The 57,671-nt window shown below is 44.0% G+C and carries 56 protein-coding genes (1 of these 56 running past the window's edge); 25 read left to right on the top strand and 31 right to left on the bottom strand.

The genetic code is table 11. The features are described from left to right. Positions 1-1,771, bottom strand: partial view of a DNA helicase Rep gene (gene rep / locus A3738_RS19110; protein WP_369819822.1) — the 5' portion only. 254 nt of this gene lie to the left of the window's left edge; 1,771 of the gene's 2,025 nt are visible here — the first part of the coding sequence; it begins with the start codon at positions 1,769-1,771; its stop codon lies beyond the left edge, outside the window. 154 nt (positions 1,772-1,925) lie between these two features. Here rep and A3738_RS19105 point away from each other — a divergent pair, with 154 nt between their 5' ends. From A3738_RS19105 to rmf, 3 genes are all read left to right on the top strand, one after another. Further along, a complete protein-coding gene (locus A3738_RS19105) occupies positions 1,926-4,214 on the top strand; it encodes a Tex family protein (RefSeq protein WP_068763783.1) in 2,289 nt (762 codons plus the stop codon). A gap of 77 nt (positions 4,215-4,291) precedes the next feature. Beyond that, positions 4,292-5,866, top strand: a complete 1,575-nt coding sequence (gene gshA, locus A3738_RS19100; RefSeq protein ID WP_082878374.1) for a glutamate--cysteine ligase — start codon at positions 4,292-4,294, stop codon at positions 5,864-5,866. 432 nt (positions 5,867-6,298) lie between these two features. Further along, positions 6,299-6,505, top strand: a complete 207-nt coding sequence (rmf, locus tag A3738_RS19095) for a ribosome modulation factor (protein ID WP_068480389.1) — start codon at positions 6,299-6,301, stop codon at positions 6,503-6,505. Here rmf and A3738_RS19090 read toward each other — a convergent pair. Further along, positions 6,502-6,906, bottom strand: a complete 405-nt coding sequence (locus tag A3738_RS19090) for a flagellar basal body-associated FliL family protein (RefSeq protein WP_068480305.1) — start codon at positions 6,904-6,906, stop codon at positions 6,502-6,504. The genes rmf and A3738_RS19090 overlap by 4 nt on opposite strands. Positions 6,907-7,084: 178 nt before the next feature. Between A3738_RS19090 and A3738_RS19085 the strand changes: the two genes are divergently transcribed. The 6 genes from A3738_RS19085 (at position 7,085) to A3738_RS19065 (ending at position 12,580) form a co-directional block, all read left to right on the top strand. Beyond that, entirely contained in the window at positions 7,085-7,573 is a 489-nt protein-coding gene (locus A3738_RS19085) for a disulfide bond formation protein B (protein ID WP_068501362.1), read from the top strand. A gap of 171 nt (positions 7,574-7,744) precedes the next feature. Next, positions 7,745-8,215, top strand: coding sequence for an Rsd/AlgQ family anti-sigma factor (locus A3738_RS19080; RefSeq protein WP_068480302.1), 471 nt, complete (start codon positions 7,745-7,747; stop codon positions 8,213-8,215). Positions 8,216-8,292: 77 nt separating this feature from the next. After that, complete coding sequence (locus A3738_RS19075; protein ID WP_068501364.1) at positions 8,293-9,234, top strand: WD40 repeat domain-containing protein; 942 nt, start codon at positions 8,293-8,295, stop codon at positions 9,232-9,234. A 511-nt stretch (positions 9,235-9,745) separates the two neighbouring features. Further along, on the top strand, positions 9,746-9,916 hold the full coding sequence (locus A3738_RS30045) for a hypothetical protein (RefSeq protein WP_156502545.1): 171 nt from the start codon (positions 9,746-9,748) through the stop codon (positions 9,914-9,916). A gap of 9 nt (positions 9,917-9,925) precedes the next feature. Continuing rightward, positions 9,926-11,386 carry a CocE/NonD family hydrolase gene (locus tag A3738_RS19070; RefSeq protein WP_156502546.1) on the top strand — a complete coding sequence of 487 codons (1,461 nt, stop codon included), beginning with the start codon at positions 9,926-9,928 and terminating at the stop codon, positions 11,384-11,386. A gap of 144 nt (positions 11,387-11,530) precedes the next feature. Further along, the gene (locus tag A3738_RS19065) at positions 11,531-12,580 is read left to right on the top strand and encodes an AraC family transcriptional regulator (protein ID WP_082869200.1); all 1,050 of its coding nucleotides are present in this window, start codon (positions 11,531-11,533) and stop codon (positions 12,578-12,580) included. A 9-nt stretch (positions 12,581-12,589) separates the two neighbouring features. On the opposite strand, the gene A3738_RS19060 is transcribed toward A3738_RS19065, so the two are convergent. Together A3738_RS19060 and A3738_RS19055 are read right to left on the bottom strand one after the other, a co-directional pair. After that, positions 12,590-12,913: a phage integrase N-terminal SAM-like domain-containing protein gene (locus A3738_RS19060; protein WP_068474017.1), complete on the bottom strand. Its 324-nt coding sequence runs from the start codon at positions 12,911-12,913 to the stop codon at positions 12,590-12,592. A gap of 80 nt (positions 12,914-12,993) precedes the next feature. After that, positions 12,994-13,257, bottom strand: coding sequence for an acyl-CoA-binding protein (locus A3738_RS19055; protein WP_068474019.1), 264 nt, complete (start codon positions 13,255-13,257; stop codon positions 12,994-12,996). A 163-nt stretch (positions 13,258-13,420) separates the two neighbouring features. On the opposite strand from A3738_RS19055, the gene A3738_RS19050 reads away from it, so the two are divergent. Both A3738_RS19050 and A3738_RS19045 read left to right on the top strand, forming a co-directional pair. After that, the gene (locus tag A3738_RS19050; RefSeq protein WP_231876704.1) at positions 13,421-13,912 is read left to right on the top strand and encodes a DUF4442 domain-containing protein; all 492 of its coding nucleotides are present in this window, start codon (positions 13,421-13,423) and stop codon (positions 13,910-13,912) included. 56 nt (positions 13,913-13,968) lie between these two features. Next, a complete protein-coding gene (locus A3738_RS19045; protein ID WP_068501367.1) occupies positions 13,969-15,033 on the top strand; it encodes an SMP-30/gluconolactonase/LRE family protein in 1,065 nt (354 codons plus the stop codon). Between the two features lie 10 nt (positions 15,034-15,043). Here the strand turns inward: A3738_RS19045 and A3738_RS19040 are convergent, their stop codons facing one another. From A3738_RS19040 to rpe, 9 genes are all read right to left on the bottom strand, one after another. Continuing rightward, entirely contained in the window at positions 15,044-16,327 is a 1,284-nt protein-coding gene (locus A3738_RS19040) for a TRAP transporter large permease subunit (RefSeq protein ID WP_068480289.1), read from the bottom strand. After that, the gene (locus tag A3738_RS19035) at positions 16,324-16,881 is read right to left on the bottom strand and encodes a TRAP transporter small permease subunit (RefSeq protein WP_231876645.1); all 558 of its coding nucleotides are present in this window, start codon (positions 16,879-16,881) and stop codon (positions 16,324-16,326) included. Before A3738_RS19035 ends, A3738_RS19040 begins: the two co-directional genes overlap by 4 nt. Before the next feature lie 29 nt (positions 16,882-16,910). Continuing rightward, a complete protein-coding gene (locus A3738_RS19030; RefSeq protein ID WP_068480283.1) occupies positions 16,911-18,014 on the bottom strand; it encodes a TRAP transporter substrate-binding protein in 1,104 nt (367 codons plus the stop codon). Positions 18,015-18,118: 104 nt separating this feature from the next. Beyond that, positions 18,119-18,931, bottom strand: a complete 813-nt coding sequence (gene trpC / locus A3738_RS19025) for an indole-3-glycerol phosphate synthase TrpC (RefSeq protein WP_068501373.1) — start codon at positions 18,929-18,931, stop codon at positions 18,119-18,121. 20 nt (positions 18,932-18,951) lie between these two features. Next, positions 18,952-19,989 carry an anthranilate phosphoribosyltransferase gene (trpD, locus tag A3738_RS19020; protein WP_068501376.1) on the bottom strand — a complete coding sequence of 346 codons (1,038 nt, stop codon included), beginning with the start codon at positions 19,987-19,989 and terminating at the stop codon, positions 18,952-18,954. A 29-nt stretch (positions 19,990-20,018) separates the two neighbouring features. Then, positions 20,019-20,603, bottom strand: coding sequence for an aminodeoxychorismate/anthranilate synthase component II (locus A3738_RS19015; protein WP_068480277.1), 585 nt, complete (start codon positions 20,601-20,603; stop codon positions 20,019-20,021). Next, positions 20,603-22,114: an anthranilate synthase component I gene (gene trpE, locus A3738_RS19010; protein WP_068501379.1), complete on the bottom strand. Its 1,512-nt coding sequence runs from the start codon at positions 22,112-22,114 to the stop codon at positions 20,603-20,605. Before trpE ends, A3738_RS19015 begins: the two co-directional genes overlap by 1 nt. Before the next feature lie 206 nt (positions 22,115-22,320). Then, positions 22,321-22,974 carry a phosphoglycolate phosphatase gene (gph, locus tag A3738_RS19005; protein ID WP_068501381.1) on the bottom strand — a complete coding sequence of 218 codons (654 nt, stop codon included), beginning with the start codon at positions 22,972-22,974 and terminating at the stop codon, positions 22,321-22,323. A gap of 26 nt (positions 22,975-23,000) precedes the next feature. Beyond that, a complete protein-coding gene (gene rpe, locus A3738_RS19000) occupies positions 23,001-23,678 on the bottom strand; it encodes a ribulose-phosphate 3-epimerase (protein ID WP_068475688.1) in 678 nt (225 codons plus the stop codon). Between the two features lie 39 nt (positions 23,679-23,717). On the opposite strand from rpe, the gene A3738_RS18995 reads away from it, so the two are divergent. After that, positions 23,718-24,866 carry a DUF3530 family protein gene (locus tag A3738_RS18995; protein WP_068501383.1) on the top strand — a complete coding sequence of 383 codons (1,149 nt, stop codon included), beginning with the start codon at positions 23,718-23,720 and terminating at the stop codon, positions 24,864-24,866. On the opposite strand, the gene A3738_RS18990 is transcribed toward A3738_RS18995, so the two are convergent. Continuing rightward, complete coding sequence (locus A3738_RS18990) at positions 24,853-25,494, bottom strand: hypothetical protein (RefSeq protein ID WP_068501384.1); 642 nt, start codon at positions 25,492-25,494, stop codon at positions 24,853-24,855. The two genes, A3738_RS18995 and A3738_RS18990, sit on opposite strands and share 14 nt — an antisense overlap. A gap of 93 nt (positions 25,495-25,587) precedes the next feature. Next, positions 25,588-26,247: an orotate phosphoribosyltransferase gene (gene pyrE / locus A3738_RS18985; RefSeq protein ID WP_068480264.1), complete on the bottom strand. Its 660-nt coding sequence runs from the start codon at positions 26,245-26,247 to the stop codon at positions 25,588-25,590. A gap of 91 nt (positions 26,248-26,338) precedes the next feature. Between pyrE and A3738_RS18980 the strand changes: the two genes are divergently transcribed. Then, positions 26,339-27,112 (top strand): exodeoxyribonuclease III, encoded by a 774-nt coding sequence (locus A3738_RS18980; RefSeq protein WP_068501387.1) that lies wholly within the window; start codon positions 26,339-26,341, stop codon positions 27,110-27,112. A gap of 169 nt (positions 27,113-27,281) precedes the next feature. Here the strand turns inward: A3738_RS18980 and rph are convergent, their stop codons facing one another. After that, a complete protein-coding gene (gene rph / locus A3738_RS18975) occupies positions 27,282-28,004 on the bottom strand; it encodes a ribonuclease PH (RefSeq protein WP_068501389.1) in 723 nt (240 codons plus the stop codon). A 139-nt stretch (positions 28,005-28,143) separates the two neighbouring features. Between rph and A3738_RS18970 the strand changes: the two genes are divergently transcribed. From A3738_RS18970 to A3738_RS18950, 5 genes are all read left to right on the top strand, one after another. Next, complete coding sequence (locus A3738_RS18970) at positions 28,144-28,998, top strand: YicC/YloC family endoribonuclease (protein ID WP_231876703.1); 855 nt, start codon at positions 28,144-28,146, stop codon at positions 28,996-28,998. A gap of 134 nt (positions 28,999-29,132) precedes the next feature. Next, complete coding sequence (gene gmk / locus A3738_RS18965) at positions 29,133-29,759, top strand: guanylate kinase (protein WP_068480252.1); 627 nt, start codon at positions 29,133-29,135, stop codon at positions 29,757-29,759. A 79-nt stretch (positions 29,760-29,838) separates the two neighbouring features. Continuing rightward, on the top strand, positions 29,839-30,051 hold the full coding sequence (gene rpoZ / locus A3738_RS18960; RefSeq protein ID WP_068480249.1) for a DNA-directed RNA polymerase subunit omega: 213 nt from the start codon (positions 29,839-29,841) through the stop codon (positions 30,049-30,051). 131 nt (positions 30,052-30,182) lie between these two features. Continuing rightward, positions 30,183-32,306 carry a bifunctional (p)ppGpp synthetase/guanosine-3',5'-bis(diphosphate) 3'-pyrophosphohydrolase gene (locus tag A3738_RS18955; RefSeq protein WP_068501392.1) on the top strand — a complete coding sequence of 708 codons (2,124 nt, stop codon included), beginning with the start codon at positions 30,183-30,185 and terminating at the stop codon, positions 32,304-32,306. Between the two features lie 44 nt (positions 32,307-32,350). Beyond that, a complete protein-coding gene (locus A3738_RS18950; protein ID WP_068501394.1) occupies positions 32,351-32,737 on the top strand; it encodes a RidA family protein in 387 nt (128 codons plus the stop codon). Between the two features lie 35 nt (positions 32,738-32,772). Here the strand turns inward: A3738_RS18950 and A3738_RS18945 are convergent, their stop codons facing one another. Next, positions 32,773-33,639, bottom strand: coding sequence for a hypothetical protein (locus tag A3738_RS18945; protein WP_068501397.1), 867 nt, complete (start codon positions 33,637-33,639; stop codon positions 32,773-32,775). A gap of 101 nt (positions 33,640-33,740) precedes the next feature. On the opposite strand from A3738_RS18945, the gene recG reads away from it, so the two are divergent. Then, positions 33,741-35,822: an ATP-dependent DNA helicase RecG gene (recG, locus tag A3738_RS18940; protein ID WP_068501399.1), complete on the top strand. Its 2,082-nt coding sequence runs from the start codon at positions 33,741-33,743 to the stop codon at positions 35,820-35,822. 56 nt (positions 35,823-35,878) lie between these two features. Here the strand turns inward: recG and A3738_RS18935 are convergent, their stop codons facing one another. Beyond that, the gene (locus tag A3738_RS18935; RefSeq protein WP_068501401.1) at positions 35,879-36,493 is read right to left on the bottom strand and encodes a hypothetical protein; all 615 of its coding nucleotides are present in this window, start codon (positions 36,491-36,493) and stop codon (positions 35,879-35,881) included. A 35-nt stretch (positions 36,494-36,528) separates the two neighbouring features. After that, the gene (locus A3738_RS18930; RefSeq protein ID WP_068501459.1) at positions 36,529-37,569 is read right to left on the bottom strand and encodes an AraC family transcriptional regulator; all 1,041 of its coding nucleotides are present in this window, start codon (positions 37,567-37,569) and stop codon (positions 36,529-36,531) included. Positions 37,570-37,934: 365 nt separating this feature from the next. Between A3738_RS18930 and A3738_RS18925 the strand changes: the two genes are divergently transcribed. Next, entirely contained in the window at positions 37,935-39,323 is a 1,389-nt protein-coding gene (locus tag A3738_RS18925; protein ID WP_068501404.1) for an HDOD domain-containing protein, read from the top strand. Here the strand turns inward: A3738_RS18925 and rsmA are convergent. From rsmA to A3738_RS18905, 4 genes are read right to left on the bottom strand one after another with little or no spacing between them, the layout of a single operon-like run. Further along, a complete protein-coding gene (gene rsmA, locus A3738_RS18920) occupies positions 39,320-40,120 on the bottom strand; it encodes a 16S rRNA (adenine(1518)-N(6)/adenine(1519)-N(6))-dimethyltransferase RsmA (RefSeq protein WP_068501407.1) in 801 nt (266 codons plus the stop codon). The two genes, A3738_RS18925 and rsmA, sit on opposite strands and share 4 nt — an antisense overlap. Positions 40,121-40,131: 11 nt before the next feature. Beyond that, on the bottom strand, positions 40,132-41,136 hold the full coding sequence (gene pdxA / locus A3738_RS18915) for a 4-hydroxythreonine-4-phosphate dehydrogenase PdxA (protein ID WP_068501410.1): 1,005 nt from the start codon (positions 41,134-41,136) through the stop codon (positions 40,132-40,134). Further along, a complete protein-coding gene (locus tag A3738_RS18910; protein WP_197472284.1) occupies positions 41,137-42,471 on the bottom strand; it encodes a peptidylprolyl isomerase in 1,335 nt (444 codons plus the stop codon). A 9-nt stretch (positions 42,472-42,480) separates the two neighbouring features. Beyond that, positions 42,481-44,784 (bottom strand): LPS-assembly protein LptD, encoded by a 2,304-nt coding sequence (locus tag A3738_RS18905; protein WP_068763782.1) that lies wholly within the window; start codon positions 44,782-44,784, stop codon positions 42,481-42,483. A 180-nt stretch (positions 44,785-44,964) separates the two neighbouring features. On the opposite strand from A3738_RS18905, the gene A3738_RS18900 reads away from it, so the two are divergent. The 4 genes from A3738_RS18900 (at position 44,965) to A3738_RS18885 (ending at position 48,099) form a co-directional block, all read left to right on the top strand. Next, on the top strand, positions 44,965-45,999 hold the full coding sequence (locus A3738_RS18900; protein WP_068501415.1) for an aminoglycoside phosphotransferase family protein: 1,035 nt from the start codon (positions 44,965-44,967) through the stop codon (positions 45,997-45,999). After that, on the top strand, positions 45,996-46,685 hold the full coding sequence (locus A3738_RS18895) for a nucleotidyltransferase family protein (protein ID WP_068501418.1): 690 nt from the start codon (positions 45,996-45,998) through the stop codon (positions 46,683-46,685). Before A3738_RS18900 ends, A3738_RS18895 begins: the two co-directional genes overlap by 4 nt. Positions 46,686-46,762: 77 nt before the next feature. Beyond that, positions 46,763-47,503: a hypothetical protein gene (locus A3738_RS18890; protein WP_068501421.1), complete on the top strand. Its 741-nt coding sequence runs from the start codon at positions 46,763-46,765 to the stop codon at positions 47,501-47,503. Between the two features lie 8 nt (positions 47,504-47,511). Next, positions 47,512-48,099 (top strand): hypothetical protein, encoded by a 588-nt coding sequence (locus A3738_RS18885; protein ID WP_068501424.1) that lies wholly within the window; start codon positions 47,512-47,514, stop codon positions 48,097-48,099. 79 nt (positions 48,100-48,178) lie between these two features. Here the strand turns inward: A3738_RS18885 and A3738_RS31265 are convergent, their stop codons facing one another. Together A3738_RS31265 and A3738_RS18875 are read right to left on the bottom strand one after the other, a co-directional pair. Further along, on the bottom strand, positions 48,179-48,535 hold the full coding sequence (locus A3738_RS31265) for a hypothetical protein (RefSeq protein WP_068480220.1): 357 nt from the start codon (positions 48,533-48,535) through the stop codon (positions 48,179-48,181). Positions 48,536-48,671: 136 nt separating this feature from the next. After that, positions 48,672-48,962, bottom strand: coding sequence for a DUF2782 domain-containing protein (locus A3738_RS18875; protein ID WP_068501427.1), 291 nt, complete (start codon positions 48,960-48,962; stop codon positions 48,672-48,674). A 113-nt stretch (positions 48,963-49,075) separates the two neighbouring features. Here A3738_RS18875 and polA point away from each other — a divergent pair, with 113 nt between their 5' ends. Then, positions 49,076-51,793 carry a DNA polymerase I gene (polA, locus tag A3738_RS18870; protein WP_068501429.1) on the top strand — a complete coding sequence of 906 codons (2,718 nt, stop codon included), beginning with the start codon at positions 49,076-49,078 and terminating at the stop codon, positions 51,791-51,793. A 67-nt stretch (positions 51,794-51,860) separates the two neighbouring features. On the opposite strand, the gene A3738_RS18865 is transcribed toward polA, so the two are convergent. The 6 genes from A3738_RS18865 to trmY form a co-directional block, all read right to left on the bottom strand. Beyond that, entirely contained in the window at positions 51,861-52,607 is a 747-nt protein-coding gene (locus A3738_RS18865) for a hypothetical protein (RefSeq protein WP_068501432.1), read from the bottom strand. A 48-nt stretch (positions 52,608-52,655) separates the two neighbouring features. Continuing rightward, positions 52,656-52,919, bottom strand: coding sequence for a PilZ domain-containing protein (locus A3738_RS18860; RefSeq protein WP_068501434.1), 264 nt, complete (start codon positions 52,917-52,919; stop codon positions 52,656-52,658). Positions 52,920-53,381: 462 nt separating this feature from the next. After that, positions 53,382-55,094 (bottom strand): bifunctional diguanylate cyclase/phosphodiesterase, encoded by a 1,713-nt coding sequence (locus A3738_RS18855; RefSeq protein ID WP_068501437.1) that lies wholly within the window; start codon positions 55,092-55,094, stop codon positions 53,382-53,384. Then, the gene (locus A3738_RS18850) at positions 55,084-56,112 is read right to left on the bottom strand and encodes an ATP-binding protein (RefSeq protein WP_068501440.1); all 1,029 of its coding nucleotides are present in this window, start codon (positions 56,110-56,112) and stop codon (positions 55,084-55,086) included. Before A3738_RS18850 ends, A3738_RS18855 begins: the two co-directional genes overlap by 11 nt. 2 nt (positions 56,113-56,114) lie before the next feature. Beyond that, the gene (locus A3738_RS18845; RefSeq protein WP_068480205.1) at positions 56,115-56,540 is read right to left on the bottom strand and encodes an STAS domain-containing protein; all 426 of its coding nucleotides are present in this window, start codon (positions 56,538-56,540) and stop codon (positions 56,115-56,117) included. A gap of 369 nt (positions 56,541-56,909) precedes the next feature. Further along, positions 56,910-57,503 (bottom strand): tRNA (pseudouridine(54)-N(1))-methyltransferase TrmY, encoded by a 594-nt coding sequence (trmY, locus tag A3738_RS18840; protein ID WP_068501444.1) that lies wholly within the window; start codon positions 57,501-57,503, stop codon positions 56,910-56,912. Positions 57,504-57,671: the final 168 nt, after the last annotated feature.

The raw sequence follows: 57,671 nt of genomic DNA, 5'->3' as shown, positions 1-57,671 counted from the left end.
CTTCTTCGATACTGTTTCGATGCGGTAGTATTTCTTCTTCTAATCCCATAATGAAAACATGGGGAAACTCCAACCCTTTCGAGGCATGAAGTGTCAGCAAATGAACTTTGTCGCTGTCATCCTCTTCTTCTTGCTGCTCTAGCATGTCACGCAAAACAAGTTTCGATATTGCTTCATCGATGCCAATTTCGTCTGCTGTACCTTTGTCTGCCTCGAGCATCGTTTGCATCGAATCAATCAAATACCAGACATTATCCATTCGTCGTTCAGCAGCCTTGGGCGAACTTGCGTTTTGATGAAGCCACTGATCATATTCGATATCTATAAAGAGTTGCTTGAGTACAGGAATAGGGTCCTCTTCATAACAACGACGTGTTGTGCGCTCAAGCCATGAGGCAAAACGACGCACTTTCTCTAAGGCGCGCTCATTCAAGACTTGAGACAAGCCCATCTCACCACATGCTTGATAGAGGCTGATGTTTCGCTCCGTTGAATAGTTCCCTAGTTTTTCAAGTGTACTAGGACCAATTTCTCGGCGCGGTACATTTACAACACGCAAAAAGGCCGCATCATCATCCGGATTTACCAACAACCTTAAATACGACATCGCATCTTTAATTTCATTTTTAGCAAAGAAAGATGTACCGCCTGACAAGCGATATGGCACCTGAAACGCTTGTAGCTTGATTTCTAATAAACGACTTTGATGATTACCGCGATACAACACTGCGAAATCTTTGAACGAAACACCGCGCTTTAACTTCTGATCGAGAATCTCAGCCGCAACTTGTTCGGCCTCTGCATCTTCATTACGGCAGCGGATAATACGAATAGGCTCGCCACCTTTCATATCACTCCATAAGGCTTTCTCAAATGCATGCGGGTTATTCGCGATCACGACGTTTGCTGCATTCAATATCAAACTTGTGGAACGATAATTTTGCTCGAGCTTAACGAGTTTCAATGATGAAAAATCTTGCTCTAGTTTGGCTAGATTTTCAGGTCTCGCACCTCGCCATGCATATATTGATTGATCGTCGTCCCCGACGACTGTTAGCGCCTCTCGCTCCTGCACCAACATACGAACAAGATCATACTGAGCGAGATTGGTATCTTGATACTCATCAACCAACAAGTATCGAATTTTCTGCCGCCATTTTTGTAATACATCAGCCTCATTTTTAAATAACAAAACGGGCAATAAAATTAAGTCATCAAAATCTAAAGCGTTATAGGCTTTCAAATAGCGCTCATATAGAACATAGGCTTGGGCAGCTTGCAGATCTTCTGGTGTTTTTGCTTTGCTCACCGCAACTTGAGGTGTCCACATTACATTTTTCCAGTTAGAAATTTGCATCTGGACAAGATTGAGAACATCGCTGTTTTCCTCACCTTCTTTCATGAGGATGTCTCGCAACAAGGTTTTTGCATCTTCGCTATCGAAAATAGAAAACCCTGGTTTATAGCCTAAGCGCTCGTGCTCAGTTCGAATGATATTGAGACCGAGGTTGTGAAAAGTGGAAATATTTAAGCCACGCGCATCTGGGCCCGAAATCAGCTGACTAACCCGCTCTTTCATTTCCCTCGCGGCTTTATTGGTAAAGGTAACCGCTGCGATATTCCTGCCTTTAATACCGCACTCGTTAACGAGATAAGCAATCTTGCGCGTAATTACACTCGTTTTACCACTCCCTGCACCAGCTAATACGAGCAAAGGCCCGCCAACATATTTAACGGCTTCACTCTGTTTTGGATTCAGGGTACTCCCCACAACTGACCTCAATAAACACATTAACGATAGAGCCGCGTAGTTTAACCGAGTTGCAAGCCGAGTAAAAAAGCTATCTTTATTTCATTTACAAGGGTTTAAATTCAGGGCTTCGCTCCCATCTAAACGCTCGTAAAATAAAATACGGACAACGCGAATGTTATCTATCACGCAAACCATTGCGAACGAACTCTCTGTTCGCACAGAACAAGTTGACGCGACGATTCGCCTCATTAAAGACGGCGCAACGATTCCTTTCATTGCCCGTTATCGCAAAGAACAAACTGGCGCGTTAGATGATACGCAACTTCGTAAGCTCGATGAACGACTAACTTATTTAACTGAGTTAAATGAACGAAGAGAAGTCATCCTTAATAGCATTTCGGAACAAGACAAACTCACGCCTGAGCTCGAAAAGAAAATCCAGTCCGCTCAAAGTAAGCAGACCCTAGAGGATTTGTATTTACCCTACAAACCCAAGCGACGAACCAAGGGCCAAATAGCCATTGAAGCGGGCCTAGAACCCTTAGCAGATAGGCTGTTCTCTACTCCAGAAACATCTCCAGAGCATGAAGCCGAAAAATACATCAACGAAACGTTGGGATTTACTGATGTAAAAGCTGTATTGGATGGCGCTAAATATATTTTGATCGAGCGTTTTTGCGAGGACGCAGATTTACTAAATAAGCTGCGTAATGAAATGTGGCAATACGGGCAATTAGAAAGCTCTGTTGCTGATGAAAAGCATCAAGATGCACAGAAGTTTCGCGATTATTTTGAATACAATGAATCCATCAAAAAGATCCCATCACATAGAGCGCTTGCTTTATTTAGAGGTCGAAAAGACGGCATCCTATCTTTGAAACTTGAGCATCAAGATGCGGACAAGACGAGTCGAATTTCAGTTTCACCTTGTGAAATCATGATCGCCGAGCATTTTGCTATCAAAGACCAAGGCCGCGCATCGGACGCTTGGTTGAGAGAAGTCGTTCGCTGGGCTTGGCGAGTTAAGCTCAGCATGAGCATCGAGACAGAGCTACTCTCTCAACTACGTGAAACAGCTGAAAGCGGCGCGATTAAAGTATTTGCTGATAATCTAAAAGATTTATTGTTGGCCGCGCCCGCAGGGCCAAAAGTTACCATTGGCCTTGATCCCGGTTTACGTACCGGAGTAAAAGTTGCTGTTGTTGACGCGACGGGCAAACTTTTAGCCTATGACACCATCTACCCTCATGCCCCCAAAAACCAATGGGATACATCGCGAGAACGTATTGCTCAACTTGCAAAAAAATACAATGCTGAGCTATTGAGCATCGGTAACGGCACAGCCTCACGCGAGACCGAAAAACTCTGTGCAGATGTCTGCAAATATTATCCTGACTTGAAGCTCTCTCGAATTGTCGTCAGCGAAGCTGGAGCTTCGGTGTATTCCGCATCAGAAATCGCTGCGAACGAATTTCCCGATATTGACGTCAGCATCCGAGGAGCGGTATCGATCGCTAGAAGGTTACAAGACCCGCTTGCAGAGCTTGTGAAAATAGAGCCCAAAGCCATTGGTGTTGGTCAGTATCAACACGATGTAAGTCAGTTCAAGCTTGGAAAAAGCTTAGACGCGGTCATTGAAGACTGTGTTAATGCTGTTGGCGTCGACGTCAATACAGCTTCTGCACCTTTACTTTCACGCGTATCTGGCATCGCAGCCAACACAGCGTCCAATATTGTTTTGTTCCGAGATACATATGGCGCTTTTCGCTCTAAAGAAGATTTGAAATCAGTGCCTCGTTTAGGCGATAAAGCTTTCGAACAATGCGCTGGATTTCTTCGTATTAACAATGGCGAAAATCCGCTAGATGCCTCTGCCGTGCATCCCGAGTCATATTCTGTCGTTGAACAAATTGCCAAATCTCAAGACAAAAAAGTAGTGCAACTTATTGGTGAAACGTCTGTCACACAACTCGACGCCTCGGCCTTCACTTCCGATAGCATCGGCGTTCATACCATTAACGATATTTTGCGCGAACTTGCGAAGCCTGGTAGAGACCCTCGACCTGAATTTAAATCAGCAAACTTTAAAGAGGGTATCGAAGAGATAAGCGATTTAAAAGAAGGAATGATCCTTGAAGGCAGTGTCACCAACGTGACAAATTTTGGGGCCTTTGTAGATATTGGAGTGCATCAAGATGGCCTCGTGCACATTTCTTGTCTGGCTAACAAGTTCGTGAAAGACCCTCGAGACGTGGTTAAAACGGGCGATATTGTCAAAGTAAAAGTACTTGAGTTTGACGCCAAGCGTAAACGTATTGCGCTAAGTATGCGATTACAAGACGCAGCCGAGCAAACGACACCAAAGTCATCAGAACAAAAAAACACCAAAGCAAAAAACCAGCAAAACGCGCCACTCAACAACGCGTTTGCTTCTGCCTTTGCTAAGGCTAAAAAACAGTAAGCGCTAGTTAAATACAGACTAAACGACTAAGCTAACCGACTTAATATTCTCCCGCAAATAGGGTGAAAGGATTACACATGACAGACGCATGCCTAGGATTAGAAGCGGGAATCGACACTCTTCGCACTTATGTTCAAACCTCTTCAGTGCCTCTTATCTCAAGAGGCTTAGAAAAAGAGGGTCTTCGCACACTAGCTAACAGCGACATTTCACAGAGTGATCACCCTAAGGCTCTCGGCCATCCTCTTACACACTCAAGCATTACCACTGACTATTCAGAAGCTCTGTTAGAGCTGATTACAGGCGTTGAATCAAACGCGGGTAATCTTCTATCACAACTCGAAATGACGCATCGTTTTGTCTTGAATAATATTGGCGACGAGCTCTTGTGGGCGGGATCAATGCCCTGTCATTTAGATGGTGATAAAAGCATTCGTATCGCTGAGTACGGCGACTCCAATATTGGCAGACTGAAACATATCTATCGTAAAGGTCTGGATGTGCGTTATGGCAGAATCATGCAGAGTATCGCAGGCCTGCATTTTAACTTCTCCTTATCGGATGAATTCTGGATGCAGTTAAAAGATGCCGAAAATAGTCAAACTGATCTACAGACCTACAAATCTGAGAAGTACTTTGCGCTGACGCGTAATTTTCGACGTTACAGTTGGCTATTGATGTATCTATTCGGCGCATCTCCTGCACTAGACGCTAGTTTTCTGAATGGCAAAAGCAGCGATCTTGAAGTATTCGATGAAAAAGGCACGTATTACAAACCCTACGCAACCTCTCTGCGAATGAGTGACTTAGGCTATACGAATAACGCTCAAAGCTCTTTAAATATCTGTTTCAACACGCTTGATAACTTCACTAAAACACTTGGCGATGCGATTCATACCTCTTACCCAAGCTATGAAAAAATTGGGCTAAAAGATGATCATGACTACACGCAGTTGAATACCAATATTCTGCAAATCGAGAATGAGTATTACAGCAGTATTCGCCCCAAACGCACGACATTCTCAGGTGAAAAGCCAACGGCTGCATTAATTGAGCGTGGCGTAGAATATGTTGAAGTTCGCTGTCTTGATCTAAACCCCTACCTACCTTTAGGTATCGACAAACAGCAAGTTACTTTTATGGATGGTTTTCTTCTGTTTTGCCTACTCCAAGACTCTCCATTCTTGAGCGCAGAAGCGTGTGAAGAACTTGAGCGGAACTTCACTTTAGTGACCAATGAAGGTCGAAAGCCAAACCTTTCACTGAACCAAAATGATCAAGCGCGTGACTTGAAAGAGTGGGCAACATCATTACTAGCAAACATTGAGCAGGTGTCTTCTGCGCTAAATAAACAAGACGCTGCAGCGCTTAAGTCCGCTATAAAGGCACAGCAAGCTAAAGTGAAGGACAGTGCCTTATGCCCTTCTGCTAAGGTTCTTGCAGATATGCAGTCAAAGTCTGCTTCGTGGCTTGAGCTCTGCACCGCCTTATCATCTGAGCATAAATCTCAACTATTAGCATCCAGCATCAATGAGCAAAAGTTATCCGAACTTGAATCGACTGCGAAGCAAAGTCATCAAGATGCTCAAAACATTAAGCAAGCTGATAACGTACCCTTCGATGCATTTCTTGATGCATACGTCTCACCATAAAGAACACCCATACTCGGATGCGAAACGCTTCCGAGTTTTTTCAATTACGTAAAGCTAATCCCCGCCTTTTTTGAGAACTGTCCGTTTCTGACAAATATTTCATCGTTCAAAATTTGCGCATTGCCGTGCATGTGCTAATTTTGTAACTGTACGTAACGAAATGTGTCAGCGTATTACCTAAAAAAACATAAAGACACATTCTTAGCGTGCAGAGTAGTGTTCATTGCACTAACGTAAATATATGTAACCTGTATTCGCGCATTGCTTTTAAAGCGAACAAAAATGATAAGCGCATCACAAAATACAGACTACGCTATCAAACCGTTATGTGTTGACTTGTGCGTGCCGAACCGCTTGAAGTCGATTGTACAGAGCAACTACCAATGCTCTGTGCATGAAAGTGCTTGGCAGCCTATTGAAAGGAGTGGCCCAATGGCCGAAGACTTTTCTTTAAGCTGGAATTTAGAATCTCTTAACAAAGCTTATAAGCAAGGCTATATGTCTGGCGTTATGGGCAAAACAAGAGAAGACCGCCCCGGTATGAGCGATGTTGTGCTTGCCGCGTGGGAGGCAGGCTGGGAGGACGGCAACGATGTTGCCATCCAAGACACGCCTAATGTCGTGCGTCTAGCTTCCTAAATTTGAACAACAAAGCTGGTAAATAGTAGGTCTTGTACACCTGTCTTACCTACTTCCTCAGCTAAAGCTTCTTTTACTCTGCTAAGCGCAGCCAAACGAATAGTCTCTTGCGCTGTGTGAGAGCTCATTCCCTCTTTAGATTGTTCAGACAATAACATTACTATTTGATGCCTAATCAAAGGAGCATGGTGCTTTACCAACTCGACATGCTCTTCGCTTTCAACCTTTAAAGATATCTCAGCTTTTACATAAGATAGTTTTCTGCGAGGCTCGCCAAAGTTACTTACAAATGCAGGATTCATGGTGTGATAAACAGCTCTTTGTTTTTCTGAAGATTCATCCTCTGCAAAGGCTAGTTGCATGGTCATTAAAGCGCCGATTAGAGCGAGTACCGCTTTCATATTACTTCCTTAGAATTGGTCAATAGATCAAGTATAGGTCGATCCACCAATTCAAGAAGTAATGATGCGTGACTATTTGTAGCGACCGGTCTCAGTTCACAAAAATTAAGAAGACTTAACTCGCCAACTTTGCGCTTAACTCGCACCATTGGCAGCAGATTTTATAGAGGCTTATACAGTGCAGTTATCCAATCGATTGATCGCGCTAGCAATCATAGTAACGAGCGTATCGTTAGTACTTGTCGCAAGCTATGTTGAACCTTTCGCTAGTATGAATCCGTGCCCGATGTGCATGATGCAAAGAGCAATCTACTTATGCGTCGGGGGCTTTGCCCTACTAGCTTTGCTCGCTGCCAAACACGCAGTAGCAAAGAATATTTTCACGGGTCTTGGTTTGCTCACATCAATCGCAGGAATAAGTGTTGCTGCTCGACAAGTTTGGCTGCAACATTTGCCAGCAGATGAAGTTCCGGCATGCGGCCCGCCCCTTGAATATATGATCGAAGTATTCCCGTTAATAGAAGTATTACAATCCATGTTAATGGGCACTGGTGACTGCGCAGAAATTCAATGGCAGTTTCTAGGTCTGTCGATTCCTGCTTGGAGCATTGTTGCTTTTTCAGGTCTTGCAGTCGCAAACATTATATTGCTGTTTAAAAAACAATAACGGAAAGGCTCACACGCCGTAACGTTTTGCAACAATTTACATATTGCTAGCAATACGCATATTCGCTAGCTTAAGTCCTACAACAGGATGAATAAAAAAGCGCTCAAGCGCTGAACCAGCAGGCTGAAATTTAAAAAGAAGATTCACGCCAAACGGATACTGGAGAGATTCATGTTAGAAAACTGCAAGAATGCAAAAGAACGTTGGGGCGGAGTAAATGAGCTCATCGATAAATGGTTGGTCGAACGTCAAGACTTAATTGTCAAGTTCTGCGACCTCACGATGAACCATCCAAGCTCACAAGAAAACACCATTGAGAAACTTCAAAGCTTTTGCCAAGTGTTAGTAGACTATGTTTCTGTTGGCCACTTCGAAATCTATGAACAGCTCATTGCCGAAGCCATTGAATTCAATAACGAAGATGGCACGGTTTTAGTCGAAACGACAATTCCACAAATTCAAGAAACGACCGAAGTTGCCTTAAATTTTAACGATAGCTTCGACGACATTCATAAAGTAGATGATGGTGTCGACAAGTTAGTGGCTCGCTTGGAGCGTCTAGGTAGAACCTTAGAAATCCGATTTGAGTTTGAAGACCAACTTATCGAAGCGATTCATACCTCTCAAGCTGACCTTGTATAATTAACAAGGAACGACCAAGCATCGATAATAAAGAGGTCTATACTTCTATGACCTCTTTTTTGATCGAACCGTAAGAGATGCGAAAACTCTTTTTATTACTTCTCCCCTTCACACTTCTGGCCTGCGCTCAGCAAGCAGAACAAAATTTCGAGTTAGCAAGCCAAGGCTTATTTGATGCCAGCATAAGCAACGACGGCACTATTGCTCTCATAGCTTCGCAACGACATGGCGCCAGCTTATGGAACTTGAATCCCTTAGAGCGCGTATTTAACTGGAATCATGAGAGTAATGAATATACTCAGATCACACATACTCATTTGTCGAAAAATGGAAATTTTGCAATTACAGCGCGTAATAATGAATGGATTCTATGGGATGCAAAAACAGGCAAGGCCCAAAACTTCTGGCAAACCCCGAGCAATATCAACAGCATCGCTCTGAGTGAAGATGGAAGCCACGCACTGATCGGTTTAGCATCTGGAGATCTCTGGTACACAGATACCCGAGCTGGTAATAACGTCAAAGAATTTCAACATGCTGATGCAATTCGATCAGTCGCACTATCGGGAAATACTGCCTTATCCGGCAGTGATGACAACTCCGCCACGTTTTGGGATTTAAATACTGGGAAAGCGCTTAAAACCCTAGACCTCAGCAATGCATCAAGACATGTCGCGTTTTCTCATAGTGGAGCACATGCCTTTGTCTCCTCGCTCAGAGAGGACCACTTTGTAATCGACACTACCAACTTTACTATCAAAAGCCAGATTAATGAGCGCTATACGGTCTTTAACGCAGCGAAGTTTTCAAACGATGATCAACGCGTATATCTCGCCAATCAACAAGGGTATATCCAAGTCTTTGACACCTCCAGTGGAGAAGAGGTATCTCGTTATCAAGCAAAACGAAAACACGTATTTGGCGTATCGCGATCAGTGGAAGATTTAGCCATCCTAACAAACGAGTTGCTCGCGATAACGAGTGACGGCCAACTGCAAGCGTTTTCTATCTCCAACTAGATGCTGTGCACACATTTTTTGACTGGCCTGTCATATACACTCAATGTCCATTTGAGCTGTAGTTTACGTAACGTAAAGCCATAATATTGATTCCGAAAATAAAAATAACAAAATGAATATGAGTCTACGGCAAGCCTTGCTTGCCCGATCTTTTTTCTCTTCTTCAATAATTCAGAATCACTCAACCTGCCTTTCAGGCGCACAAAGCACAGATATTCAGGCATCCTTCTAAAAACTTAGAATTATTTTTACGCCTCTTCAATAGTTAACAGTCGTAATCTTAACCCGAGCAATACGTCCCATTTTATACAGCATGCCCCTTTCTAAATATGTTTGTCCTTTTGATGCATAGTATACGAACGCGTAAGGCATTACGCTTTTTAGACAATAAAAATAAAAATCGGAAAGTGTCGTTAGGGAATTCAACTCCTATTCTTTCCCCCCCGCAAATAAATATAAAAAAACACATACGACAGGTGATTAAAATGAAAAAGCCCTTACTGCACTCGGAATGTGTGCTGCGGTAGCTTTGTCTCCGCAAATGGCTAGTGCGACTGGTTCAGGCTCTGTTCCTATTCTAGACTTTGCAGGCGGCTTATTAGGCGCTCCAAACTTCCCAGATTCAGAGAACTACACAACAGATGACGACATCATCATTACCGCATTTGATGGCGTTGAATAAACGGCGAACATCTTTGTTCCTACAGATATTCAAGGTACTGCGCCAGCAATTATTTTCATCAATAGCTGGTCAATGAACGAATACCAATACTTACAACAAGCTGCAGAGCTTGCAGATAAAGGCTATATCGTTCTGAATTATGCAACGCGTGGTTTCGGCGAGTCTGGCGGTTTAATTGACACAGCTGGCCCAAAAGACATGAACGACTACAGCACAGTAATCGACTATTTGATTGCTAACTACCCTGTAGACGAGAGCGCTATCGCAACAGCGGGTATTTCTTACGGCTCAGGCATCAGCTTACTAGGTGCAGCGCAAGACCCTCGCGTAAAAGCCATTGCAGCAATGAGTTCATGGGGCGATCTAGTTCATGCTTTGTACGGCGACCAATCGCCACGCCAAGTTTGGGGTGAGCTACTTAATCTAGCAGGCGGCTTAACAGGCAACCCAGACCCAATCATTGACCAACACTGGAACAATGTAAAAAATCAGAACCTAGATGCGATTCCAGACGTTGTAGAATGGGCAAGTATCCGTTCACCGATCAATTACGTTGATCAATTGAATGAAAATGGCACTGCGGTTTACCTTGCAAAAGCTTATGGTGATAACCTATTTATGCCTAACACTCTGATGGACATGTTTAGTCAATTTACTACACCTAAGTACGTTGACTTGCTGCCAGGTACACACGCAACTGCTGAATTACTTTCATCACTTGTTGGCTTGGGTGAAAACGTTATTTGGGAAAACGTATACGACTGGTTCGACATTCATTTGAAAGGCGAAACTAACGCTTTATCGTCAGCAAAAACAGTGAACATGAAGGTTCGTTTTGAAGACAAATTCGATCTATTTGACACCTACCCAATTCCAGAAGCGACTGAGCAAACCTATTACTTGCACCCACGCTCTACCTTCGACACTGGCGACATGGAAACCTACCAATACTGGTCATGGTTCAACATGGAAACTGACGACACCATTAACGGCTGGTTCGGGACAACCTTCTCAACTGGCGTACCAATTCTAGGCGACCTTCTTGAGCAGGTAGACATCCCTGTTATTGCTAACATCAAAGCTGAGAGCGAATTCCGTGCGATTTACTGGGAAAGCGACCGTCTTGATGCAAAAATGGAAATTCGCGGCACGCCAAGCGTGAACCTTCGCGTACAACCCCACTACAATAAAGCTCAGATCGTCGCGTACTTGTACGATATGGATTCTTGGGGCTGGGGTAAGTTAATTACACACGGCGTTATCACTCTTCCTGATGCGAACTGGGGTGATAAAGTCCGCGTTGATTTCGACATGGTAACAACAGCTTACGATGTCCCTGCTGGCCACAAAGTCGTCATGGCGATTGATACAAAAGATCCTTATTACAAGTCACCAACTAGTGCAGACTTTTACTTAGACTTCCAATACAAAACGTCTGAGCAAAACACTGTCACGATCCCAACTCTTTAATAAGCTGCTTTAAAGAGCGAAAGGCAGAGTAAAGACTCTGCTTTTTTTATTTGTTATCAATTCAGGAAAAATTCTGAGAAAGTTTCCACAGTCAGAATTAGACCAAAGTGTTAGATTGAAAACTCAGTAAATGATGTAAGCATAATGACGCAATATACTCGATCACCTGGTTTAGCACTGGAGCAATGTAGGCTGCTACTTCGTTATGGTCTTAAGAAAGGCTTAATGCATGAGCAGTGCCTAGAAAACTCAAAACTAAACATCGAAGACTTTGATACCGTCTCCTGTGAGCCAAGCATAGAACAAGAGCGAATTATCATTCTTAATCTATGCAATCATATCAACGAAACGCCTGCACGCATTGGCTATGCCATCGGTTTAAAGGTAGGCCTACCGAGCTTTGGATTAATCGGCCAAGCAATGGCTAGCAGCGCGAGTCTCAAGCACGCGCTTGATATTGCTCTTCGTTATAGCCAAGAAGTATTTCATTTCACCAACATCAATTATCATGTTAAGAACGACAATTTCGATTTACAATGGGAAATAGCTCATGCAGAGGATGAAGAGCTAAAAGACTTCTACATTTCTAGAGATTTTGGCGCTTGCTTAACAATCATGCGCTCATCAGGTCATAACATTCCGATCAAGAAGCTGAGCACGAGCTTAAGTGATGAAGTCTTAAGTAAAGAAATCGTCGAGGAATTGTCTTGCGATGTAAATGTGGAATCGAAGGTAATGTCAATTACTGTCGATGAAAAGCTACTTCATCTACCTATGCCACTGTTAAATGCGCAAGCCAGTCAAACACTAGAGTCTCTCTGCTATACACAAATTGCTCTCCCCAACACAAATGAGAAAATGAGTCTGAGTGAGAAGATAGGGCAATTACTGAGACAACATCAATACATTCTGACACGCGATGATGCTGCGAACGCATTATGCGTCTCTTCACGCACACTTGCTCGCCACCTTCTTAACGAAAAAACTACTTGGCGAACATTAGTTGCAACCCAGCGTATCGCAGAAGCCAAGCATCTACTTTCACACAGTGATGACAGTATCGAGTTAATTTCAGAAAAAGTAGGATTCAGCTCAAGCAGCGCTTTCTCTTTAGCGTTTAAAAGGGCATGCGCAAAAACGCCGAGCGAATATAGAAAGCACTATTCGATTCAAGCAAAAACTAAGACTGCCTAAAAGCTAAGCTTATTTGGAAGATGGAAGTGCGTAAGCAGACTCTTCTAATGGGCGCTTTAAGACCTGACTATAGAAGAACTCGAGCGCCTGACGCGCTTGATTAAGACGAGCTCGCGAAGGAGACAGACGACGCGTCACGTGTCGCAAAAATTCTTTCACGTTTTTCTCGTTCAAGCTAAAGGGGTTAGATAATCCATTAAATGTAAGATACTGTGCGATCCACTGCTCGTAAGTATGGAATGTACGCTCACATAAAGCGTTCTTCTGACATACTTTTGTCATACGATCCGCAAGCCCTGGCTGAGCTTCATCTAGAACAATCTTCGCATCCATGTTGACCGCCTGAACTATCTTTCTTATTTAAGTGTGCGCACTTTACCAGATTATGCAAAGCACGCAAATACTCAAAAGACCTAAGCTTTTAACTCTTCAATTGCATCGATGTATTGCTGCATCGCTTCATCTGCACTCGCACCTTTAAGGTCTTCCCATGCTTGATATTTAGCGCGACCAACGAAGTCCATCATGCCAGGTTTTTTACCTGTCACATCACCTTCTGTAGCTTGCTTGAACAAAGCGTACATCTTTAGCTTAAGCTCGTTCGATGGCTGAAAGTCACCTTCAGCTGTTTGTACGTAGTTTACTGTTTCTTCAAATTTTGCTTTTAAGTCTGACATCTAGATTACTCCTCGAAAAAATCGGCGTTGATTATACAAACCATTCCTTAGAATCTACAGTGATTTAGATCCATATTTGGACTTATCTATTGCGTTGACAGAACTACAGCAGATGGTCAAACTGCCGGCACACTTATTCATAGAAACAAACTAGGAGTGCTGTGTGGCAAAGCCCAACAAACTCAACACAATTGTCAGTAATGTGTATAAATTACCCGAATTTATGCGAACAAAAGCCTTAAGCACGCTTTTCGGAAAAACTGTCAAATACACGGGCACAACCGGTATCAAAGTAGAAGAACTAACGACGAACCGTTCGGTCGTAACGCTCACCAACAAAAAGTCTGTACAAAATCATATTGGCTCGGTTCATGCTGTTGCCAGCATTCTGATTGCAGAATCTGCAACAGGCTACCTAATAGGAATGAACATCTCAGACGACTGCGTTCCGGTAATCAAGACAATAAAGGCAGACTATGTTAAGCGAGCTAAAGGCAATATGCGTGCAGAAGCTTCTTTAACTGATGAACAAATAAAGCTTATTACATCATCCAATAAGGGTGAAACAACCGTATCCGTTACGGTCACAGATGCTGATGGGAAAGAGCCGATTCTAATGGAAATGGTATGGGCATGGACTCCTAAGAAGCGCTAACGAAATAAGCATGAGATAAGGATTTCTCGTGTTGATAACAATAAAAGATAATAACAATGAACATCCTAAAACTCGTATTATTCATATTCCTCATAACCATTGCTGTTTTTGTTTGGCGTAGCTGGCCAATCATGAATCTTGGCTACGATATCGCTAACGTTAATACTGACTACTGCGCACCTGTCGCAATTGAGGCTGGCCCAGAAGATATCACTGTTGACCTAGCGACTGGGGAGGCATTCATTGCCACAGACGCTCGCCGCGACTATCTAAAATATGGCACAGCCCCGCAAACACCAGGAGCTATATGGGTAAAAGACTTGAATAGCGATAACCCTCCTCCGGTTAAAATAGAAGCGAATTATCCAGAGGCATTTCATCCGCATGGAATTTCCCTTCTCAAAGAAAATGGAAAACGCTATCTGTTTGTCGTAAATCATCCAAGCACTACGTTTCATCAAATCGATATTTTTGAGCTTGAAAGCTCGCATAAAGCGACCTTACTAAAGAGCGTCACCTCCGATTTATTTATTTCGCCTAACGACATTTTTGCTACATCCTTAAACGAATTCTACGTCACAAATGACCACGGAGCCCCTCGTCACACACCACAAGAAAAAGTCGAAGACTTCTTTCGTTTAGCGAATAGCAATGTCGTTCATTACAAAGATGGCAAAGCTACGATTGCACTGGATGATCTATATATGGCGAATGGCATTACGATCGATGAAGATGGAAAAATATATGTCGCGGAATCGACCGGGCTTCAAATCACCCAATATTCAAAAGATACTGATGAAAGTTGGAAAGCGACTCAACGCTATGACCTTGAAGTTATCGTCGACAATTTAGAATGGTCAGATACCGGTAAGCTTCTAGTTGCTTCTCACCAAAGCGCGCTTTACTTTTTAATGCATACCTTTGAGCACAGCAATCACTCACCTTCTATCGCACACGAAATCGATACCGTAAGCGGTGAAATCAATTTGCTATATATGAGCGATGGCGCTCAGCTGTCAGGCGCTAGCGTCGCAGCGCAATATAAAGATTCTTTATTAATTGGTTCTGTATTCGAAGAACATTATCTTCACTGCAAATCTGAACAGTTAGCGTCACGCTAACTGTTCTACTTTAGAGCAAACCGAAAAATCCTGGAAAGAATAAGATAGCTAGAACGACCAATATTTGTAGGCAAATGAAAGGCATCACACCTTGATATATGTCGCTCGTTCTAATGCTAGACGGTGCGACCCCTTTCAAATAAAACAAACTAAAACCGAAAGGGGGTGTTAAGAAACTCGTCTGCAAATTCATAGCAATGAGAATCGCAAACCACAGCATACTGATTCCTAGCAATTCAGCGATCGGTGCCAGCACCGGAACAATAATGAAAGAGATTTCGACGAAATCAATAAAGAATCCTAGTATCAAAATGACAAGCATCGTGAGAATAAGAAAACCCCATTTCTCGCCAGGCAAATTCGTTAACCAGTGCTCTAATATCTCTTCACCGCCGGTATAGCTGAATGTCATTGAAAAAGCCGTAGCACCCAGCAAAATAGCAAACACCATCGCTGTAACGGTCACTGTTTCACGAGCACTATCTAAAAGCATCTTCAAATTAAATTGCCGATACAACATAGCTAAGACAAGCGCACCGATACCGCCCAAAGCAGAACTCTCGGTTGGCGTCGCAATGCCCGCAAAAATAGAACCTAGCACCAATGCAATTAGCAGAAGCGGAGGAATAATGGAAAACAAGGCGTCTTTAATCGCCTCAAAGCCAACGGCCTCAGTTGGTGGCATTGGAGGCGCTTTTTCTGGATTTCTAAGCGTGACAAAAAGAATGTAACCAATATACAAAGCAATCAATAACAAACCTGGAGCAACGGCCGCCTGGAACAAATCCCCAACCGGCAAGCCCAATACATCGCCTAATATGATCAAGATGATTGAAGGAGGGATAATTTGTCCCAAGGTGCCCGATGCACAGATGGTGCCGCACGCTAATTGCTTATCATAGTTGTACTTCAACATCGCTGGCAGCGATATCAAACCCATCGCGACCACACTCGCTCCGACAACACCAGTAGATGCAGCTAAGAGCGCACCGACTAAGATTGTACTAATCGCTATACCACCACTCATACGACCAAACAACTGCGACATAGAAACCAGTAATTGTTCCGCTAACTTGGTTTTCTGTAGCACCACGCCCATAAAAATAAACAGCGGTATCGCCATTAATATGGTGTTTTCCATAATGCTTTGAATGCGATAAGGCATGAAAGCAAACAAATCAAAGCCTTCAGCAATCACTCCAAAAACAAGTGCGACGCCTGCAAATGTAAACGCAACGGGAAAGCCCAGCATCAATAAAAGAAGCGCAGCAAAAAACATAATAATGCCTATCATGAGAGCATTCCTTTATTGCCTTGCTGATAGTGAGCACGCCCTTTTAAGACCAAAATAGCTTTAGTCATCATGCCGAGAGCTGCGATACCAATAAAGATAAAAGAGATAGGTATTAACGATTTGATAATCCAGCGATAGGGTAGACCACCAGGGTCACCACTTCCCTCACCAATTGAATAGGCATCATGCGCAAAACTCGCTCCGTAATAGGTAACAAGTGCGACAAAAGGGAAAATGAAAGTCAACGCACCCACTAAATTCACAATAGCCTTACGCTGATCACTCCAGCCTTCGTAAAATATATCAACACGAACATGACCATCGCGCTGCATGGCGTAGGGGGTTCCTAACAAAAATACAGCCGCAAATAGATGCCACTCGAGCTCTTGCATGCCTATAGAGACATCATTAAAAACATAACGCATCACCACGTCGTAAAAGACGTTTAATAGCATGAACAACATCAAGATGCAGGCCACAAAGCCACATAGCGAAGTTGCCTTACGGCAAAACCAATCTAATCGTTCAATCATATAGAAAAAAGCCCGAACCAAGGTTCGGGCTCCTTATACTCACTTCTTACTTATTTTGTACTTTCAAGATACGCCTTGTCTGAAATCAAGGTCCAATCTCGTACTTTCGCCATATATTCTTGCTGGGAAGCAAGAACTTTCGCGGCAAACGGATCTGCTGCTGCATTCTCTTTAAGAAGCTCATCGTTTGCCTGAATAATGGCTGACATCACTTCTTCAGGGAAAGTTTTTACTAGAATGTTTGGATACTCTTCCTGCATCGTCGCCCAATTCTTACCACTTTCGTGCGTAGACTGGATATACATGTCATAGGCTGCTGTACGCATGGCGATACGCAATATTTCTTGCAGGTCTGCCGGCAAACCTTCAAAAGTTTTACGATTCACTAAGAACTGCAATTCAGCACCAGGCTCATGCCAACCGGTATAATAGTAAGGTGCGATTTTATGGAAGCCCATGCGCAAATCGAGAGATGGACCTACCCACTCAAGCGCATCAATAGTGCCTCGTTCAAGTGCTGTATAGAGCTCTCCCGGTGGGATATTCGTCGGTTTCGCACCGAGCTTTGCAAGCACTTCACCAGCAAAACCTGGGATACGCATTTTAAGACCTTGAAGGTCATCTAGCGTTTTGATTTCCTTCTGGAACCAACCGCCCATTTGGTTAGACGTGTTACCGCCTGGGAAAGACATTAAGTTGTGCTGAGAGTACAGTTCATCCATCAACTCCATACCACCACCGTAATAGAACCAGGCATACTGTTCTTGCGCCAACATTCCAAATGGCATGGTCGTGAAATACATCGTTGCAGGGATTTTCCCCTTCCAATAATAAGAAGCCGAATGCCCAAGGTCATACTGGCCTGACTTCACCATATCAAAAACACCAAAAGGCGCTTTATGTTTGTTGGAAGAATCTATCGTAATCTGAAGGCGTCCGTCGGACATCTTGTCGACTAGTGTCGCGAGGTTTTTTGTAGCATCGCCAAAAATAGGGAAATTCGGTCCCCAAGTTTCAGCAAGCTTAAGAGTAATTGTTTCTGCTTTCGTTTCTACAACTGCTTGCTCTTGTGCTTGTTCGGCACATGCAATCAAGGTAACGAAACTAGCAACAAAAAGGGTTTTAATAAGCGTGGGTAGACCCAATACTTTCATGATAGCGTCCTTTTATTTTTGTTTGCGCAATAAGAAATTATCAGATGTTCGGAGGGATTTCACCCTCCGTAATAGGATTGTTCGTTAACTTGTAAAAATTGCCTTTAAAAAAACAATCTCGCCAACTCATCGCCAGGGTTTTCGGCTCGCATAAATGCTTCGCCAACCAAAAAGGTATTCACCTGATTTTTGCGCATATCCTGAACGTCATCCAATGTATGAATACCGCTTTCGGTCACAACAATTCTATTTTCTGGGATGCTTTCAAGTAACTGAAACGTGTTATCTAGGCTTACCTCAAAACTATGCAAATCGCGGTTATTAATGCCGATAAGCTTAGTATCAAGCGTAAGCGCAACGTCGAGTTCTTGTGCATTATGCACTTCGACCAATACATCTAAACCAAGCTCATGTGAGATACCTGAAAGTTCCTGCATCTGGTCTTTGGTTAAGCATGCAGCGATCAACAACACACAATCTGCATTTACAACGCGGCTCTCATAAATTTGATATGGAGACACCATAAAATCTTTGCGAATGACTGGTAGAGAGACTGCATTACGCGCAAGTTGTAAATAATCTTCATGCCCTTGGAAGAAGTCTCTATCTGTTAAAACAGATAAACAGGCAGCACCTGCATTGTCATAAGACTGCGCAATCTCAGCAGGTCGGAAGTCTTCTCGAATCACACCTTTACTTGGAGAAGCCTTCTTGATTTCTGCAATCACGGCTGACTGCTTAGATGCAAGCTTGGATTCAATCGATGCAACAAAGCCTCGACACTCTGGTTTATCAAGCGATTGTGCTTTTAGCTCGGTCAACACGAGCGCAGCACTGCGCTCCTCTACTTCTTCCCACTTACGCGCAACAATATTGCGCAGAATCGTTGGTGTGCTGTCATTCACTTTGCTGCTCATGTAACTTCTCGCTAATGCGTTTAATCTTCTTTAAATACTTGTGAGAAACTCGCTAACTCACTCATTTTGGCTAAGGCCAAACCACTTCCGATCGCGTCTTCAGCCATTGACACACCAGCCTTCAACGAATCTGCTAGACCAGACACGTATATCGCAGCAGCCGCATTGATCGTAATGATGTTACGCGCCTTCTGCGCGATATCGCCATCATCTTTGCCTAATGCTGACTTAATGAGAGCAAGACTTTGCTCCGCACTATCCACACTTAAATCAGTTAATGCTGCTTCTTGAATACCTAAGGCAACAGGTCGAATTTCATATTCAATAACTTCGCCATCTCGCAATTCTGCAACATGGGTATTAGCCGCAATAGAAATTTCATCAAGGCCGTCGTCAGAATGCACCACCATCACATGCTCACTGCCAAGGCGATTTAATACTTCCGCCATTGGACGGCAAAGTGCTTTCGAAAACACACCGATAATCTGGCGCTTTACACCAGCAGGATTTGTCATTGGCCCTAACATATTGAAAATCGTACGCATTGCTAATTCTTTGCGTGGGCCAATTGCATGACGCATCGCGCTATGGTGGGCTGGCGCAAACATAAATCCAACACCAATCTCTTGCACTGCGCGCGCAACTTGCTCAGGGCTTAAGCCCAAATTAACACCTGCAGCTTCAAGAAGATCAGCACTTCCGGTACTACTAGAAACACTACGATTACCATGCTTTGCAACGCTGCCCCCTGCGGCTGCAACTACAAAGGCAGATGCAGTCGATACGTTAAACAAATTAGAGCCATCACCACCAGTTCCACAGGTATCAACTAAGTGCTGAGCATCAACATTTACAGAGGCAGACAAATCACGCATCACTTGCGCTGCACCGGTAATTTCGTCAATCGACTCGCCCTTCATACGCAACGCAATCAATAGAGCACCAATCTGCGCATCGGTCGCTTCGCCCGTCATTACCGTCTGCATCACGACTTTCATATCTTCTGTTGATAGGCTTTGCCCCTCAACAATCTGAGCAATTGCATCTTTAATATCCATGACTAGTCTCTCTTATTGTTGGTGTTTGCTTATGACTCGCGCTTCAAAAAATTATCAAGCAACTCGTGACCGCATTCAGTCAAAATTGATTCTGGGTGAAATTGCACCCCTTCAACATCTAGGGTTTTATGGCGCACACCCATTATCTCTTCCATTGAACCATCCTCATGTTCGGTCCACGCAGTAATTTCTAGGCAATCAGGAAGCGCATCTTTATCAATCACTAAAGAATGGTATCGCGTTGCTGTCACTGGGTTAGGTAAACCTTTAAATACACCTTCATTGTTATGATGCACTGGAGATGTCTTCCCATGCATAACTTGGCCAGCACGGATAATAGATCCACCAAAAGCTTGTCCAATACTTTGATGTCCTAGGCAAATGCCAAAGATAGGGAGTTTGCCTTTAAAATGCTCGAGTACTTGCAGTGAAACACCAGCTTCATTTGGCGTACATGGGCCCGGAGAAATCACGATTTTCTCGGGGTTCAGCGCTTCGATTTCTTTAATAGTGATTTCATCATTTCGATAAACTCGCACATCGGCGCCTAATTCACCTAGATATTGCACGACGTTGTATGTAAAGGAGTCATAGTTATCAATCATTAACAACATTACTTATCCCCCTTTGCAGATTCATTAGAAACACTGTCTACACCTTGCGTTGCCATTGCCACAGCTCTGAATACGGCTCGCCCTTTATTCATGGTTTCTTCCCACTCGTTTAAAGGCACTGAATCTGCAACGACACCGGCTCCAGCTTGAATATGAAGCACATCATCTTTAATCACGGCTGTTCGAATCGCGATTGCAGTGTCCATATTGCCGCTCCAAGACAAATATCCGACTGCGCCGCCATATACACCACGCTTCACTGGCTCTAACTCATCAATTATTTCCATTGCGCGAATCTTAGGCGCTCCGCTTAATGTGCCGGCAGGAAATGTTGCTCTAAGAACATCCATGGCTGAGCAACCATCTTTCAGCTCACCAGTCACATTAGAGACGATGTGCATGACATGCGAATAACGTTCAACAATCATTTTGTCCGTGAGCGAAACTTTTCCAGTTTTCGCGACACGCCCAACATCATTACGCCCCAGATCGATCAGCATCAAGTGTTCTGCGAGCTCCTTAGGATCAGCTAAAAGATCTTGCTCTAAAGCCAAGTCTTCTGCTTCGGTCATACCGCGCTTTCGTGTACCTGCAATAGGACGGACCGTGACTAGCCCATCTTCGACACGTGCCAATATTTCTGGTGAAGAACCCACAACATGAAAGTCGCCTAAGTTTAGGAAATACATATATGGCGACGGGTTCAAGCAACGTAAAGCGCGATATAAATCGAGTGGCGCAGCTTTATAAGGAATATACATACGCTGAGCGAGCACAGTCTGCATGACATCGCCGGCCAGCACATAATCTTTAATACGATCTACAGCCGCTTCATATTTTGGCTGTTCAAAACCTGAAACAAAATCTTCTTCTGAAACAGACTGAGCCTCACCTGCTTGCGCGGGCGCTGATGCCTGCATCGTTCTTAAACGATGAACGAGAACACCCAACACAGACTCAGCGACCTCGTAGCTCCCATCCACACTTGGATCTTCATGATGAATCAATATCAACTTGCCGCTGAGATTATCAAATACGACCAACTGATCAGAAACCATGAGAAGAATATCTGGCGTACCAAGCGGATCTTCTGGGCAAGAGTGAGCAAGCTTCGGTTCGACATAACGAATAATGTCATACCCAAAGTAACCCACTAAGCCACCATTAAAACGCGGAAGCCCCTCTATTTCTGGAACACGAAAACGAGATTGGAACTCTTCAACAAAAGCCAATGGATCGGAATGCTCGAATGACTCCGTAACCTCACCATCTGCTTCAAGATGAATCGTCTTCCCCCAGACTTTCAAAACCTGTCTACAAGGCAAACCAATAATGGAGTATCGCCCCCACTTCTCGCCGCCCTGTACAGACTCTAACAAGTAACTGTATGGGCCATCCGCGAGTTTCAAATAACTACTGAGCGGGGTATCTAAATCAGCAAGAACTTCGCGTACAACTGGCACGCGGTTATAGCCGTCTCCGGCAAAGGCATAAAATTGTTCTGCGTTCATGGTATTTCCTTGACTAGCGATCTTTGGGCAAAGTGTTATGTGGTAAGTTACAGCTGCTCAAAATCGCCATCGAAATGAAGCAGAGAAGCTCCATTGAGAGGGACTAGATATTAATGAAAAATCCGAATAAATCGTCATGACCGACACTTAGCGCTAATGCGTCAAATTCTGTTTGCATTGTAGTGTGTTTACACAGTTGAGTGAGATTAACTCAGCTCTGAAAGCGAATCAACAAAGGCATCCAGATTCCTTGCGTCAATTGGCAGACCGTGATTATAACCATAGCTTACACCGACAACTTTCACTCCTGCACGGTGAGCCGCTTGAAAATCGTTAATCGAATCACCAACCAACACTGACGCATCTTCTGAAACGCCAAAATGCGCCATGCAATGCTGAAGAGGCAGAGGGTTTGGCTTACGCTCTTGTGTCGTATCACCACCAACCAACATATCAACCACTAAACCCTTTTGATCTATCAGCACCCTCGCAGGGGCTTCAGGCTTATTGGTCACAATGGCAACAAAGCATCCTGCTTCTTTGAGTTGCGCAAGCAAAGCAAGCGTTCCTTCATAAAGCTCTGAATGCTGCCCATTAATTTCTGAATAATGCTTATAGAAAAGCTCCAATACGCGATGTAAGTCGAAGTGGGAACCGCTCACATCGAGAGTTTGCTGAAGCGCTCTATTAACGAGAACTTCAGCCCCATTCCCAACCCATAAACGACAATCGTCCAATGAAACTAATGGATACCCCGCCTCTTCAAGAGACAAATTCAACGCAATATGTAAATCAAGCGCACTATCGACTAAGGTCCCGTCTAGATCGAACATCACTAATTGAAAGTCACTCAGTTTCATTTGCGCGTTATCCCTAAGAAAGCCAATTAGCCTAGTTTTGCAGCCGCCAATTCAGCACGCATTTGATCGATCGTCACTTTGTAATCATCAGTATTGAAAATCGCTGACCCTGCAACAAAGGTATCTGCGCCAGCTTCTGCAATCTCTCGAATGTTATTTACCTTTACACCACCATCGATCTCTAACTGGATATCAAAACCGCTTTCAATAATTTTTTGCTTCACTAACTTGAGCTTATCGAGCGTGCTCGGGATGAATTTTTGACCACCAAATCCTGGATTCACCGACATTAAAAGAATCATATCCAACTTATCCATCACATGATCAAGATAATGCAGCGGTGTTGCAGGATTAAATACCAAACCTGCTTTGCAGCCACCGTCTTTGATCATCTGTAAAGAGCGATCAATGTGCTGAGACGCCTCTGGATGAAACGTAATGTAAGTAGCCCCAGCCTCAATAAATTGACCAATCAAATCATCGACAGGTTGAACCATCAAATGGACATCAATCGGCGCCTTGATACCGTAATCACGCAGAGCTTTACACACCATTGGGCCAATCGTTAAATTCGGCACATAGTGGTTATCCATTACATCAAAGTGCACAATATCTGCGCCCGACTCTAAAACTTGCTCAACTTCTTCTCCAAGTCTTGCAAAGTCGGCCGATAAAATAGATGGAGCAATTTTGAATTCTGGCATGACAACCTCAATCAGTAAGGGAACAGGTGTTTGCGCGCAATGTATGCAATCAATCACAAAATAACAAGCAAGATACTGTCAAATCTAAGAATAATTAGTCTTAGCCTTATTGTTAGCGCCAATACTCTCGCCCAAGAAACTAGCTCTGGTCTTGCTCAGTCGAATGAAAACACATCTCAAGAAGCGCCCGAACAAGCCCCCTCAGCAGAAGAAATGCGCCCAACGCTACCAGCGTTAATTCAACAGGAACGCGCATTTACCAAACTTCTTGCTGCGGCCAGCCCAGAAAACCAAGTTACCTGGCTAGACATTAAATACCCAGGATCAGCGAGCTCTCATCAAAGCCTTGCCTTAAACATTAAACCTAAAAGCCCGATTACTCAGGGCGCAGCTTTAATCATCCCGAACACCTCGCAGCATGCAGACTGGCCTAATATCGTTCGTTCCTTGCGGGAGTATCTTCCGTTTACCGGATGGCAGACTTTATCGATCAGCCTTCCCACGTTTGAGTTGAGCTCAACCCCTCAGCGTGAATTAGAGACGAAGTCTTTTGACTCCTTCCCTGCCAACGAAGCAATAACAAAGGCCACTTTATTGGGAAGCCGAGCCCAAAAAGCACCAGAAGCAGAATCACCTTCCACTGAAGATGCAGAAGCAGAACCTGCGGCTGAGCCCGAAGAATCAGAGAGCGTCGATATCAATCTTAAAGAAGACGAAGAACTTTCAACAAAAATTGGCCCTTATCACGACAGGGCAATCGTGCATATTCAAGCGGGCATGAATTCTCTTGCAAGCCAAGGCTTTCAAAACATAGCGCTGATTGCCATTGGAGAGAGCGCGGGGCTCGCAATTGATTTCATTCAAAGCAAAGAGTCAGAAATTTCAGACAAAGGATTTGCGCTCATATTTATTGCGCCAGAGTTAAATCAGCACCAAAACATCGAACTATCTAGCGAACTAGGCGCAGGATTTCCGGCACCCATCCTCGATATATACGAATCTTCCCCCGAAGCAAAAGATAAAGCCCGACTACGTAATGCTGGAGCTCGTGTTGGCGGCTTTGCCAACTACAGACAATTAAAACTAAGCGCCCCTAAAGGCAGCGGTTCGGAAGGATTCCTAGAAAAAAGGATTAGCGATTGGTTAAATCGCTACTCGCCCGGACAAGAACAGGCTAGCGCTCGATAGGAAAGTCTTTTGCTTTGGTGCCGGTTAGAACTTCGAGCCGATTTACGACAACAGTAAACTCACTGAGAATTTGCTGGTAAGACGCTTGACTCTGCTCAATCACGCTTTGAGAAACAGCAATTTCTTTTTTTGCCATTTCGATATCGTCTAAAATTCGCTTACCTACCTTTTTACCGCTTCGTTGAATGTTTGCCGCTTGCTCTTCGCTTTTTGTAATGAGATTTTTAGACGCTTCAATAGCCGCTTTTCGCGAAACAATCACTGCATCTATTTCAGCTAGACGACGATTCATAATGCTCACAACAGCATCAGGCGTGCCGTATTGTTTAAGAAGCTTTTGGTCCTCTTCAGCTTGCTTCGCTGCAGCAAGTTCTTCTTGCTTCTTTTTTTCTGCGGCTTCATCGCGCTCGCGAATCTGCTCTTCGGTCAACGCAGGCGGGATACGCTGAACTAATCGGCCTTGAGCATTTAAAATATCGTAGCCTTTAGAAACTAAGTGTGGAGGAATCAAAGCAGCCATCACGGTTTTGCCGTTATCGTCTTTGTAACGATATAACTGCATTGCCGATGCTGCTGTCGTAACTAACATCCCGACAACAACAAAAATTAATAGACGACTTCGATTCATTTTTATTCCACTCACATTCTTTATGAATTCAGCACTTTATAGCCTTTCAATAAACTATAGCCATGCTTTCAAAAAGCGCCTCGTTACAAACCGTTATATTCCGTAACGATCTCTATACGCGGCGACACTGTCTGCGTACTCTCCAAGCCTTGCATCGTTTGAGATGAAGTCTAATATTTGGTCCAGGTTGACGATGCTAAGAACAGGAATATTGAAATCACGCTCAACTTCCTGAATTGCCGATAATTCGCCTTGGCCTTTCTCTTGACGGTCCAACGCAATGATAACACCGGCAGGCTCAGCACCAGCAGCTTTGATGATTTGTATAACTTCACGGATGGCAGTTCCGGCAGTGATAACATCGTCAATGATCATGACCTTTCCGGTGAGCGATGCACCAACGATCGTACCGCCCTCGCCATGATCTTTTGCTTCTTTTCGATTGAAAGCAAATGGACGATTATCCTGGAACAAAGAAGATAACTGCACAGCAGTTGCCGCACCTAATGGAATACCTTTGTACGCTGGACCAAACAACACATCAAAGTCAGCAGATGCATCATATAAAGTTTGAGCGTAGAACTCGCCTAATTTAGCGAGAGAAAGACCATCGTCGAATAAACCTGCATTGAAGAAATACGGGCTTACACGTCCAGACTTAAGTGTAAACTCGCCAAACTTAAGAACATTTTTTTGAAGGGCAAATTCAATAAATTCACGTTGATGTGGTTTAAGAGTTTGGTTCGACGACATAGATAAAGCCTTAATGTAAATATTTTCGGTTATTTCTTTTCAAAAAATGTGAATTGAGTATCATACCACGCGTTCAAATTAAGGGGCAGATATGCGTGTAGTATCAATCAGCGTAAATGGCTTGAAGCAAGCTGCTGAACTAGGTTTTTATGAATGGATGCAAGAAATCGATGCCGATGTAGTTTGCGTCCAAGACATTCGCGGTAAAGTCTACGACTTTGATGATGACATTTACCACCCACCAGGTTACGAAGTTTACTTCCTTGATGCCGAGTTTCCAGAAGATGGCGGCGTTGCCATATATACGCGCCACTTCCCTAAAGCCATTATGTATGGTTTCGCTTACGAACCAGCAGATCGCCAAGGCCGCTTTATTCAAGCAGACTTTGATAACGTCAGCGTAGCCTCAATGCTTGCCCCCGGAGCTATGCACAACGCTGAACAGCAAGAAGATAAAGATAAATTCATGGAAGTATTCCAAGACCATCTTGAAAAATGTCTGCGTAAGCGCCGACAGTTCATTTATACCGGAAACTTCCAATCAGCCCATCAAGTCACCGATGCGAGCAAGTACTACCACGACCGAGAGGCGGCCGGATTTCTAGCGCATGAACGCGAGTGGTTTGATAAAAGCTTTGACGAACTCGGCTATGTCGACGCTTTTCGTCAGGTCAACAAACACAAAGGTGAGTACACATATTGGCCAAAAGAGGCTGGTGAAGAGCAAAGCGAAGCAGGGATTCGAACAGACTTTCAAATCACTAGCGCAACGGTCAGCAATGTCATTGAAGATGGTTTTATCGACTACGACACGCGGTTTTCAGATCATGCTCCAGTGATCATCGACTACGACATCATCATGTAACTGAGAATTAGCACGGACGCTAACTCTTACCCTTCATTTAAATCTTCTTTTCACTCGCGGTTACTCTGCAACTTAGATCAGAATACCACCCATTTTTAGATTAAGAGCAAAGCGCATCACGACACTTCGCTCTAGTCTGCGAACGTAGCTAAGTTCTGACAATTCAGTACTATGCGTTACCGTCTAAAAGCGCCTGTTGAAGCTCAAAAATTTCCCCTAAGCCTTTGCGTGCCAAAGCAAGCATTGCGTCAAATTCTTTCTGCTCAAATGCTTCACCTTCAGCTGTGCCCTGCACTTCAATAAAACCACCTTTATCTGTCATCACGACATTCATATCGGTTTCAGCAGCAGAGTCTTCTGGATAGTCCAAGTCAAGGACAGCTTCACCTTCATAAATGCCAACCGAAATTGCAGCCACTTTTTGCTTAAGCGGAGATTCCTTTAACTTGCCTGCTTCGACCAATCCATTTAACGCCACGCCAAGTGCTGCACACCCGCCCGTAATAGAGGCTGTACGCGTTCCGCCATCAGCCTGAATCACATCACAGTCAATCGTAATGGTTCGCTCACCAAGCTTTTTCAAATCCACAGCTGCTCTCAAAGAGCGGCCAATCAAACGTTGAATTTCAACTGTTCGACCTTGCTGCTTACCTCGCGCCGCCTCACGTGACATGCGCGACCCAGTTGAACGCGGCAACATGCCATATTCTGCTGTAATCCAACCTTTACCCTCACCTTTTAAGAAGCGAGGCACCGACTCATCAATTGATGCAGTACAAATTACTTTCGTATCACCAAACTCCACCAACACAGATCCTTCTGCATGTTTTGTATATCCTGGAGTAAGTTTAATTGCGCGCGCTTGATCTAACGCTCTGCCACTTGGACGCATATCATTTCCCTTAAAATAAACTAAACTAGAAAAATTTTGCGGCGAGTTTAACACTTTCTGTCGTGGCTCGCGCCCTCACTTTCCACTATGATTCTCAGACGTTTACAAAACCACTTTGAGAAGCTTCATGATAAAAAGTATGACCGCGTTTGCACGACAAGAAGCAAACACAGAAGGCGGCACATTGACTTGGGAAATTCGCAGTGTAAATCACCGCTACTTAGAGCCGAACTTTCGTATTCCAGAACAATTTAGGGAAGCTGAAGGACAGCTTCGCGAGCAACTACGTAAAAAGTTGGCACGAGGTAAATTAGATTGCTCATTGAAATGGCAAGCAAACGACCATGCAAATGAAGACATCGCAATTAACACAAACATCTTAAAGCAGCTCAATCATGCGCTGAGCGAGATCTCTTCCAATATTGAGCACAGCGCCAAACCTTCAAGCTTAGAGATTCTTCAATGGCCGGGCGTCATTGAACATACCGAAGCGGACAAGGGCGAACTTATGAAGCTCTGCGTATCGGCATTTGCGCAAGCGATAGACACTCTGATCGACAATCGCAAGCGCGAAGGTGAGCAACTAGCGCCGCTGTTTGAAGACCGCTTAAGCAAGATTGACGACATCGTAATTGAGGTCCGCGGCAAGCTGCCTCAAATTTTAGAACAGCAACGTGAAAATTTACGTAACCGCTTTGCTGAGCTCAGTGTTGATTTGGACGAACAACGTATCGAACAAGAAATGGTCGTCCTTGCGCAAAAGTCTGATGTTGATGAAGAGTTAGATCGCCTAGACGCACATGTAAAAGAAGTCCGAAAAGTGCTGAAGAAGAAAGAACCTGTTGGACGCCGACTCGACTTTCTAATGCAAGAGCTGAACAGAGAAGCCAACACCCTCTCATCTAAATCAATCGTGACCGACACAACACGCGCAGCTGTTGAGCTCAAAGTATTAATAGAACAAATGCGAGAGCAAGTGCAAAACGTCGAGTAAAGACTATCGTTTACTCCCTATCTTTATAGCCAAAGTGGCTGTAAACTGTGCCGGCTTAAATCAGTCGCCGATTTACAGCCTCTTGCGTAAATTTTCGCGGCAGCATTACTCTTAATGTAGGGAATAAGCGATCAATGACGACCACGCATACTTCAGGCAAGTTATACATAATTGCCGCACCTTCCGGTGCAGGGAAAACCAGTCTCGTTCACGAGTTAGTGAATCGCTACAAAAACATCACCGTCTCTGTTTCTCACACTACTCGCGACAAACGTCCTGGTGAAGAAGACGGCATTAACTACAACTTCGTTAGCACCGACACGTTTAAATCTTTAATCGATCAAGGCGACTTTCTCGAGCATGCAGAAGTATTCGGTAACTACTATGGCACGTCAAAAGAATGGGTACAGAGCCGACTTGATCAAGGCCTAGACGTCATTCTAGAAATTGACTGGCAAGGCGGCCGCCAAGTACGCGAACAATTCCCACAAGCATTGAGCATCTTTATTATTCCGCCATCCAAGGCTGCACTGCACGCAAGACTCGAAGGCCGCGGTCAAGACAAACCTGAAGTCATTGAGCTACGTATGCAAGAAGCCGCTTCAGAGTGTAGTCATTACGAAGAGTTCGACTACCTTGTTGTAAACGAAAACTTCGACCAAGCGCTGGCTGAATTAGGCGCTATATTTACCGCTCAAAGATTATTGTTAGTAGATCAAAAACAACGTCATCAAGAGATACTCAACGATCTATTGTCTTAAGCGTACAACTAACATAGAATGCGCGGTTCTTTTTTGAGCTATGCTTAGTTCTATATTCGAATTCTAGAGGTGAAATTAAATGGCACGAGTGACCGTTGAAGATTGTTTGGAAAATGTAGACAACCGTTTTGAACTTGTCATGGTTGCGACCAAGCGCGCTCGTCAACTTGCAAACACTGCGCAAGAGCCAATGGTTCCTGTTGAAAACGACAAGCCAACAGTATTAGCGCTTCGTGAAATCGCTGAAGGCCATATCAACGCAGGTAATGTTGATTTTAGCGAAGAAGAATAACTTCTTTGCGATAATACGCTTGAAAAAACAGCTCGCTCAAATATCATTAGGGTGAGCTTATAAAAAGCTGAACAGCTTTAGCCGTTCGGCTTTTTTTATTTCTTCATTCCGCACAAGTGAGCAGAGAAAGCGTGCCCGATATTGATGGCTTAATCGAGAGAGCCGAGTCCTACCTAGACACCAACAAGGTAAGACTGATTGAACGCGCCTATTACGTCGCAAAAGAGGCGCACGAAGGGCAATATAGACGCAGTGGCGACCCGTACATTATTCACCCTATTGCTGTCGCCAATATTCTCGCAGACCTTCACCTTGATCACGAAACACTCATGGCAGCATTGCTGCATGACGTCATAGAAGACACCGAAACTAGCAAAGACGAATTAGCCGAAGAGTTTGGCAGTGCCGTTGCGGAACTGGTCGACGGGGTGAGTAAACTCACACAAATAGAATTCAAATCTAAAGCTGAAGCTCAAGCCAATAATTTCCAGAAAATGACGTTGGCGATGGCGAAAGATATTCGCGTTATATTGGTTAAACTTGCAGATCGCCTTCATAACATGCGGACGCTCGGTCCATTGCATCATGAAAAGCGACGGCGGATCGCCACAGAAACGCTAGATATATACGCACCGATCGCAAATCGCTTAGGCATTAACAGCATTAGAACCGAGCTTGAAGATCTTGGATTCCAAGCGCTCTACCCAATGCGCTCCAAATACATTCGCAAAGCGGTCAAAAAGCTTCGCGGAAGCCATAACGAAATCATCGAAGATATCCAAGGTAAAATCGAGAGTCAGCTAAAAACGCGACATCTTACTGGCGAGGTTATCGGTCGAGAGAAGCATCTTTTCAGCATCTATAAGAAGATGAAGTATAAGCATCGTTCTTTCCATGAAATTATGGATGTATATGCTTTTCGAATTATTGCTGAATCTGAAGACGATTGTTATCGCATTCTCGGTGCCTTACATGCGCTCTACAAACCTCTACCTTTCCGCTTCAAAGACTATATTGCCGTCCCTAAGGTAAACGGATATCAATCACTGCATACCACGCTATTCGGTATGCATGTGAACATCGAAGTGCAAATTCGCACCCAAGAGATGGAAGACCTTGCCAACTACGGGATCGCGGCTCACTGGCAATACAAAGACGACTCCAGTATGGCGCTTGCAAACCAAGCCCGTATAGATCGCTGGTTGAGTGGCCTGAAAGAGATTCGAGAAAATGCTGGCGACTCAATGGAGTTCTTCGAGCACGTTAAAATTGATCTCTTCCCAGACGAGATCTATGTCTTCACACCGAAAGGAGCAATTCTCGAACTACCAGCTGGCGCAACACCGATAGACTTTGCTTATGCCATTCATACTGACATTGGAAATGCATGCGTCGCCTGTCGCATCAACAAACAACTTGCCTCATTAAGCGAGCCTTTGCAGAGCGGTCAAACGATAGAAATTATTACGGCTCCAGGCGCAAAACCAAGCCCTGCATGGCTAAATATCGTCACCACAGGCAAGGCAAAAAGTAGTATTCGTCACTTTATCAAGCTGAAGCAACACGAAGAAAATCTATCTCTTGGTAAGAGCCTGCTTGAACGCTCAATGAGCAGCATCAACCTAAGCTGGGAAAACATCAGTGAAACCCACTTAGTCAACGTGCTCGATCATAACAAAGCAAACTCACTTGATGAGCTACTGATTCTAGTCGGCCAAGGATTGCGCATGCCTTATATCATTGCGCGTCAGCTCGCTGCAGAAGATGCAAGTCAAATAAGTAGCGAAACCGAAGAGCCTGCAAAACAAAAACTGATCATCAAAGGAACAGAAGGCATGCAAGTCAGCTTCAGTTCCTGCTGCTACCCAATTCCGGGCGACCCTATCATCGGGCTACCGGATTCAAATTCTGGTGCGGGCCTTATCATTCACGCAGAACAGTGCAAAAAAGCACTGCGCCTTAGCAAAGCGCCAGACCGACTTTATCTATCTTGGGTCAAGGATATTACGGATGAATTTGCGGTTGAATTGCGTATTGAGCTCGAAAGACAGCGCGGCATTATTGCCGAGTTAGCATCTGCAATCACTCGCGCCGAGGCAAATATCGAACACATTGGTGTCAGCGAGCAGAACCCTCATATGAGCACGATAGAGGCCGTCATCTACATTCAAGGTCGACGCCATCTTGCTCGTGTGATTCGCCGACTACGTAACATTAAAGCGGTGATTCGCATTCAAAGAATTATCAATCACTAAAGGCGCTCATTTACATTTGGCGCAACAATAGGTAAGGTTTAGATATGAGCAACAAATCAATTATTCAGTCAGATGCTGCACCAGCAGCGATTGGTACCTACTCGCAAGCAGTGAAGGCAGGTAATACTTTGTACCTTTCAGGTCAAATTCCTCTTGATCCACAGAGCATGGAGCTTGTTGGTGGCGGCATCGAGAATCAAATTAAGCGCGTGTTCGAAAACCTAAAAGCAGTATGTGAAGCTTCTGGTGGTTCACTTCAAGATATCGTGAAGCTAAATATCTTCCTCACAGACTTAGGTAATTTTGCCGCGGTCAATGAAGTAATGGCTACCTACTTCCAAAAACCTTACCCAGCGCGCGCTGCGATCGGCGTGGCTGCATTGCCAAAAGGCGCAGAAGTAGAAATGGATGGAATCGTTACCCTTTCATAAAACATTAAGAGTGAGCGCGCCTCACAAAAGCGCGCTCATTGATCAATCACTTCCAACATATTTGCATATCCTTCCTTGAACGAAGAGAATTTAAGTTGATATCCAGTCTCCTGCATTCTCTTATTACTTAAACGCTTATTTCCCGCCCTGCGCCTCACTGCCTCAATGCGACTGTCGTTCAGATTAACATCGAGTTTGTTCGCGATAAACGCATACACCTCGTTCATATCGACAGGATTATCATCAGTACAAACATAGAGCTCATCCAGTGCCTGACCTTGCGCATGCGACTTCATCAAAAATGTTAGAAAACCCACTGCATCTTCTTCATGAATTCGGTTGCTACGTCTAAGAGCGTCACTCAATACAGGCTCTTGAGACAAAACTTGATCAATAATGCGTCGACGCGAACCTCCATAAATTCCGCTAAAGCGGATAATAGTGCTCGGCAGGGAGCTATCCCTCAATAAATTTTCTGCCTGAACCAGCACTTTACTCGTCTCACTCATACCGTTGGCAGGACTCAACTCATCGACCACAGAGTCATCATCCTGAGCATAGACACTCGTACTTGAGACAAAAAAGAGGTGTGGCGGAGTCTTTAAACTTTTAAATTTCGTTATGCAGTGAGTAAGGGCATTGTAGAAAACGCGTCGGTACGCTTCCGCTCCCCGACCGCCGGGCGTGACACAAAACAAAATCGCATTATAGTTATCAGGTACATTCGTCCACGTACTTGCCTCACTAATATCTCCCAAAAACATATGCTCTACACACGCAAATTGGTCTGGAGCATCAATAGACGAGCGCTTTAGTACATCGATACATCGCTCCGACTCAAACCCCAAAGCGACTTTACTAGCGATCTGTCCAAATCCAACAAATAAACTTTTGTGCTGCATACCCACCCTTTTATCTACTGCATTCCATATGAAAACCCTCTAACATTACTAGAAATGTGCGACCAACAATACTCATACGCTTCAAGCAAATAAATTCAATAATGGCTAGCCTCAACGAAGTTCCACTTACCCAACTCAAAGGTGTTGGAGAAAAATTCGCTCTAACGCTTAGTAAGCTTGATTTACATAGCGTGCAGGATCTTATATTCCACCTCCCTTTTCGTTACGAGGATAGAACGCGCATTGTACCTTTGTCACAAATACGTGTAGGCCAACATGTACTGTTTGAAGCAGAAGTAAAAGGCAGTCGCGTGGTTATCGGACGACGCAAAAGTTTGGAAGTACACGTCAGAGATAGTTCTGGGCAAGTTGCGCTGCGTTTCTACCACTTCAGTGCTGCTCAAGCGAAACAATTAAGCAATGGCTCACGAGTGCGTTGCTATGGCGAAGCTCGCTTAGGACAAACAGGCTTAGAGTTTTATCATCCGGAATATCAAGTTTTAAAACCTGGTGATAAACACTCTCCTCCAGAAAAGCTCACGCCTATCTATACGCTCACTGAAGGTGTGCAACAACCTCGTTTACGTAAGCTATGCGCTAGCGCTTTAGGCTATCTAGACAGACACCAAGTAACCGAACTTATTCCTGGCTCGATCTTAAAAGATCTGCAACTCCCAAGCCTTCAAGAAGCCGTTCGTTACCTTCATGCGCCACCAACGGATGCTGATCAACATGCCTTGCTAGAAGGCGAGCACCCATATCAACAACGACTTATTTTTGAAGAGCTATTGGCGCATCACCTCAGCCTTCTGCAACTTCGAAGTAGCATTCAAAGCAAAGCATCACCTGCATTCGTCGCTACAAGCGATAGTGAAGCTATAAAAAATGAATTCTTGAATTCATTACCTTTCTCGCTAACGGGAGCCCAACAACGTGTTAGCGATGAAATTGCTGGCGACTTATCTCATTCATTCCCAATGCTAAGGCTCGTCCAAGGGGATGTCGGTTCTGGAAAAACTGTTGTTGCAGCACTAGCCGCGTTGCGCGCAGTGTCCCACGGTCATCAAGTCGCGTTCATGGCGCCAACCGAAATTCTTGCTGAACAACACTATGCTAATTTCAAGTCGTGGCTTGCACCCTTAGGTATAAGGGTTGGCTGGCTTAGCGGCAAAGTGAAAGGAAAGAAACGTGAGCAAGAACTTATCAGCATCGCAGACGGATCAGCGCAAGTAGTGGTCGGAACACACGCTTTATTTCAAGAGGATGTGCAATTTGCTGAACTGGGATTAGCGATCATCGATGAACAACATCGCTTTGGTGTTCATCAGCGCTTAGCGTTAAAAAACAAAGGCAAGCAAAACACAACACCTCATCAGCTCATTATGACGGCCACCCCTATTCCGCGAACGCTCGCAATGAGTGCCTATGCCGACCTAGACACCTCAGTCATTGACGAGCTACCCGCCGGCAGACAAGCCATAGAGACCTTTGTGCTGCCAGACACACGACGTCAGGACATCCTCAGTCGCGTACAGTCTATCTGCGAAGAGGGTCGCCAAGCTTATTGGGTCTGCACATTAATTGAAGAATCTGAAGCCTTACAGTGCCAAGCTGCAGAAGCTAGCGCTGCATGGCTGAACGAGCAACTTCCAGAGCTTACAGTAGGGCTCGTTCATGGCCGAATGAAGGCCGACGAAAAGTCGTTCATGATGGAGCAATTCAAGTCAGGAAAAATAGACCTACTCGTGGCGACAACGGTTATAGAAGTAGGGGTCGATGTGCCAAACGCTTCATTAATCATTATCGAAAACCCTGAAAGACTCGGCTTAGCGCAGTTACATCAGCTTCGTGGTCGCGTGGGTCGAGGAGAACATAAGAGCTATTGCGCACTCATGTATCACCCACCGCTCTCTCAAAACGGCAAAGAGAGACTCTCTGCGATGAGAGAAAGCAACGACGGATTCAAGATCGCTGAAAAAGATCTCGAAATTCGCGGGCCCGGTGAAGTATTAGGGACACGACAAACCGGATTGGTCTCTTTCAGAATTGCGGACATTCAACGTGATGCGGCTTGGCTAGATACCGTCAAACAGGTTGCTCAAATAATGCAACGCTACCCAAGACAATCAAGCGCGCTAATTGAACGCTGGGTTGGAAATAGACAACAATTTGCTGAGGTTTAACGATCGTATGAATAGGGTCTGACCCCGTCAAGGGGTCAGACCCTTTAAGAAAGGCATTAGGGCTTTGGACCAACAACAATATTACCTTTCCTGTTTATTTCGTAATAAGGGACGGCCAAAGGCATTATATACTCATTTGAAGAAATACCAGCCACATCGTAAGTGAAGCGATGGTTTTCAAAATTGATAGACTGGCGACCAAAAGAACAAGAAATAACTCCCTCATATACTAAGCCATTTGATAGCTCTATCGCCCCGCCATGATAAATAAGATCTCCACAAAAAACCCAGTTACCATGCTCACGGACAAAAACTCTGCCTCTAGACTCCCAAGTTTTAAAAACAAAAAACTCTTTGTCTTTCGACCTAAAATTACCATCAAATTTCTCTGACCAGGAACGTTCCAGAATGTAAGGTTGTGTTTTGACGGGTTCATAGGTTTCTAACCATTCGATTTGCTCTGGTGTTCGTCTGTACACCCAAATCTCATTGTCGAATTTTTTGAGTTCCCCGTAGTCCAGGTTTGAGGCGGCTATCTCCACCTGCCATTTATCTATGGAATTTTTAGGAGGATTCATTGATTTAACAAATGGAAGGAAGCTCATTACTAAGCCAAAACCAAGTAAAAATAGAACGATATATTTAAGGAGCGTTTTTCGATTAAAAAGCATTGTTTGTCCATTCCATGGAAATAAATCTTTCGTTTTTATAAGGACTTTGTTTGGATTTGATATTGGTGTGGAGATTCCCCCGTCCAACGTTTAAAGGCTCGACTAAAGGCACTCACCTCAGAGAACCCCAATAAAAAAGCTAGCTCGGTAAAACTGTACTTGTCTTCTTTTATACTGCGAATCGCAAATTCAGAACGAACCTCATCCACAATCTCATGATAAGAAACACCTTCTTTTTTTAGCCTTCTGTATAGAGTATTACGGCTCATATTTAAACGCCTAGCAACAGTGCCAGCATCTAAATTAGGATCAGAAAGCTTCTTAGCAACAATTTGTCGAACCTGCTCTTTGATTGAAAGATTCGCTTTCAAAGATGCGAGAATCCGGTCGAGATGCACCGTCAACACGCGGTACAAGGTTGGGCTATTTCGAGGCATTGGATAATCTAAATATGCCGCGTTAAATACAATCGAGGCCACTGGCTGATCAAACTTTACTGGGCACTGGAACAAGGTTTCGTAGCTAGCCGCATAAGCAGGCTTAGAGTGAGGAAAACTCACGTAACGAATATCTAAACCACTCTGCAATAATCTTCTGGCACGATATGCCGCTAGAGCAAGACTGTACTCCATTTCATAGGAAGAATAGATCGCGGGTTCTTTAACGTGATAACAAATCGCAAAGTCTTGATCGTTACTCTGCAATTCGATCTGAATACTTTCGTTTACGATGCGATAATAGCGCTGGTAGTGTTCAATTGCGCTTCTCAAGGTCTTGCAGTTAAAGAATACATGCCCCACCAAACCCATGCTCTGAGACAGTTCTTCAGCGGCAAGTTGTAAGGCTAGATCCGGTTCTTTTGTATACGATACCGCGTCACGCCAAAGCGCATAATAGCGATCTAATGGAACTCTATTTTCTTCAGCGTCTAAGTAAGAAAGGGAAAGCCCATAACGAGATTGTAAGAGGGATTCGGAGTAACCATTATCGATCAAGCGAAGGAATAACGCGCGACAAGTGACGGCCTGAACGCTTAGCTCAGATTTTAATTCTTCAGTCGCGACACCTTGACTCAATACGCTTCTCTCATCAAAAGGATTGAAACAAATCGTCAACAACTTGGTTCAACAAGTCAAGCCTTGCCCTCTTACTTTGCGTAGTATTTCAAGTTCACAAACCCTTTCAAACAATAATTACTGGAGAGCTTTATGCCTATTTTCGTACCTCATAATGAAGCCGAAGCAGACAATGTAGCGGCTCTTTCTGAATACCTTTCACAGATGTTTTTTTGCTAAAACACCTTACCAGCTCACAAAGCGCGTCAAAGACGCGCTTTTTTATGCCTGTCTGATTATCTTGTTCTACACTAAAAACTACATGGAGTTCGGCTACGCAGTATCGATGCCGGCAATATTTATTTCACGGAGCAGTATCAAGGCCTATGAGCATTCCCGCTATTATCATCGACTCACTTAATCAATATGCAGAACATAATGATTATGAGGCACCAGAAATCATCCCACGCCACGATGTAGATGACGCTGATCGCGTTTGCTTAACGCTTATGTCAGATATGCTAGGCCGTGCCCAAGTACTTTTCCCAGCCGATCGCTTTATTTGTCCGGAGTTACTCAATAATTGTATGGGTCGTGAACTTAAAGTGGTTGAGCAAAGCGATCAAAATAGCTTGTTAAGCCAATATGAACTTAACGCGATCCCAGCCATCCCCGACATCACGGGCATACCGACAATCGTTGATAATGCGCTCCAGGAAAATACCAGTGAGTACGCCTTCGTTGACATTGGTTTAGCAAAAGATCTCATTCGAATTAAGCGAAGCATTTTCAACAAGATGCTTCAGAAAGCACAAACCGGAGACTTCTCGGTAGCAATTGATAGAGTCAATCAACACAAGGACGCACGTAAAGATGAAGTCGATATTGTCACGGCTCTTGAGAAGTTCACAACGATTCGTATCAAGCAACGAATCGAAGATACTCTAGAGCTTCCTCCTCTTCCGGAAAGTGCACGCGATATTATTCGTTTACGCGCAAATCCCGACGCGAGCAGCGAAGAACTGTCGACTATCGTAGAAAAAGATCCAAGCCTTTCGGCACAGGTAGTTAGTTGGGCATCGAGTTCGTTTTATAGTACAAGCGGCTCAGTTAAATCGGTGCACGATGCAATCGTACGCGTACTAGGTTTTGATCTAGTGATGAACCTATCAATGGGCTTATCGCTGGGACGCACGCTTAATCTGCCCACGGATGAGCCTGAACGCTACTTACCCTATTGGCAAAAAGCATTGTGGATGGCACTAGGAACAACAGCGCTGATTCGTAAAATCAGCCCTGCTTATCGCCCTAGCTATGGCATGGCCTATCTTTCTGGTCTGCTTCATAACTTTGGCTATTTAGTACTCGCGCATATTTTCCCACCTCATCACGCGCTTCTATGTCGTTATAAAGAGGCAAATGCACACGTTGATCCATCGATTCTAGAAGCTTACTGTCTCGAGCTGACAAGTGAACAAGTCGGCAGTATGTTGATGAATGTTTGGACCTTACCTGATGAAGTGGTCGTGGCACTGCGCCATCAGAAAAATCCAGATTATGATGATGAACACGCACAATACGCAAAGTTACTGCACATCACTCAGTATATGTTGGGTAAACACGGTGTGATTCCACAAACGATCAAGAAGACACCTGAAGATTTGTTCGAATTTTTTAGTATGAGTGAAGAGGACGCCGACGAGGCTCTGCTGCCATTATTCGAAGCCCCAGAAGAGGTGATTGGAATGGCTGCAATGATGAAAACTGGAAGCTAAGGCTTCCAGTTGGCCAAGGCCGCATACTGAGCAAGACTTAAATTTTCAGGGCGTAAGCCTGCATCAATATCTAGCTCTTCAAGCGCCTCCAGCTCAATCACACCCGATAGAGCATTACGTAAGGTCTTTCTACGCTTAGTAAATGCCGTTTTAACAATCGTCTGCAAACGCTCAAGCGATTCGACTGGATGCGGCAGCTCTTTATGCGGTGTTAATCTTACGATCGCAGAATCAACTTTTGGAGCAGGTTCAAAGGCATCAGGCCCAACAATAAATAAAGGCTGAACCCGACAATAATATTGCGTCATGATGCCTAATCGACCATACAAAGAATGCCCTGGCACAGCAGCCATTCTCTCTACGACTTCTTTCTGAAGCATAAAATGCATATCTTTCAGATGCTTGATATTGTCGAGCAGGTGGAAGATCAAAGGTGTCGAAATATTGTAAGGCAAGTTACCAACAACGCGCAGAGGGTGCTCTTCATCAGCTAAAGCATTAAAGTCGAACTTCAGTGCGTCAGCCTCATTAATGTTGAAATCAGGGTAATTAAAGAATTTGGTACGCAGAACCGGTATCAAATCTCTATCAAGTTCAACAACCTGTAAGTTGCCATCAAGCCCATCTAACAGATGCTCTGTTAGTGCTCCAAGCCCAGGTCCAATTTCCACCATGCGGTCACCCGGACGCGGATTAATGCCACTGACAATACGCGCAATAATCGCGTCATCGCTTAAGAAGTTCTGTCCAAAGCGTTTTCGCGCTTGATGACCAACGGGCTTCTTTCGTTGAGCCATATTCGTTTTACCTATTTAAGAATGTTGTTACTGGCTTTGACCATATCTATAGCCATCGAGATCGCGGTACGCAAACTTCCCGTATCGATATTTCCAGTTCCAGCTAAATCTAATGCGGTGCCATGGTCCACAGAGGTGCGGATAATCGGTAGACCCAAGGTTATGTTCACTGACTCGCCAAAGCCTGCATACTTCAAAACAGGGAGCCCCTGATCGTGATACATAGCAAGCACTGCATCGGCGTTTTCAAGATATTTTTGGGTAAACAGAGTGTCTGCAGGTAAAGGACCAACTAACTCGCAAGGCGCATCTTCAAAACTAGCCATGACGGGCTGAATGACATCGATCTCTTCTCGCCCCATATGACCATCTTCCCCTGCATGCGGGTTCAGCCCAGCCACCAAAATACGAGGCTTCTCAACACCAAACTTACCGCGCATATCAGCAAGTAAAATCTCAATAACGCGCTGTAAAGATTCAGGAGTAATTGACTGGGAGACGTCCTTAAGGGGTAAGTGAGTACTTGCAAGTGATACTTTCATATGACGATTAGCAAGCATCATAACAACTTTATCGACGCCACACTTTTCTTGGAGATATTCGGTATGGCCGCTAAAACTCACTCCGGCATCGTTGATCACACCCTTATGAACTGGCGCTGTTACGATCGCAGAGAATTCTCCGGAAAGACAACCCTCGATAGCACGATCGAGAGTTCTAAGCACATAAGCGGCGTTGTTAGCGTCTAAGTGCCCAGCCATAACAGGTTGATCAACCAATACACTACATACAAACGCTTGACCTGAGCTTAACTGGTGTGAGGTATTCGGAACATACTCGACCGCTTCAAACGGCACACCTAACTGCTCAGCACGTTCAACTAGTACTTTAGGATCAGCAATGAAGACTAAAGGTGTAGACCACGATTCTTGTGCTAAAAGTACGCATAGATCAGGGCCAATACCGGAAGGCTCTCCTGGCGTGACAGCAAGATAATGAGCTCGAGTATCGCCCACTTATAAGCCCTCTACGCGAAGCGTTTCATCTTTAAACTCGATAAATGCTTCAGACTTAATTTCTTGCAACCAAATTACGAGCTCTTCCTCGAATTTTCTGCGATAGATCAACTGCCTTGCCTGGTTTTCTTGCACCAAGGCACTTATATCCTGCTGTCGACTATCTTGAACTTGTAAGATATGCCAACCGAAATTAGATCGAAATGGCTCACTGATTTCACCAACCTTCGTAGCGTTCATCACATCTTCGAACTCAGGAACCATTTGTCCAGGGCTGACCCAATCTAAAGCGCCACCATCTATCGCCGACACAGGATCATCCGAATTAGATCTCGCTAGCTCTGCAAAATCATCACCATTGATCACACGCTCGTAGAGCTTGTCGATAATCTCTTTAGCTTGACGATCGCTACGAATTGCACTCGGTGCCACTAAGATATGGCGCACCTTGCGCTGCTCAACCCACTGCTCTGTTCCACCGCGTTTATCTAAAGCGGTTATAATGTGGAAGCCACTTGCCGAACGAATCAACTCAGAAGGTTGTCCCTTCACCAAGTTTGGCAGTACATCGGCCGCAATCGATGGCAATTCATTCTCTTTACGCCATCCAATAACACCACCATTTAATGCTTGGCGGCCATCAGAACGAGCAATCGCAACTTGTTGGAAGTCTGCCCCATTCTTTAGCTCTGCTAACACGGCATCGGCACGTTCTTGCGCAGCTTCTTCTTGTTCAGGCGTAGCATCCTCAGGAACTGAAATCAGAATATGACCGATATAGTATTCTGTTCCTGAACGTTCACGTGCCTCACTGGAACTCAAGAAGTTATTAATTTCCTGCTCTGTCACGCGGACGCGACGATCAACCTCACGCTGCTGCACACGCGACACGAGCATTTCACGACGAATTTGCTCTCGCGCTGCGACATAGGTTTCACCCTCTTTCGCCAGTTGTTGTTGGAATTGCTGTAGGGTCATACCGCTTGAGCTTGCGATGTTGACTAAGGTCTCGTTGAGCTGTGCATCGCTCACACGAATACCTGCTAAGTCAGCTTTTTGAAGCTGGATGCTTTCTAGAATAAGCTGCTCTAGTACTCTTTGATTCATGATTTCTTGTGGAGGTAAACGGGTACCCTGCGCCTGCAAGCGTTGCGTAATTTGGCGCAGTCGTTGTTTTAGTTCTGATTCCATGACGATGTCATCGTCAACAATCACAAGTACACGATCTAGTAGCTCCGGTTCATCGTTTGCATGCACGATATTCGGCATCATTACAGCAAGCGTCAACATTAGAGCGATACTTTGCTGCCACTTCATTTTGATCAATCCAAACATAGTTTTACCTTAATTAATCTCGTCTTCTCGGCGTTGATACCCAGGAATCAATCCGTCCATTTTCGCATCATTAACACCCAAGCCACCCAAGCCACCGAGCTGGAAGCGGAATAAAATCGCATTATCCATTTCACTCGTGTCAGTCAGGTAACGCTGTCCTAAAACTTGTATTCGCCAGCAGCAGCTCGTGTACTCAAGACCCGCCAAGCTGCCTATCGTTCGATGAGAACCTAAATCATAACGCCACTGACCTAGCGCACTCACCTCAGCATTTAAGGGGTAAATAACCGACGTATCACTTTGCTCGATTTCGCCACGTCGAAAGCGGTGCGCTAAATTCAATATCGTATTGCTGTGTTCGCTATAATACGACGCACTCGTCACGCTTTCTTGCGTCTCGTTTTTACTGCTATCCCATAGGTTTGAATAACGGAACGTCCAAAGGTGATCAGGACGTAAAGTGACTTCTGATGCCAATAAGGAATCACCATCTAATACGCGAAGATTCTGAGCTGCACCCACTTTTTGCTCTTCAAACTGTGTGACCTGCCCTAAACTCACACTCAATACATCTAAGCCTCGTTCCCAATCGGTATAACGACTAGTCAAACTTAAGGTCAAACGGTTTTCATCACTCACGCGATCACCACCGGTAAAGCGATTCGCGCGAAACAAGTTATCGTAATTAAAACTCGGAATCGTCGAATCAAAGTTTGGTAGATCGCTCTGATCAACATAATCTGAATATACGTAGTAGATACGCGGTTCGAGGCTGTTTGTGTAGGTTTCAGGCAATATCGTTGGCGTGCGATCAAACGCCATGCCTGCGTCGAGCTCTAAGGTTGGAACAGTGCGAGACTGGTATTTATCCTCTAAACCAGAGTCTTCTAAATAATAGTCGGTATGGTCAATACTCAGTGCTGGCGTCGCATATGCCCAGCTATTACGCAAAGGTACGCTCAATCGAGGTTGATGACGCGCGCGCGAACCGCGCACTCGCTCTGTACCAACTAAGTCATCTTTTTCACGATAGAAATAAACATACTGGCTATTCCAGTCGACATCGAGATGCTGATATGCCTGATAGATATCAAGGTTCAGCTCAGGCAGTCGCTGATATGGTTGCTCCGATGCCAAGGTATTAATATTCAGAGATTTATATTGTTGCAGTAAGGCATCAAAGCGGTAATTTTCGCCGGTGTGGCTCAGCGACAAACGTCTGTCTAGTAGGTCGTCACTCGTGACCTGTAAGCCTTGATCAAGATCATCCAAATAATCATCGTCACTGATTTGGGTATAGCTGAGATAAGCTGAGGTGTCGGTATACACAGTATCGAGCGACCAATCTTGCTCAATACTCCAACCCCAGCGCTCGCCACTTTCATCAAAATTACCAAGTGCTGCCTGATCTTTGATATAGGCCTTATCTTCGTCGATGTATCCGGTAGTCAGCGTTGTTTCTTGCAGTGCACTTTTGTATCGAAACTCAGCTTCTTCATAAGCGCCGCGCCCACCAATCCAATTAGGCGTAATAGTCGCATCGTAGTTTGGCGCTAAGTTCAGGTAATACGGAGCCGAGATATAAAGCCCCGACCCTACGTTTGAGGTGCCGATCGTGGGATATAAAAAACCTGATTTTCTACGCTCATCAATCGGGAACGTAAACCAAGGAACATAAAAGACTGGAACATCTTTGATGGTAAATCGAGCATGACTTGCCGTACCGAAACCTTGCTCTTGATCTAATTCAATCTCAGACGCATAAAACGACCAATCAGGCTCTTCACCATTACACGTCGTAAAACTGCCGTCTTCAATACTTAGAAGCGTCTCATGTTTTTGATCAATCAGTTCGGCTCCACCACGGAAACCCGTATCAGGATCAATAAACTTGGCGTTATGAAGTTTCGCACTTCCCTCGTTCAAATCAACATCCGCGGAATCGCTCGTCATATGCATTTGCGGGCCTTGAATAACAATATGGCCTTGCATGGTGGCTTGGTTCTGCTTTTGATCGATAACCGCCGCGTCACTTCTTGCGTAATAGCCCTCTCGAATAATCTCTACCTGGCCTTCTAACTCCAAACGATTATTCTCTTTGTACTCGACATAATCAGCATGCACAGTAACAGTTGGGTCGAACGATAGATCACCCAAACTCTCACCCATAGCTTGAGGATAAAGCACAGGAATTTCAGGTGTTGCACAGGCTGAATTAGCGGAATCTGCCAATGTCGTTTCTACATGCGCTAACATCATCGATGTTACGCACATCGACACAAAGAAGCTCGGACGCTTCAAACTAAAAGGCATGTAGAACCTCAAATAAAACTAGGCAAAATACGAGGGAGGGTTTGAATGCGCAAATGATAAACCTTGGCACCTTTGATGTCATTTAACTTTTTGATTAGGATGCTTGGCCTGAGCGTTACAGAATGAGCAAAACATAGCGCAAAATATAAATATCACACGCTCGATTCGGACATTCAAATCATGCCTCAAAGAATTCAGCTTCTTGAAAGCTGGCTAAAGACACAACTATCTCCACAAAACGCTCAAGACATCGAACTGACACCCGTTGCTGGGGACGCCAGTTTTCGGCGTTATTTCCGCGCAAGTCATGCTGCAGAGCAAAGAAGCTATATCGTGATGGACGCACCTCCAGAAAAAGAAGACTGCACGGCTTTCATTCAAATTACACAGCAATGGCGCGCTCAAGGAATTCGAGTTCCCGAATTATTTGCACAAGACTTAGAAAATGGCTTTCTGTTACTTGAAGATTTTGGTGACGTACAGTTCTATGGATGTGTTGCACAACAAGACAAAACAACGCAACACCGCATCTATTCATTGGCGCTCGATGAATTACAACGCATTCAAACATTGCCAAACAACAAGACACTGCCAAGTTACGATGAAGCGCTTTTGCAGCGCGAATTAGATTTATTCAGTGACTGGCTCATCGACTCAGCTCTTTCAATCGCCTTAACTCCAGAACAACTTACTACTCTGAAAAACGCCCAAGCCCTTTTGATAAAAAGTGCGTTAGAGCAGACACAATGTTTGGTGCATCGCGACTACCACTCACGAAACATCATAATGCAAGGAGATCAAGTGGGCATCATTGATTTCCAAGACGCCGTATTCGGTCCAGCCACATACGATTTGGTTTCACTTTTGAAAGACTGCTATATCAAGCTTGATCAAGACTTAGTCGAGCAGCTCATGACAGAATTTGCAGGCACTCATTCAACACTCACAAACATTGCCCCAGAGCTTTTCAAAAAGCAGTTTGATTTGATGGGTATTCAGCGCCATATGAAAGCGGCAGGTATTTTTGCGCGACTTGCTCTTCGTGATGGCAAGTATGGCTATCTCAAAGACATCCCAAGAACATTCTCCTACATTGTCGAAGCGTGCAATTCATATGAAGACTTACATGCCTTTGGAGAACTTCTCGAGGAACACATCAAGGAACCTATGCTGACCTTCGTCGAAGCACAATCACAAGAAAATACAGCGTCATGAAAGCAATGATTCTTGCGGCAGGGCTTGGCTCCAGAATGCGCCCACTTACAGACACTTGCCCAAAACCTTTATTGAAAGTCGGCGACAAGACCCTGATTGATCTTCACTTAGAACGACTAGAAGCTCTTGGGATTAAAGACATCGCTATTAACACCCATTGGCTTGGAGAGAAAATAGAAAGTCATATCGATGCGGTTTGGCGTAACCAACTCAATATTCAATTATTCAATGAAGCCTCACTGCTAGAAACGGCTGGAGGCATCCGTAACGCCCTCTCTTTTTTAAATTCAGAGGCCGATACGCCATTTCTGCTGATCAATGGTGATGTCTACACAGAAGCGCCTCTCACGTCTTTATTAGAAAACAAGATCGGTAAAGAGATAAAAGCGCACATCCTTCTGTGCGAAAACCCGGAGCACAATACTAAGGGTGATTTCGGAATCGATAGCACTAACAGCAAACAGATACTCGCCACGCTCATCGCGCCTCTATCACATACTTATTCCGGTATTGGCCTATACCGGCCAAGCATGTTTAAAAATCTGCCTGAAGGAAAAGCGCCCTTGGGACCAATGCTTAAAGAGCTAGCGCAATCTCATCAACTGCAGGCATCAACATTAGATGGGTACTGGCTAGATGTTGGTACACCAAGTCGTCTCGAAACCTTAAGAAATCGACTCGCATAAAACAGGCTTAGTTTTTGCTTTATTTTGACAAATATTTCTTTTTGTCAAAATGCTGTCATATCACTGGAGCAACGACCATGTGGCTAAGTCTACTGAGCATCTTTATTTTTATTGTTTTGTGCTCGATCTTTATTATCGCAACACTTTCATGGAAAGAAGCGAAGTCCGCTTACACCGAGCTGCGTCAGGATCACGCAGAACTTGAAGCCGACGAGCAACAAGCACTCATACAAATCGTGGCATTTTCTAAGCTTTGGTTTCGCAAACAATTCAATTTTATCGATCGCGAACTCATCAATATGTCGCCAAGTTTATTGCGCACAGGACTCATCGCTGTGCGTGAGGAATACGGAGAAGACGAATTGCAAAAAACCCTTCAATGGCAGCTAAAATCAGCCATTCAAGCTCGAAAGCAGCATATCAATAAGTTGGAACTTCTTAATACAAACTTACTAACTATTGCTATATTTGTAGCAGTCATGACGCTCATCGGACAGCTTCAATTCATGTCTCTACAAGGAGCTGAATTAGCTCTTGCGCCGCTAACAACATTAGCGTTCGCTTTGTGTGTACAGGGCTTTGTTTGCAAACCTTTGATTGAACGCTTGTATCGTCAAATGGAAATACATCATGACGCCTTAAATATTCACGCTGAAGGCATCATGATGATTAGCCAAGGCCAAACGCCGGCACAAATTCGATCCGTGCTTGAAGCCATGACAAACGGGCTCGATCACATCAAAGGGCCTGTCAAGCCGGCAAACAAAGTAGCTAAAAAGCCTTCAAGCTTTATTTTCCCAACACGTAAAGCTTCCTAAAAAATAACATGAGCATCGCGATCGATTCAGCACGTTTCAGCTTTCATGCTAGAACTAAAACCAGCGACAACAGCATCATAAACCTTGCAGCGCTATCGTTAGTTGTCTGCTTGATCATCTACCTGAGCTCAATCAAATCAAGCTTGGTAAATGAAGATGCCACGCATGCTGCTCCAACCGTAAGCGACCAGTCTATAAGTAAACAGCTTGCAACACCGGCGCCCGATATATCAAAGCTATTAATTGAGCGGACGAGCTCATACAACTTAAGCCACTATGTAGAAATACAAAAAAATGCGCCAACACCCAAAGTAGTGATTGATAGTGCTTTGCTATTCTCTGAAGGGGCGAGTGCATTGAATCGCTCTGCAAGCACAGCATTCCAAGATTTGTTTGCCGATTGGAATTCGGATCAGAACGTCGAGGTGTTTGTTCTAATGAGGAAGAATGTTCAAAACGAATACGTGCATAATCAAATGCATCGCTCCCTAGAGAAGGAGCGCGCAAACGCTATAAACGCGTACCTCTCTGAGCTAAACGTAAACGCACGCGTTTCGTTTGAAGGTATATCCGCGCAGCAAGCCGGCGCTCGCTAGAAAGATAAATAGACAGATAGGAAATATTCAGACACAAAAAAAAGGAGGCTTAGGCCTCCTTTTTCGTTTTGACTACAGATTAAGCTGCAGCTTCTGCTTTCTTAGCAGGCGCTTTTTTCGCTGCCGCTTTCTTAGCAGGTGCTTTCTTAGCAGCAGGCTTTTTAGCCGCTGGTTTCTTAGCAACTGGAGCTTCTTTTTCAAACTTAGCAATCAAATCTGCTGCGAATGAACCAACAGTTTTGTTTACTTCACGCGCTTTGTCAGAAGCGATTGCCAAGTACTCATCGTGCTTAGTCTTAACGGTTTCTACGTTGTAGTACTTCTCAGCATAACCGAAAGACGCACCAGCAAGAGCCTTGTATTGACCTTCAACTGCGTCGATTGCTTTTGCTACAACTTCTTGAGCTTGTTCTTGGTAGTTTTTGATATTCGCCATGATATTTTCCTCGCTTATTAAGCATCCCTAGATTTCGTAATAACAAGGCAGTCTCGTTTTTTCGAGCAACTCCCTAAGTTGAAGACAGAGTAACAAGCAGGTTTAGAATAATCATACTAAGTTTTAGATTATTCTCTTACCATTCAAAAAGAACCCATTTAGGCACTAACATTTGTGAGCGTTCTTCACGAATCCAGCCCTCGCCATCGGCAGGAACTAAGTAATACTCAGAGCCAACTTTTGGCACGACTTTGATCTCTTTTAATATGCCATTTACACGATACTCGTAGAACGTTTTATCCTCTTCTTCTCGAATCACGATATCAGGCTGCTCACCAGTCGCTAAGTCTTCCGCACTAAGATGTGGAACCGAAAAAGAAGCCAACATAATTGCAGCGACTGCACAGAATTTTAATAGGGTTTGCATAATAAGTTCTCGAGAGGAAATTAACTCAAAGTGTAGATGGAATTGAGGTTTAAGCTTGGCACGTTTTTCCTTACTATAGCAAACTTTCCCAACGACTTATTCAGACCAATTTCATGACAACATCGGCACCTACCGTTCTCGTTGACGGTTCATCTTATTTATTCCGCGCGTATCACGCGCTTCCTCCGCTCAACAACTCAAAAGGACAACCCACAGGCGCAATCAAAGGTGTCATCAATATGATGAAGCGTCTGCAAAGCGATTATCCTGACTCTAAGATCATTGTTGTCTTTGATGCCAAAGGAAAAAACTTTCGTCATGAAATGTATGAGGACTACAAAGCCAATCGTCCCCCAATGCCGGACGACTTACGTTCCCAAATTCAGCCGATTCACGACATTATTCAGGCTATGGGATTACCGCTACTCGTTATTCCGGGCGTTGAAGCTGACGACGTCATTGGCACATTAGCAAAACAAGCTACAGACACGCAGCATGATGTGGTTGTATCGACCGGCGATAAAGACATGGCGCAACTTGTCACGCCGCATGTCACGCTGATGAATACAATGACCAACACCTATATGAATGAGGAAGGCGTCGTCGAAAAATTTGGTGTTAAACCAAATCAAATTATCGATTACTTAGCGCTCGTCGGCGACACGGTTGATAACATTCCTGGTGTTCCAAAATGTGGTCCAAAAACTGCCGTGAAATGGTTGGGGCAATATGAAAGCTTAAAAGGCGTGATGGAAAACGCAGATAGCGTGGGCGGAAAAATTGGAGAGAATCTCCGTAATGCCTTAGAACTGCTGCCACTTTCTTATGAACTTGCGACCATTAAATGCGATATCGAACTCGAGCAAAATCTAGGTGATATTACGCAAGAGTCACCAAACCTAGATGCATTGCGTGAGTTATATACCGAGTTTGAATTCAAATCTCTTCTAAACGCTCTCGACGCAACGGGTACCCCCTCTGAAGGATCTGATTCAGAAAACAAGGCGCCAGCCGTCGAGGTAAAAAAAGAATACGACATTGTGCTTGAGCAAGCACAGTTCGATGATTGGCTTGCACGCTTAAAGGCTGCACCATATTTTGCATTCGATACCGAAACAACCAGCCTTGATTACATGCAAGCACGCGTTGTTGGCGTTTCATTTAGCTGCGAAGCCGGAAAGGCCGCTTACGTTCCGTTTGGACATGATTATCTCGGCGCACCGCAACAATTAGATCAAGATGCAGTACTCGCAAGCTTGAAACCCTTACTTGAAGATCCAGCTGTTTTAAAGCTTGGTCAAAATCTAAAGTATGACCGCAATGTGCTGTTGAATCATGGCATCACACTCGAAGGTATTGAGCACGATACCATGGTTGAGTCTTATGTATTGAACTCGACCGGCTCGCGCCATGATATGGATACCTTGGCAGAAAAATATCTAAATCGAACCACTATTCACTATGAAGATATCGCGGGAAAAGGCGCGAAGCAGCTTACCTTTAATCAGATTGATATAGAGAAAGCTGGGCCTTACGCAGCCGAAGATGCTGACATCACTTTGCAACTTCACGAAGCTTTGTTCCCGCAATTATCAGAAGAAAAAGGTTTACTGTCTGTCTACCAAGAAATTGATAAGCCACTTGTTCGCGTGCTTTCTAACATCGAACGTCGCGGAGCAAAGGTCGATGCGCACAAGCTTGCACAACAAAGCCAAGAGTTAGAACAACGCATTAGCGAGCTTGAGAAAGAAGCCTATGAGCTTGCTGGAGAAGAATTCAACTTGGCTTCTCCCAAGCAATTACAAGCCATCTTCTTTGAAAAGCTTGAATTGCCGATCATCAAAAAAACGCCGAAGGGCCAACCATCGACGGCAGAGCCGGTCTTACAAGAGCTCGCTCTCGATTACCCTCTTCCAAAACTGATTTTAGAGCACCGCAGCCTTGCGAAGCTCAAATCCACATACACGGACAAACTTCCGCAACTGATCAATGCTAGCACTGGGCGCATTCATACGTCTTACCACCAAGCAGTTACGGCCACCGGACGCTTATCATCAAGCGACCCAAATCTTCAGAACATACCGATTCGTACCGCTGAAGGACGCCGTATTAGGCAAGCATTTGTTGCAGAGCAAGGCTATAAGCTCATTGCAGCCGACTACTCTCAGATTGAACTGCGCATCATGGCCCACCTCTCTCAAGACAAAGGTTTGTTAGATGCTTTCGCTCACGGTGCTGATGTTCACAAGGCAACTGCGGCAGAAGTATTTGAAGTAGCGCTCGAAGAGGTCACTAGTGATCAACGACGCAAGGCAAAAGCCATCAATTTTGGCTTGATATACGGAATGTCTGCCTTTGGTCTAGCTAAGCAGATCAAGGTAGAGCGTTACGAAGCTCAAGATTATATTGATCGTTATTTTGAGCGTTATCCAGGCGTGCTCGATTACATGGATCGTATTCGCAAGCAAGCACATGATGATGGCTATGTTGAGACCGTGTTTGGTCGCCGTTTGTATCTTCCTGATATCAACGCGCGTAATAAAATGATGCAACAAGCAGCCGAGCGAACCGCGATCAACGCACCTATGCAAGGAACCGCTGCAGATATCATCAAACGCGCAATGTTAGATGTTGAAACCGCACTAGCCTCTAGTGAGCTTGATGCGAAGATGATCATGCAGGTACACGATGAACTCATTGTCGAAGTACGAGAAGATCAAGTCGAAGAGATTGCAAGCTTACTCAGTGAGCTCATGATGGGCGCAGCAAATCTTGACGTGCCACTGATTGTCGAAGCGGGAATTGGCGACAGCTGGGATGTAGCGCACTAATTACTGATCAAACGCTCAGATGCAAAAAAGGCAGCCAACTGGCTGCCTTTTTTGATGAAATCTCATTTTAAAGCTGATAGTTCACACGAACTAAGCCCGGTACGCCAAACAGTTCGTCATTACTATAAACCACAGGGACAATATCAACATTCAACTTCTGATCGTAAGCCCAACGCACACCTAAAGTATAAGTATTATCGGTGTTATCCGCGGTTGTCATTAAGGCTTCAACACCTGCAGAAAACAACCCCGCTTGCGTATCAATAATGCCAACATATGCACCGACATCTAGCTCCAAAAAGTTATCGTCTTTCTGATCACCATCTGCATATACAAAACGTGGAGCAATGGTAAATGTTCCCGCATCAGCATCAACAGTGAAGGCTGCGCCAAGTTTTAAATTAGATTGATCGAGCACTGTCTGGCCTTGCTCATTCTCTAAATCAGTATGCGAAAACGCACCGATCACACTCCATCTAAATGGATGCGCTCCACTCTCATCGAGCGTTAAGTCAGGCATTGCATATTTCAACATTACTTGGTTTTCGTCATAGCTATTTAGGCCGCTATTCAGAATCAATTCTGCTCCTGGCAAACCTAATCGAACGCCACCACCCGCATTGATATTGTCTGATCCTGAGTGCAATTCGATAGACGCCTCACGATGATCTGCAACCGTTCCATGCTCGATATAAAAGCCTCTGGTTGGCTCGTTGTAATTCGCGCGAACATTTTCTTGGGCGTGAGAAATATGGGAAAAACCTAATGAAGCGACCATTGCTGTCGCAGAGATAAATGCAATATGCGCTCGCATCGCAACCTCCATGCAATTATGTAAAAAGTTAAGAAGTGAATTCGGCGATCAATCCAAAATAAAACGTAAGCCAATGCCCTCTTCTGTTCTGCGCATGATTTCCATATTCAGAATCGGGGCATCACCTGTTAAGCCTTGAACTTGCCCTTGAATCACAGTACCAATGGCAGGCATATCAGAATTATCCGTGAGTAGGAAAACCCCTCCATCAGAGATATCTTTGGTTGAGGCGACAACCTCTCCAAAGCTCTCATGAGAGATTTTAACTCGCGCTTTCATCGGGATTCTTGGGTGACGTCGGCTATCAGACATAAGGCTCTACATATTTGTTTATTAGTATTTATATTACCCGCAGCATATTAACGAAGCACCCTGTGCTTTCCTAGCAAATCGGCGCTCGCAGGCTATACGGTTTGTTAAGAAAGTTAGAGCATAGACTTAGGAAGACTTAATACCAAAACCATGCTCTCTACCGCCCTATATAAGTTCAAATCTATATCTCCAGTTTGTTTATATAAGGGAATCATAAGGAATGTTATCTCTTAGAAATAATAAATGTATAACTAAGTTGATAAGCAATTGCATCACTAGATATAGTCAGGTTTGTAAATTCTATAATTAAGACAGCGCCAATTATTTTGTTCTATGCATAGAGACAAAACCATCCAGTGCTAAATCAAAGTTTTTAAAACGCAAGAAGTGACTCAGAGAAATGAGGGCATATTAAAATTTTATCCGACATACTATGAAGCCGGAGCTCTCACCTAAAAAAACTCAAACTGGGGCGCAACGGACACTACCCTTTAGCTCCAGAACAACATTATCTTCAGGGGGAACATCCAATTCTGTGTTTTTTATTATTTGTTCCAATATTTGGGGTTTGTGTAAATAAAAGCCTTGCGCAAAATCGACACCAATTTCTTTTAATTTTTCATGAATAGGTGCACTAGTAACAAACTCTGCGATAGTCTTCAAACCAATGGTATGTGCGAAACTGTTAATTGATTTGATCATTGCATAGGAGAACTCATCTTCATCGATTTCTTTCACAAACATGCCATCAATTTTAATGTAGTCAATCGGCAGATTCTTTAGATACTGATAAGATGAGAGCCCCGTTCCAAAATCATCCAGAGCAAAGGCATACCCTTCGCATCGTAACATGGCAATGAACTCTTGAGTTTTCTCAATATTTTCAATAGCAGCAGTTTCTGTTATCTCAAACGTAATTTGCTCAGGTTTAACGGTATATTTGTGGGCAAGGGACAAAATAAAATCACCCAACTTCCGATCGGAAATTGACTGCCCTGACAAGTTAATTGCCACATGCATATTTGGTGTAAGTTGCGAAAAGACCCGATCGATTACCCAGCGATCTATTTTCGGCATTAGCTTTGAACGCTCAGCCACTGGTATAAATAAACCGGGAGGAATGTTCTCACCATCCTCCGATTGAAGGCGCAGGAGCGCTTCGTAATGGCATCGATTATTGCTGTCGTTTACAGGGCTGATTCTCTGAAACATCAGAAAAAAATGATCGTTCGCAATAGCCTCATCTAAAATACTTAGCAAATTCCTATCTTGCATGAATAAGGCATACTCACTTTTTGATGAATCCATGACATGAATACGATTTTCATTATCGCCTTTTGCATAACGGCACGCCGCGTCGGCGCCGTTAATAAGTTGGCTGACATCAGAATAAAGTGCCTTATCAATTGGAGCGATGCCAGCCGATAAGCTCACACTTAATGCTCGGCCTAGGTGAACTAAATTAATCTTTTCTACTTTTTTTAGAATAAGATTAACAATGTCTTGTGCTTTGCTAAGTGAACAATCTTCGAGTAACAATGCAAATTCATCGCCACCTATTCGTGCGACCGAGTCTCTATTTCTGACACAACTTAAAATAATCGTAGATACTTGTTTAAGTATTTCATCGCCTGCTGAATGGCCAGCCAAATCGTTGACTAGCTTAAACCGATCTAAGTCGATAAACACGACCACACTAGTCTTAGTGCTCTCAAGCGAGCTTTGCAGAACAGTATCAACGCGTCTCTCGAAAGTCTGTCGATTTAATACTTGCGTAAGATGATCATGGGAATTTTGATGCATCAATGCCTTCTTTTCAGTTCGATCCTCAATGATAAGGAGCGTACCGTGTAACATACTTTTGCAAGTTATAAACAATTCTAAGTCATTCAGCGGACTACTGCATGGATGCGAAAAATGCCGCCTTTTCCGTGACAAAATTAGTTTTTCAAATTTATCTACGACCTCAGGAATACTTGCCTTTAAAATTTGATAGCTTTCATCCACAAAATTTGAAGGAAGCGCATCTTCAAGACCCAAGAACTCCAATGCTCTCGCATTGATAATTTCGATCTCTTTTTGGTGTGAAATAACAATAATTCCAAACGGCACCGCGCCAACAATGCTTGACAATTGCTGCCTTAACGTAGATGTTTGATTTAAATTAGCATGCATATTTCCCTCGAACCACTAGCAGTGTCGCATCATCATCATCAAGAGCAGACAAATCAAAAAGAGATCTCGTTTGTTGATCAAGTGATGTATTACGTTCCATGTTCAAAATATTGGGTAAACTAATGCCATCGGAATGTATTAGAACCGTAGTTTCAGTTCGTCTTGGAAAGACCTCAACCAGCGAACCATTGGTAACCACCTCACCGTTCAATAAAAAAAGGCTTGGATCAATCGGCTTCCTTTGGATAACCTCAGAGCCAACATAAAGCCCAATATTTCCGCATCTAATCACTTCAAACCGGTCAGGAAATACTTTCATCAACAACGTTTGCGATAAATACTTCCCGTTGTTTTCCCTGAGTGCAAGCTGACATTTTTGTAGCAGAGTATCAAGCGAATCCATGTAATTACTTTCAACAACCGTCTTAAATATTGACGCATAAGACGAAGATTGGGCACCAAATTCTCTAAAGTCTGACAAAGCTACCAGCAGATTTTCTGCATGAAAGGGCTTAATTATGTATTGATCATGATTGAAAAAAGCGTTCACCGCAGGGAAAGATTTTACCGAGACTTCGGTATCATCAAGCACAGGTTTCAAAAAATGTCTAAGCGTAATGGAGGTGCCGGTCAGGTCACTCTTATTAAATATAAACTCCTCGACACTCCGAGCTGCAGCGCCCAAACCCTTACCAATACTTGGCTCACTGTGCGTTGAAAAACCGTCAACCATTGCTGCATCGATATCTGGAATACCAGTCCCTGCATCCTCTATGGTAATTTCAATTCCTTTTCCCGCACATATCGTGCGTATTGATGCTTTTCCCGGTAGGGCATATCGAATAACATTAGTGGCAATTTCCGCAACAGCAATTGATATCATGCCAACTTCGTACCGAGAAAACCCTATTGCTGAGGCCATCTCTCTTGAACATTTTGCTACCGCGTATGCATCGGAAGGAATTAAAATATCCAGGCAATAACTAACCAGGCCTGATGCATTCAATTTATCGTTCACAGCTAGCTTATTTTGACAACTTGATAGCCTGTTAAAGCATGTGCCTGAGAAACTGCCTCCTTAAGGTCGCGAACAATTTTCAAACCGACAAATTGAACCTCGGCGGCAACCATAGTTCTAGCAAGCGAGCCATTAATGCCACAAAAGATGAGGTCTACACCAACTAAAGTGAGTACCTTACTAAGACTTATCAGATGCGCGGACACAGCCGAATCAATCGCATCAACATTCATTAAATCGACGATTACTATTTTTGATTGAAGCTCATTACATTTTTGAGTTGTGAGATCAGTGATCTGAGCCATTCTTGCTGAGTCTATCGACCCAAACAATCCCGTGTAAAGCACATCTTCGATAATCTCAGAGACCACCATCGGTACTTCACCGCCGATTTGCTTCCGACTTACTGCAACTTTCTCTATTGACATCCTTCTTCCTTTTTATCGTTATTACTTCTTGAATTGTAGAGTAGTATAAAAATCAAACAATAAAAGCTAAAAAAATAATGACGAAGTAACTCCAACGAGGCGTTAGGACTGAAAAAATAAGATAACTTAAATCCCAACAATGATGGCACTACAAAGAAATTAACTCGCTGCCTAACTATTAAAATTGGGCGATTTATTAGAAAATATAGCATCGATTGCCATTGAAAAGACGCATGAAAAACATGTACGTGATCAAAGTTAGTGATGTACTAACTGATTTCAATACCAAGTTTCGATCATCATGACATCTCTCAGAATGACATCATTCTAAACGAATATATCCGTCAATATTGTATTTAGAACCCTTATCTAGAGACGATCTAGTTCATTATGTATCAACACCACACATTGCGAGGCAAAAAGCATTTTAGGGCCGACATTAATCTTCTCTGTACCTAGGCGCTTCAAACTATTAAAGCTCTTCTTGGGCATCGGAATGTGGTCCGTCAAAATGAAACAAGGATTTTCTTTGAAGTCCATCGTACGTATCGAATTTCCCTTAACATCCATCATATATAGCTCATTAGTCTTAGCGAGCTCTTTGATTAATTTTTCAAAACTCATGGTTTGAACGGAAATACCTGCTTCTACCTGCTTGAACCTCTCTTTCTCCATACCAGCAGACATCTTTAAAGCCTTAGCAATTTTGTCGAGTAATGCAGCTTCGTGAAATCCGCCAATGTTACTCAGTTCAGATGAGGTAAATGTAACAGTCCGAGAAAAATCCTGCGTACTTTCAAGCACCAAATGCACAACAACATCATGGCGGTGAGACTTGGCAACGAACATTGCATTCATTAAAGTATGGGCGAGAATTTCTGTGTGGGCATCTTTTCCAACGCCCGCCAAAAATTTATTAGCATCGGTAGGAGCTGCACGAGCACGAAGAATAAAGGTTTTCATCAAAGCGTCTCTAGAATTATGATTCCAGATTGTAGCGTGACTCTAGATTATCCTGAAATAGCTAGTTGGCTATCATGCTCTGTGTCCTGATAAAAAACACAACGAAAGCAGGGTCAGAACCTTATCAAAATAGCCAGACCTACTATTATTGCAACTAATCTACACTGG

The organism is Oleiphilus sp. HI0066, from assembly GCF_001635725.1.
The sequence above is the reverse complement of the archived record's forward strand: the minus strand, read 5'-3'. Positions and strand labels throughout refer to the sequence as shown.

What these genes read in the sequence shown, in the direction of transcription:
- A3738_RS18990 (WP_068501384.1), bottom strand. Translation starts at nt 25,494, where the DNA reads ATGAATCGAAGTCGTCTATTAATTTTTGTTGTTGTCGGGATGTTAGTT.
- A3738_RS18995 (WP_068501383.1), top strand. Translation starts at nt 23,718, where the DNA reads ATGTATGCAATCAATCACAAAATAACAAGCAAGATACTGTCAAATCTA.
- A3738_RS19090 (WP_068480305.1), bottom strand. Translation starts at nt 6,906, where the DNA reads ATGAAAGCGGTACTCGCTCTAATCGGCGCTTTAATGACCATGCAACTA.
- A3738_RS19065 (WP_082869200.1), top strand. Translation starts at nt 11,531, where the DNA reads ATGACGCAATATACTCGATCACCTGGTTTAGCACTGGAGCAATGTAGG.
- A3738_RS19045 (WP_068501367.1), top strand. Translation starts at nt 13,969, where the DNA reads ATGAACATCCTAAAACTCGTATTATTCATATTCCTCATAACCATTGCT.
- A3738_RS18890 (WP_068501421.1), top strand. Translation starts at nt 46,763, where the DNA reads ATGTGGCTAAGTCTACTGAGCATCTTTATTTTTATTGTTTTGTGCTCG.
- A3738_RS18935 (WP_068501401.1), bottom strand. Translation starts at nt 36,493, where the DNA reads ATGCTTTTTAATCGAAAAACGCTCCTTAAATATATCGTTCTATTTTTA.
- rpoZ (WP_068480249.1), top strand. Translation starts at nt 29,839, where the DNA reads ATGGCACGAGTGACCGTTGAAGATTGTTTGGAAAATGTAGACAACCGT.
- A3738_RS18885 (WP_068501424.1), top strand. Translation starts at nt 47,512, where the DNA reads ATGAGCATCGCGATCGATTCAGCACGTTTCAGCTTTCATGCTAGAACT.
- rsmA (WP_068501407.1), bottom strand. Translation starts at nt 40,120, where the DNA reads ATGGCTCAACGAAAGAAGCCCGTTGGTCATCAAGCGCGAAAACGCTTT.
- A3738_RS18875 (WP_068501427.1), bottom strand. Translation starts at nt 48,962, where the DNA reads ATGCAAACCCTATTAAAATTCTGTGCAGTCGCTGCAATTATGTTGGCT.
- trpE (WP_068501379.1), bottom strand. Translation starts at nt 22,114, where the DNA reads ATGAACGCAGAACAATTTTATGCCTTTGCCGGAGACGGCTATAACCGC.
- polA (WP_068501429.1), top strand. Translation starts at nt 49,076, where the DNA reads ATGACAACATCGGCACCTACCGTTCTCGTTGACGGTTCATCTTATTTA.
- A3738_RS19040 (WP_068480289.1), bottom strand. Translation starts at nt 16,327, where the DNA reads ATGATAGGCATTATTATGTTTTTTGCTGCGCTTCTTTTATTGATGCTG.
- A3738_RS30045 (WP_156502545.1), top strand. Translation starts at nt 9,746, where the DNA reads ATGTGTGCTGCGGTAGCTTTGTCTCCGCAAATGGCTAGTGCGACTGGT.
- A3738_RS19105 (WP_068763783.1), top strand. Translation starts at nt 1,926, where the DNA reads ATGTTATCTATCACGCAAACCATTGCGAACGAACTCTCTGTTCGCACA.
- A3738_RS19075 (WP_068501364.1), top strand. Translation starts at nt 8,293, where the DNA reads ATGCGAAAACTCTTTTTATTACTTCTCCCCTTCACACTTCTGGCCTGC.
- gshA (WP_082878374.1), top strand. Translation starts at nt 4,292, where the DNA reads ATGACAGACGCATGCCTAGGATTAGAAGCGGGAATCGACACTCTTCGC.
- A3738_RS19030 (WP_068480283.1), bottom strand. Translation starts at nt 18,014, where the DNA reads ATGAAAGTATTGGGTCTACCCACGCTTATTAAAACCCTTTTTGTTGCT.
- A3738_RS19060 (WP_068474017.1), bottom strand. Translation starts at nt 12,913, where the DNA reads ATGGATGCGAAGATTGTTCTAGATGAAGCTCAGCCAGGGCTTGCGGAT.
- A3738_RS18925 (WP_068501404.1), top strand. Translation starts at nt 37,935, where the DNA reads ATGAGCATTCCCGCTATTATCATCGACTCACTTAATCAATATGCAGAA.
- trmY (WP_068501444.1), bottom strand. Translation starts at nt 57,503, where the DNA reads ATGAAAACCTTTATTCTTCGTGCTCGTGCAGCTCCTACCGATGCTAAT.
- A3738_RS18895 (WP_068501418.1), top strand. Translation starts at nt 45,996, where the DNA reads ATGAAAGCAATGATTCTTGCGGCAGGGCTTGGCTCCAGAATGCGCCCA.
- A3738_RS18865 (WP_068501432.1), bottom strand. Translation starts at nt 52,607, where the DNA reads ATGCGAGCGCATATTGCATTTATCTCTGCGACAGCAATGGTCGCTTCA.
- A3738_RS18905 (WP_068763782.1), bottom strand. Translation starts at nt 44,784, where the DNA reads ATGCCTTTTAGTTTGAAGCGTCCGAGCTTCTTTGTGTCGATGTGCGTA.
- A3738_RS18980 (WP_068501387.1), top strand. Translation starts at nt 26,339, where the DNA reads ATGCGTGTAGTATCAATCAGCGTAAATGGCTTGAAGCAAGCTGCTGAA.
- A3738_RS18950 (WP_068501394.1), top strand. Translation starts at nt 32,351, where the DNA reads ATGAGCAACAAATCAATTATTCAGTCAGATGCTGCACCAGCAGCGATT.
- A3738_RS18945 (WP_068501397.1), bottom strand. Translation starts at nt 33,639, where the DNA reads ATGCAGCACAAAAGTTTATTTGTTGGATTTGGACAGATCGCTAGTAAA.
- A3738_RS19015 (WP_068480277.1), bottom strand. Translation starts at nt 20,603, where the DNA reads ATGTTGTTAATGATTGATAACTATGACTCCTTTACATACAACGTCGTG.
- A3738_RS18970 (WP_231876703.1), top strand. Translation starts at nt 28,144, where the DNA reads ATGACCGCGTTTGCACGACAAGAAGCAAACACAGAAGGCGGCACATTG.
- recG (WP_068501399.1), top strand. Translation starts at nt 33,741, where the DNA reads ATGGCTAGCCTCAACGAAGTTCCACTTACCCAACTCAAAGGTGTTGGA.
- A3738_RS18855 (WP_068501437.1), bottom strand. Translation starts at nt 55,094, where the DNA reads ATGCATGCTAATTTAAATCAAACATCTACGTTAAGGCAGCAATTGTCA.
- trpC (WP_068501373.1), bottom strand. Translation starts at nt 18,931, where the DNA reads ATGAGCAGCAAAGTGAATGACAGCACACCAACGATTCTGCGCAATATT.
- gmk (WP_068480252.1), top strand. Translation starts at nt 29,133, where the DNA reads ATGACGACCACGCATACTTCAGGCAAGTTATACATAATTGCCGCACCT.
- A3738_RS18900 (WP_068501415.1), top strand. Translation starts at nt 44,965, where the DNA reads ATGCCTCAAAGAATTCAGCTTCTTGAAAGCTGGCTAAAGACACAACTA.
- rpe (WP_068475688.1), bottom strand. Translation starts at nt 23,678, where the DNA reads ATGCCAGAATTCAAAATTGCTCCATCTATTTTATCGGCCGACTTTGCA.
- A3738_RS18860 (WP_068501434.1), bottom strand. Translation starts at nt 52,919, where the DNA reads ATGTCTGATAGCCGACGTCACCCAAGAATCCCGATGAAAGCGCGAGTT.
- rmf (WP_068480389.1), top strand. Translation starts at nt 6,299, where the DNA reads ATGGCCGAAGACTTTTCTTTAAGCTGGAATTTAGAATCTCTTAACAAA.
- A3738_RS19055 (WP_068474019.1), bottom strand. Translation starts at nt 13,257, where the DNA reads ATGTCAGACTTAAAAGCAAAATTTGAAGAAACAGTAAACTACGTACAA.
- rph (WP_068501389.1), bottom strand. Translation starts at nt 28,004, where the DNA reads ATGCGTCCAAGTGGCAGAGCGTTAGATCAAGCGCGCGCAATTAAACTT.
- pyrE (WP_068480264.1), bottom strand. Translation starts at nt 26,247, where the DNA reads ATGTCGTCGAACCAAACTCTTAAACCACATCAACGTGAATTTATTGAA.
- A3738_RS31265 (WP_068480220.1), bottom strand. Translation starts at nt 48,535, where the DNA reads ATGGCGAATATCAAAAACTACCAAGAACAAGCTCAAGAAGTTGTAGCA.
- A3738_RS19080 (WP_068480302.1), top strand. Translation starts at nt 7,745, where the DNA reads ATGTTAGAAAACTGCAAGAATGCAAAAGAACGTTGGGGCGGAGTAAAT.
- A3738_RS18910 (WP_197472284.1), bottom strand. Translation starts at nt 42,471, where the DNA reads ATGTTTGGATTGATCAAAATGAAGTGGCAGCAAAGTATCGCTCTAATG.
- A3738_RS18845 (WP_068480205.1), bottom strand. Translation starts at nt 56,540, where the DNA reads ATGTCAATAGAGAAAGTTGCAGTAAGTCGGAAGCAAATCGGCGGTGAA.
- gph (WP_068501381.1), bottom strand. Translation starts at nt 22,974, where the DNA reads ATGAAACTGAGTGACTTTCAATTAGTGATGTTCGATCTAGACGGGACC.
- trpD (WP_068501376.1), bottom strand. Translation starts at nt 19,989, where the DNA reads ATGGATATTAAAGATGCAATTGCTCAGATTGTTGAGGGGCAAAGCCTA.